This window comes from Mesorhizobium sp. WSM4989 (genome assembly GCF_029625795.1).
Classification (GTDB): Bacteria; Pseudomonadota; Alphaproteobacteria; order Rhizobiales; family Rhizobiaceae; genus Mesorhizobium.
The window spans coordinates 55,680-111,682 of the sequence record NZ_JARTVN010000003.1 but is presented as its reverse complement, the minus strand read 5'-3'; the positions used below and the strand labels follow the sequence as shown (position 1 = coordinate 111,682).

The 56,003-nt window shown below is 64.2% G+C and carries 55 protein-coding genes and 1 riboswitch (2 of these 56 cut by a window edge); of the genes, 25 read left to right on the top strand and 30 right to left on the bottom strand.

What is annotated here, in order from left to right; genetic code table 11:
* On the bottom strand, window positions 1–508 hold the 5' end (the start) of the coding sequence (locus tag P9217_RS25330) for a PrkA family serine protein kinase (RefSeq protein ID WP_066990342.1). The gene continues 1,442 nt to the left of window position 1, outside the view; 508 of the gene's 1,950 nt are visible here — the first part of the coding sequence; the start codon lies at window positions 506–508; the stop codon falls past the left edge of the window.
* A 1,020-nt stretch (window positions 509–1,528) separates the two neighbouring features.
* Here P9217_RS25330 and P9217_RS25325 point away from each other — a divergent pair.
* Entirely contained in the window at window positions 1,529–3,082 is a 1,554-nt protein-coding gene (locus P9217_RS25325; protein ID WP_278087985.1) for an acetolactate synthase large subunit, read from the top strand.
* Between the two features lie 21 nt (window positions 3,083–3,103).
* Here the strand turns inward: P9217_RS25325 and P9217_RS25320 are convergent, their stop codons facing one another.
* A complete protein-coding gene (locus P9217_RS25320) occupies window positions 3,104–3,406 on the bottom strand; it encodes a BolA family protein (protein WP_278087986.1) in 303 nt (100 codons plus the stop codon).
* Window positions 3,407–3,551: 145 nt separating this feature from the next.
* On the opposite strand from P9217_RS25320, the gene P9217_RS25315 reads away from it, so the two are divergent.
* The 4 genes from P9217_RS25315 to P9217_RS25300 all read left to right on the top strand — a co-directional run bounded on the left by P9217_RS25315 (window position 3,552) and on the right by P9217_RS25300 (window position 8,246).
* Window positions 3,552–4,166, top strand: a complete 615-nt coding sequence (locus P9217_RS25315; RefSeq protein ID WP_066990335.1) for a J domain-containing protein — start codon at window positions 3,552–3,554, stop codon at window positions 4,164–4,166.
* 122 nt (window positions 4,167–4,288) lie between these two features.
* Window positions 4,289–5,275, top strand: a complete 987-nt coding sequence (gene cobS / locus P9217_RS25310; RefSeq protein WP_066990333.1) for a cobaltochelatase subunit CobS — start codon at window positions 4,289–4,291, stop codon at window positions 5,273–5,275.
* 53 nt (window positions 5,276–5,328) lie between these two features.
* Window positions 5,329–7,227: a cobaltochelatase subunit CobT gene (gene cobT, locus P9217_RS25305; RefSeq protein ID WP_278087987.1), complete on the top strand. Its 1,899-nt coding sequence runs from the start codon at window positions 5,329–5,331 to the stop codon at window positions 7,225–7,227.
* Complete coding sequence (locus P9217_RS25300; protein WP_278087988.1) at window positions 7,224–8,246, top strand: esterase-like activity of phytase family protein; 1,023 nt, start codon at window positions 7,224–7,226, stop codon at window positions 8,244–8,246. The genes cobT and P9217_RS25300 overlap by 4 nt, the downstream gene beginning before the upstream one ends.
* 67 nt (window positions 8,247–8,313) lie before the next feature.
* Here P9217_RS25300 and P9217_RS25295 read toward each other — a convergent pair whose 3' ends face one another.
* The 3 genes from P9217_RS25295 to rpmB all read right to left on the bottom strand — a co-directional run bounded on the left by P9217_RS25295 (window position 8,314) and on the right by rpmB (window position 11,263).
* A complete protein-coding gene (locus tag P9217_RS25295; RefSeq protein WP_278087989.1) occupies window positions 8,314–10,092 on the bottom strand; it encodes a GtrA family protein in 1,779 nt (592 codons plus the stop codon).
* Window positions 10,093–10,178: 86 nt separating this feature from the next.
* Window positions 10,179–10,856 carry a queuosine precursor transporter gene (locus P9217_RS25290; RefSeq protein ID WP_095779332.1) on the bottom strand — a complete coding sequence of 226 codons (678 nt, stop codon included), beginning with the start codon at window positions 10,854–10,856 and terminating at the stop codon, window positions 10,179–10,181.
* Between the two features lie 110 nt (window positions 10,857–10,966).
* Entirely contained in the window at window positions 10,967–11,263 is a 297-nt protein-coding gene (gene rpmB / locus P9217_RS25285) for a 50S ribosomal protein L28 (protein WP_127324083.1), read from the bottom strand.
* 253 nt (window positions 11,264–11,516) lie between these two features.
* Between rpmB and P9217_RS25280 the strand changes: the two genes are divergently transcribed.
* Window positions 11,517–12,308: a DUF3108 domain-containing protein gene (locus P9217_RS25280; protein WP_278087990.1), complete on the top strand. Its 792-nt coding sequence runs from the start codon at window positions 11,517–11,519 to the stop codon at window positions 12,306–12,308.
* Between the two features lie 143 nt (window positions 12,309–12,451).
* Window positions 12,452–13,123, top strand: a complete 672-nt coding sequence (locus P9217_RS25275) for a lysoplasmalogenase (RefSeq protein ID WP_278087991.1) — start codon at window positions 12,452–12,454, stop codon at window positions 13,121–13,123.
* Here P9217_RS25275 and P9217_RS25270 read toward each other — a convergent pair.
* A complete protein-coding gene (locus P9217_RS25270) occupies window positions 13,120–13,551 on the bottom strand; it encodes a cupin domain-containing protein (protein WP_127247129.1) in 432 nt (143 codons plus the stop codon). The two genes, P9217_RS25275 and P9217_RS25270, sit on opposite strands and share 4 nt — an antisense overlap.
* 10 nt (window positions 13,552–13,561) lie before the next feature.
* Window positions 13,562–14,329 carry a hydroxyacylglutathione hydrolase gene (gloB, locus tag P9217_RS25265; protein WP_127247259.1) on the bottom strand — a complete coding sequence of 256 codons (768 nt, stop codon included), beginning with the start codon at window positions 14,327–14,329 and terminating at the stop codon, window positions 13,562–13,564.
* A 99-nt stretch (window positions 14,330–14,428) separates the two neighbouring features.
* On the opposite strand from gloB, the gene P9217_RS25260 reads away from it, so the two are divergent.
* The 3 genes from P9217_RS25260 to P9217_RS25250 all read left to right on the top strand — a co-directional run bounded on the left by P9217_RS25260 (window position 14,429) and on the right by P9217_RS25250 (window position 17,978).
* Window positions 14,429–15,199, top strand: coding sequence for a methyltransferase domain-containing protein (locus P9217_RS25260; protein WP_095824183.1), 771 nt, complete (start codon window positions 14,429–14,431; stop codon window positions 15,197–15,199).
* 118 nt (window positions 15,200–15,317) lie between these two features.
* Entirely contained in the window at window positions 15,318–17,129 is a 1,812-nt protein-coding gene (locus tag P9217_RS25255) for an ABC transporter ATP-binding protein/permease (protein WP_095823993.1), read from the top strand.
* Between the two features lie 51 nt (window positions 17,130–17,180).
* Window positions 17,181–17,978, top strand: coding sequence for a DUF1194 domain-containing protein (locus P9217_RS25250; RefSeq protein WP_127247127.1), 798 nt, complete (start codon window positions 17,181–17,183; stop codon window positions 17,976–17,978).
* 43 nt (window positions 17,979–18,021) lie between these two features.
* Here P9217_RS25250 and P9217_RS25245 read toward each other — a convergent pair whose 3' ends face one another.
* From P9217_RS25245 to P9217_RS25225, 5 genes are all read right to left on the bottom strand, one after another.
* Complete coding sequence (locus tag P9217_RS25245; protein ID WP_095779337.1) at window positions 18,022–18,957, bottom strand: glycosyltransferase family A protein; 936 nt, start codon at window positions 18,955–18,957, stop codon at window positions 18,022–18,024.
* 201 nt (window positions 18,958–19,158) lie between these two features.
* The gene (locus tag P9217_RS25240; RefSeq protein ID WP_278055959.1) at window positions 19,159–20,148 is read right to left on the bottom strand and encodes a glycosyltransferase; all 990 of its coding nucleotides are present in this window, start codon (window positions 20,146–20,148) and stop codon (window positions 19,159–19,161) included.
* Window positions 20,149–20,260: 112 nt separating this feature from the next.
* Window positions 20,261–21,079 (bottom strand): Stf0 family sulfotransferase, encoded by an 819-nt coding sequence (locus P9217_RS25235; protein WP_127247125.1) that lies wholly within the window; start codon window positions 21,077–21,079, stop codon window positions 20,261–20,263.
* Entirely contained in the window at window positions 21,028–21,642 is a 615-nt protein-coding gene (gene metW / locus P9217_RS25230; protein ID WP_066990286.1) for a methionine biosynthesis protein MetW, read from the bottom strand. The genes P9217_RS25235 and metW overlap by 52 nt, the downstream gene beginning before the upstream one ends.
* Window positions 21,643–21,730: 88 nt before the next feature.
* Complete coding sequence (locus P9217_RS25225) at window positions 21,731–22,900, bottom strand: homoserine O-acetyltransferase (protein WP_095782441.1); 1,170 nt, start codon at window positions 22,898–22,900, stop codon at window positions 21,731–21,733.
* 90 nt (window positions 22,901–22,990) lie between these two features.
* Window positions 22,991–23,068: riboswitch (SAM riboswitch) on the bottom strand.
* 135 nt (window positions 23,069–23,203) lie between these two features.
* Here P9217_RS25225 and hisC point away from each other — a divergent pair.
* Window positions 23,204–24,307: a histidinol-phosphate transaminase gene (gene hisC, locus P9217_RS25220; RefSeq protein ID WP_095799890.1), complete on the top strand. Its 1,104-nt coding sequence runs from the start codon at window positions 23,204–23,206 to the stop codon at window positions 24,305–24,307.
* Window positions 24,308–24,313: 6 nt separating this feature from the next.
* Window positions 24,314–25,252 (top strand): prephenate/arogenate dehydrogenase family protein, encoded by a 939-nt coding sequence (locus P9217_RS25215; RefSeq protein WP_176477584.1) that lies wholly within the window; start codon window positions 24,314–24,316, stop codon window positions 25,250–25,252.
* Here the strand turns inward: P9217_RS25215 and P9217_RS25210 are convergent.
* Window positions 25,249–26,196, bottom strand: coding sequence for a sugar kinase (locus P9217_RS25210; protein WP_278087992.1), 948 nt, complete (start codon window positions 26,194–26,196; stop codon window positions 25,249–25,251). The two genes, P9217_RS25215 and P9217_RS25210, sit on opposite strands and share 4 nt — an antisense overlap.
* A 7-nt stretch (window positions 26,197–26,203) precedes the next feature.
* A complete protein-coding gene (locus P9217_RS25205; RefSeq protein WP_066990272.1) occupies window positions 26,204–27,202 on the bottom strand; it encodes a DUF2125 domain-containing protein in 999 nt (332 codons plus the stop codon).
* A 125-nt stretch (window positions 27,203–27,327) separates the two neighbouring features.
* Between P9217_RS25205 and P9217_RS25200 the strand changes: the two genes are divergently transcribed.
* The 3 genes from P9217_RS25200 to P9217_RS25190 all read left to right on the top strand — a co-directional run bounded on the left by P9217_RS25200 (window position 27,328) and on the right by P9217_RS25190 (window position 29,688).
* Window positions 27,328–27,858 (top strand): gamma-glutamylcyclotransferase, encoded by a 531-nt coding sequence (locus tag P9217_RS25200; RefSeq protein WP_278087993.1) that lies wholly within the window; start codon window positions 27,328–27,330, stop codon window positions 27,856–27,858.
* Between the two features lie 118 nt (window positions 27,859–27,976).
* On the top strand, window positions 27,977–28,924 hold the full coding sequence (locus P9217_RS25195) for an aldo/keto reductase (RefSeq protein ID WP_278087994.1): 948 nt from the start codon (window positions 27,977–27,979) through the stop codon (window positions 28,922–28,924).
* A gap of 143 nt (window positions 28,925–29,067) precedes the next feature.
* Window positions 29,068–29,688 (top strand): LysE family transporter, encoded by a 621-nt coding sequence (locus P9217_RS25190; protein ID WP_278087995.1) that lies wholly within the window; start codon window positions 29,068–29,070, stop codon window positions 29,686–29,688.
* Between the two features lie 7 nt (window positions 29,689–29,695).
* Here the strand turns inward: P9217_RS25190 and P9217_RS25185 are convergent, their stop codons facing one another.
* Together P9217_RS25185 and P9217_RS25180 are read right to left on the bottom strand one after the other, a co-directional pair.
* Window positions 29,696–30,490, bottom strand: a complete 795-nt coding sequence (locus P9217_RS25185) for a 1-acyl-sn-glycerol-3-phosphate acyltransferase (RefSeq protein WP_095779346.1) — start codon at window positions 30,488–30,490, stop codon at window positions 29,696–29,698.
* A gap of 81 nt (window positions 30,491–30,571) precedes the next feature.
* Window positions 30,572–31,474 carry a LysR family transcriptional regulator gene (locus P9217_RS25180; RefSeq protein ID WP_127215628.1) on the bottom strand — a complete coding sequence of 301 codons (903 nt, stop codon included), beginning with the start codon at window positions 31,472–31,474 and terminating at the stop codon, window positions 30,572–30,574.
* A gap of 102 nt (window positions 31,475–31,576) precedes the next feature.
* On the opposite strand from P9217_RS25180, the gene P9217_RS25175 reads away from it, so the two are divergent.
* A complete protein-coding gene (locus tag P9217_RS25175) occupies window positions 31,577–32,197 on the top strand; it encodes a pyridoxamine 5'-phosphate oxidase family protein (RefSeq protein ID WP_095823981.1) in 621 nt (206 codons plus the stop codon).
* On the opposite strand, the gene P9217_RS25170 is transcribed toward P9217_RS25175, so the two are convergent.
* The 3 genes from P9217_RS25170 to ftsE form a co-directional block, all read right to left on the bottom strand.
* Complete coding sequence (locus tag P9217_RS25170) at window positions 32,194–32,922, bottom strand: YdcF family protein (protein ID WP_127215627.1); 729 nt, start codon at window positions 32,920–32,922, stop codon at window positions 32,194–32,196. The two genes, P9217_RS25175 and P9217_RS25170, sit on opposite strands and share 4 nt — an antisense overlap.
* A 184-nt stretch (window positions 32,923–33,106) precedes the next feature.
* Window positions 33,107–34,096 carry an ABC transporter permease gene (locus P9217_RS25165; protein WP_127215626.1) on the bottom strand — a complete coding sequence of 330 codons (990 nt, stop codon included), beginning with the start codon at window positions 34,094–34,096 and terminating at the stop codon, window positions 33,107–33,109.
* Window positions 34,089–34,748, bottom strand: coding sequence for a cell division ATP-binding protein FtsE (ftsE, locus tag P9217_RS25160; protein ID WP_066990245.1), 660 nt, complete (start codon window positions 34,746–34,748; stop codon window positions 34,089–34,091). Before ftsE ends, P9217_RS25165 begins: the two co-directional genes overlap by 8 nt.
* Before the next feature lie 181 nt (window positions 34,749–34,929).
* Between ftsE and P9217_RS25155 the strand changes: the two genes are divergently transcribed.
* From P9217_RS25155 to P9217_RS25145, 3 genes are all read left to right on the top strand, one after another.
* Window positions 34,930–35,571, top strand: coding sequence for a hypothetical protein (locus P9217_RS25155; protein WP_067319128.1), 642 nt, complete (start codon window positions 34,930–34,932; stop codon window positions 35,569–35,571).
* Window positions 35,572–35,749: 178 nt separating this feature from the next.
* Window positions 35,750–36,292 carry a hypoxanthine phosphoribosyltransferase gene (gene hpt / locus P9217_RS25150; RefSeq protein ID WP_067319657.1) on the top strand — a complete coding sequence of 181 codons (543 nt, stop codon included), beginning with the start codon at window positions 35,750–35,752 and terminating at the stop codon, window positions 36,290–36,292.
* Between the two features lie 76 nt (window positions 36,293–36,368).
* Window positions 36,369–36,740, top strand: a complete 372-nt coding sequence (locus P9217_RS25145; RefSeq protein WP_278087996.1) for a response regulator — start codon at window positions 36,369–36,371, stop codon at window positions 36,738–36,740.
* Between the two features lie 4 nt (window positions 36,741–36,744).
* Here P9217_RS25145 and P9217_RS25140 read toward each other — a convergent pair whose 3' ends face one another.
* Window positions 36,745–37,695 (bottom strand): DMT family transporter, encoded by a 951-nt coding sequence (locus tag P9217_RS25140; RefSeq protein WP_066990236.1) that lies wholly within the window; start codon window positions 37,693–37,695, stop codon window positions 36,745–36,747.
* 189 nt (window positions 37,696–37,884) lie between these two features.
* Here P9217_RS25140 and P9217_RS25135 point away from each other — a divergent pair, with 189 nt between their 5' ends.
* A complete protein-coding gene (locus P9217_RS25135; protein ID WP_095782779.1) occupies window positions 37,885–38,769 on the top strand; it encodes a LysR substrate-binding domain-containing protein in 885 nt (294 codons plus the stop codon).
* Between the two features lie 17 nt (window positions 38,770–38,786).
* Here P9217_RS25135 and P9217_RS25130 read toward each other — a convergent pair whose 3' ends face one another.
* From P9217_RS25130 to argH, 7 genes are all read right to left on the bottom strand, one after another.
* Entirely contained in the window at window positions 38,787–39,389 is a 603-nt protein-coding gene (locus P9217_RS25130) for a 2-hydroxychromene-2-carboxylate isomerase (protein WP_245430709.1), read from the bottom strand.
* 87 nt (window positions 39,390–39,476) lie between these two features.
* Window positions 39,477–39,842, bottom strand: a complete 366-nt coding sequence (locus P9217_RS25125; RefSeq protein ID WP_095779352.1) for a glyoxalase superfamily protein — start codon at window positions 39,840–39,842, stop codon at window positions 39,477–39,479.
* A gap of 23 nt (window positions 39,843–39,865) precedes the next feature.
* Entirely contained in the window at window positions 39,866–42,463 is a 2,598-nt protein-coding gene (locus tag P9217_RS25120) for a TIGR02302 family protein (protein WP_278087997.1), read from the bottom strand.
* 113 nt (window positions 42,464–42,576) lie between these two features.
* A complete protein-coding gene (locus P9217_RS25115; protein WP_127325189.1) occupies window positions 42,577–43,518 on the bottom strand; it encodes a threonine/serine dehydratase in 942 nt (313 codons plus the stop codon).
* Window positions 43,519–43,552: 34 nt separating this feature from the next.
* Entirely contained in the window at window positions 43,553–44,821 is a 1,269-nt protein-coding gene (lysA, locus tag P9217_RS25110; RefSeq protein WP_278087998.1) for a diaminopimelate decarboxylase, read from the bottom strand.
* 52 nt (window positions 44,822–44,873) lie between these two features.
* A complete protein-coding gene (locus tag P9217_RS25105) occupies window positions 44,874–45,080 on the bottom strand; it encodes a lipoprotein (RefSeq protein ID WP_067319112.1) in 207 nt (68 codons plus the stop codon).
* Window positions 45,081–45,152: 72 nt separating this feature from the next.
* Window positions 45,153–46,553, bottom strand: a complete 1,401-nt coding sequence (gene argH / locus P9217_RS25100) for an argininosuccinate lyase (RefSeq protein WP_127215753.1) — start codon at window positions 46,551–46,553, stop codon at window positions 45,153–45,155.
* 36 nt (window positions 46,554–46,589) lie between these two features.
* Here argH and P9217_RS25095 point away from each other — a divergent pair, with 36 nt between their 5' ends.
* Complete coding sequence (locus P9217_RS25095; protein WP_278087999.1) at window positions 46,590–47,279, top strand: TlpA disulfide reductase family protein; 690 nt, start codon at window positions 46,590–46,592, stop codon at window positions 47,277–47,279.
* Here P9217_RS25095 and P9217_RS25090 read toward each other — a convergent pair.
* On the bottom strand, window positions 47,271–49,703 hold the full coding sequence (locus P9217_RS25090) for an EAL domain-containing protein (RefSeq protein WP_278088000.1): 2,433 nt from the start codon (window positions 49,701–49,703) through the stop codon (window positions 47,271–47,273). The genes P9217_RS25095 and P9217_RS25090 overlap by 9 nt on opposite strands.
* Before the next feature lie 327 nt (window positions 49,704–50,030).
* On the opposite strand from P9217_RS25090, the gene ugpB reads away from it, so the two are divergent.
* The 4 genes from ugpB (at window position 50,031) to P9217_RS25070 (ending at window position 54,242) form a co-directional block, all read left to right on the top strand.
* Window positions 50,031–51,341: a sn-glycerol-3-phosphate ABC transporter substrate-binding protein UgpB gene (gene ugpB, locus P9217_RS25085; RefSeq protein WP_066990210.1), complete on the top strand. Its 1,311-nt coding sequence runs from the start codon at window positions 50,031–50,033 to the stop codon at window positions 51,339–51,341.
* 70 nt (window positions 51,342–51,411) lie between these two features.
* Window positions 51,412–52,296: a sn-glycerol-3-phosphate ABC transporter permease UgpA gene (gene ugpA, locus P9217_RS25080; RefSeq protein WP_278088028.1), complete on the top strand. Its 885-nt coding sequence runs from the start codon at window positions 51,412–51,414 to the stop codon at window positions 52,294–52,296.
* 8 nt (window positions 52,297–52,304) lie between these two features.
* Complete coding sequence (gene ugpE / locus P9217_RS25075; RefSeq protein WP_066990208.1) at window positions 52,305–53,153, top strand: sn-glycerol-3-phosphate ABC transporter permease UgpE; 849 nt, start codon at window positions 52,305–52,307, stop codon at window positions 53,151–53,153.
* 6 nt (window positions 53,154–53,159) lie between these two features.
* A complete protein-coding gene (locus P9217_RS25070) occupies window positions 53,160–54,242 on the top strand; it encodes a sn-glycerol-3-phosphate import ATP-binding protein UgpC (RefSeq protein ID WP_278055930.1) in 1,083 nt (360 codons plus the stop codon).
* 7 nt (window positions 54,243–54,249) lie between these two features.
* Here the strand turns inward: P9217_RS25070 and P9217_RS25065 are convergent, their stop codons facing one another.
* Window positions 54,250–55,332 (bottom strand): ABC transporter ATP-binding protein, encoded by a 1,083-nt coding sequence (locus P9217_RS25065; protein WP_278088001.1) that lies wholly within the window; start codon window positions 55,330–55,332, stop codon window positions 54,250–54,252.
* Window positions 55,329–56,003: the 3' portion of an iron ABC transporter permease gene (locus P9217_RS25060; RefSeq protein ID WP_278088002.1), read on the bottom strand. 897 nt of this gene lie beyond the right edge of the window; 675 of the gene's 1,572 nt are visible here — the last part of the coding sequence; its start codon lies beyond the right edge, outside the window; the stop codon is at window positions 55,329–55,331. Before P9217_RS25060 ends, P9217_RS25065 begins: the two co-directional genes overlap by 4 nt.

Sequence of the window (56,003 nt, the reverse complement as noted above, 5' to 3'; positions counted from 1 at the left end):
ATTTGTCTTCCAGCAGATCGCCCATCCGATCGGGATGGAAAAGGCCAAGCGGCGATTCGAATATAGGGCTGATCTGGTTGCCGACCTTCAGCGTGTAGATCGGGCGCTGTTCCATAAGCTTCTTCAGCCGTTCGGCAAGCGAGGACTTGCCGCCGCCGACCGGCCCGAGCAGGTAAAGGATCTGCTTGCGCTCCTCGAGACCCTGCGAGGCATAACGGAAATATCCGGCGATGCGCTCGATCGTATCCTCCATTCCGTAGAAATCGGAGAAGGAGGGGTACACCTTGATGGTCCGGTTCGAGAAGATGCGCCCGAGCCGCTCATCCTTGCTGGTGTCGACCAGATTGGGCTCGCCGATGGCCTCGACCATTCGTTCGGGCGCCGAGGCATACATGGATTTGTCTTCGCGGCAGCCAAGCAGATACTGCTGGAGGCTCATCTCTTCCTGGGCCGCGTTGGAATATATCTCCGAAAACAGATCGAAGACGTCGGATTGGTTCTCTCGCATGATATTCTGCCCTCAGAGCCGCTCTGGTTGCCAGTCGGCCAGTCGGCTCGTCTCGTATTCAACTGCCGGAAAGCATTGTGGTTCCCTCATATGAGAGAGAGCGCCTGCAATCGGGCATTGACGACTCACAGCACCCGATGCGGACGGAATGCTCACCCATGATGATTAGGTGGTGATGGCCGGGAGAGCTTCAAGGAAAATCTTAGGTTTTCCACTCACATGTCGTGGTCGGGAACGTAGAGGCAGAAGGAATGCTGAGAATCCGCGTCGCCTCCGGGCTTACACTCGTGAAAGAACTCGTCACGCGAACGCCTGATCCGACGATCGGAGTAGGGAATGAGCTCTCCGGTGGAGAGCTGGTACCCATATTTCGTTTCCTTCACGTCGGCCGCGGGTGCTTGGTAGCAGTCCATTCCCGAGCAGCATGAGCTGTCATACTGCCAGCCCGTGGGCGCCTGATGCGCAGCCGCCGGAGCCGAAAGGAGTACCGCCAGCGCAATTGCCGGAAACAGGCGCAGAGGTTCCGAACGGCTTGTGCGCCGATTGGGCGGCGCGGATGGAGGTCGATACGTCTTCCTCATTGGTGGTCACCGTTCGGAAGCGTCGGCCGAGGGCATCGGTCCTTCGGTCCGACTAGCAATCCGCCCAGCATGGACGAGGCCAGGGCCGGGCCTGCATCAAACCGCCAGATCAGGCAAATGTTCCATGGTGCTTCCCCGGGCGGCGGAGCGCGCCGGCCCATGCAACCGCGGCCCACGATCGCGCGGCCCGGCTACGGGCAGGGGAACCAAAGTCGCCCTATTCGACGGCGGCGCCTATTGGCATATGGCGATTCAACCACCGCTTCGGGGAGAACGGCGATGCGCTGACTGCCGCCGTCATGGCTTTCCTGAAGGCGAGGGTCGCCTGAACGCGCCGGCACTCCTGAAACTGGATCACTTCAAAGTCGTTGACCGGACATTGCGGCATGACCACTTGTCGGCTCAATTGTCCGGGGACAATCGGACGAGAGGGAACGCGATGAATGGCGCCGATGTGCTTTGCGATGTGCTGCTGGCGAATGGCGTGAATGTCTGCTTTGCCAATCCCGGTACCTCGGAAATGCACTTCGTCGCCGCGCTCGACCGCAAGCCGGAGATGCGCTGCGTGCTCGGTCTTGCCGAGGGTGTGGTGACGGGTGCCGCCGACGGCTACGCCAGGATGACCGACCGCCCGGCCGCGACGCTGCTCCACACCGGCCCCGGATTGGCCAATGGCCTGGCCAACATCCACAATGCCCGGCGCGCCCGCGTGCCGATGATCAACATCGTCGGCGACCATGCCTCCTATCACCTGCCGCTCGACGCGCCGCTCACCAGCGACATTGAAGGTCTCGCCGCGCCGATGTCGAACTGGGTCCGCCGCATCGCCGGTCCGGCCGACGTCGCGCCGGCCGCGCAGGCGGCTTTTCGCGCTTCGCTGACGCCTCCCGGCATCGCTACGCTGATCCTGCCGGCGGATGCGGCGTGGGGAGAGGCCAGTCCGCTCCTGTCGGCCAAGGTAGAGCTTGCGGCGCCGCCTCCGGTCGATGCAGCTATCGTGCGCAAGATTGCCGGAGCCATTCGCGTCGCGCCCGGTCGCGTCGGCATGATCCTGCGTGGGCCGGCCGCGCGTGAGGATGCCTTGGAAATCGCCGGACAGATATCGGCGGTTTCGGATGTCCGGCTGTTCAGCGACGTTCTGATCGCCCGGATGCAGCGCGGCCGGGGCCGCGTTGCGCCTACCCGCGTTCCATATCCGATCGACGCCGCGCGCACCCTCCTTGCCGACATCGATCTCCTGATCCTCGTCGGAGCCAGGGAACCGGTGGCGTTCTTTGCCTATCCCGGAAAGCCGGGCCGGCTTGTGAGCGAAGACTGTGAAGTGATGTCGTTGGCCGAGCATGGCGAGAATTTGAAGGCGGCACTCGCTGCGCTTCGCGACGAACTGGGCATCAAACCGTCGCAGCCGGTGCCCGTCGCCACGGCCTTTCCCAATGAGCCGGCCCCGCGCGGCAAGCTGACGGACGACGCGGTTGCACTTTCGGTAGCCCGGAAGCTGCCGGAGAATGCGATCGTCTGCGACGAGGCCGTCACCTCGGCGCGGCGCTATTTTGCGCTCTCGGCCTTTGCCGCCCCGCACGATTACATGATGGGCACAGGCGGATCGATCGGCGGCGGCATTCCAATGGCGACTGGCGCGGCCATCGCCTGTCCTGGCCGCAAGGTGCTGAATCTGGAGGCGGACGGCAGCGGCATGTACACGGTGCAGGGATTATGGACCCAGTCGCGGGAAAAGCTCGACGTGGTGACGATCGTCTTTTCCAACCGGACCTACGCCATCCTGCACGGCGAGATGCGCAATGTCGGGGTGAACGCGATCGGCGAGAATGCCAGGCGAATGCTCGACCTTGATCAGCCGGCTCTGGACTGGGTTTCGCTGGCAGCCGGCATGGGGGTGGAAGCAGCCCGCGCTGACACATGCGAGCGCTTCGACGCGCTGCTCGTCAGCGCGCTGTCGCGTCCGGGCCCGTTCCTCATCGAAGCGGTGATCTGAGCGGCCCCCGGCCCGCCGCGCTTACCAGCGTGTCTTCTCACCAGGTGCTGCAGGCTCAATCGCCAGCGCGTGCACGCCGGCCTTCAATTCGTCGGCAAGGAGGCGATTGACGGCGCGGTGGCGCTCGATGCGGTTCATGCCGGCAAAATCCTGCGAGACGATACGGACGCGGAAATGGGTCTCGCCCGTGCCGTCCAAAACGGCCTCGTGGCCGTGCTCGACGTGGTGATGGCCGGCGTGAAGATGGCTTTCGTTGATGACGGTGAGCCTTTCCGGCGAAAATGCCGCCTTCAGCTTGTTTTCCATCGTCGACTGTATGGACATCGGGGCTTCCCTTCACCACATCTGCGGTACCGCCGCAAAATCTGTGCTTTCGACCGCTTTAGGCCGCGATTCAGCGGTTAGGGCGATCATCTGCGAAATGTCAATTCTTGTTTCGCGGTAGCGAACAGCCCATAAATGGGTGAGGATGAAACCGTATCCCAAATATTTCGAGAAAATTCGCATCCGGCCGGAAAAGGACGCGGAGCTGAAGTCGCGCGCGCCGATCTGCCAGTGGGACGGTTGCAGCGAGGCCGGTACGCATCGCGCGCCGGTCGGGCGCCTGAAGGAGGGCGAGTATTTCCGCTTCTGCTTTGAGCATGTGCGCGAATACAACAAGAGCTTCAACTACTTCTCGGGCGTGTCGGACAGCGAGATCGCCCGCTTCCAGAAAGAGGCGCTGACCGGACACCGGCCAACCTGGCGCATGGGCGCCAATGGCGGCGGCATGCGTTCGGCACCCGACTTCGCGCAGCAGCGCTCCGGGCGTGCAGGCTACTACAACCGCATGCGCGATCCCTTCAATCTGTTCGGCGGCGGAACGCGCGAAGTGCGCGAGCGCAAGGCAAAGCCGCTTGAGGCCAAGGCGCTGGAAACGCTTGGCCTTGATACAAAGGCGACTGGCAAGGATATCAAGGCGCGCTATAAGGAACTCGTGAAGCGCCACCATCCGGATGCGAATGGCGGCGACAGAGGTTCGGAAGACCGGTTCCGCGATGTGCTGCAGGCCTATCGCGTGCTCAAGCAAGCAGGATTGTGCTGAGCGACCCTACGGTCCATGTCGTTTTCCAACTTTCATAAGGTTGGAAAAGGCTCTAAGACCGCCCCCGAACAAAACGATTGCCGGCGAAACGCGGCGTTTCGCCCGTGGAGACGTTGATAGAGATGAACAAGGTCGATCGCGACATCGCCAACCTGCCCGATACGACGGTGCCGGTGAAGGAGAAATTCGGCTTCGACTCCAAGATGGTGGTTCCGGCCTATTCGGCGGCGACCGAGCACGTGCCCGACATCGACCCAGACTATCTGTTCGACAAGGCAACGACCTTGGCGATCCTCGCCGGCTTCGCCTACAACCGCCGCGTCATGGTGTCTGGCTATCACGGCACCGGCAAGTCCACCCATATCGAGCAGGTCGCCGCGCGCCTGAACTGGCCCTGCGTGCGCGTCAATCTCGACAGCCATGTCAGCCGCATCGATCTCGTCGGCAAGGACGCCATCGTCGTCAAGGAAGGCCTGCAGGTCACGGAATTTCGCGACGGCATCCTGCCCTGGGCCTATCAGCACAACGTCGCGCTCTGCTTCGACGAGTACGATGCCGGACGCCCGGACGTGATGTTCGTCATCCAGCGCGTGCTGGAATCGTCGGGCCGGCTGACGCTGCTCGACCAGAGCCGCGTCATACGCCCGCATCCGGCCTTCCGGCTGTTCGCCACCGCCAACACGGTGGGTCTCGGCGACACCACCGGCCTCTATCACGGCACGCAGCAGATCAACCAAGCGCAGATGGACCGCTGGTCGATCGTCACCACGCTCAACTACCTGCCGCACGACAACGAGGTGTCGATCGTGCTGGCCAAGGCCAAGCACTATCGCGACAGCAAGGGCAAAGAGATCGTCAACAAGATGGTGCGCGTCGCCGACATGACGCGCTCGGCCTTCATCAATGGCGACCTGTCGACGGTGATGAGCCCGCGCACGGTCATCACCTGGGCCGAGAACGCCGAGATCTTCGGCGATATCGGCATGGCATTCCGGCTCACCTTCCTCAACAAATGCGACGAGCTGGAGCGTTCGGTGGTCGCCGAATTCTACCAGCGTGCCTTCGGCGAGGATCTGCCGGAGAGCGCCGCCAACGTGGTGCTGGGGTAAGGCGCGTGCCGGAAGGCTTGGCCTTTCGGACCACAACGCGCAGGGAATGATCGATGTCGGGTCCGGGCGACAACACGCGCAACAAGCCGAAGAACGGGTCTGAAGCGGACAGCTTCAAGCGCGCCGTTACCGTCTGCATGCGCGCCGTCGCCGGCGACAAGGACCTCGAGGTCGGCTTCGCCAAGGACCGGCCGGCGCTGGCCGGCAACCGCGCCAGGCTGCCCGAGCTGCCGAAGAAGGCCTCCCGCACCGACATCGCGATCACCCGCGGCATCGGCGATTCCATGGCGCTGAAGCGCGCCTGCCACGATCAGCGTATCCACAGCAAGCTGGCGCCGGAAGGCAAGCTCGCGCGGGCTATTTTCGATGCCGTCGAGCAGGCCCGCGTCGAGGCGATCGGCAGCCGCGCCATGCAGGGCGTGGCCGACAATATCGGCTCGATGCTCGAGGACAAATACGCCAGGGCAAACCTCGTCGACGTCAAGGACAAGGCCGACGCCCCGCTCGAGGAGGCGGTGGCGCTGATGGTGCGCGAAAAGCTTACCGGCCGCACCGTGCCGAAGAGCGGCGAGCGACTGGTCGATCTGTGGCGGCCCTGGGTCGAGGAAAAGGCCAGCAGCGACCTCGACGGCCTGTCGTCCAGGCTCGATGACCAGCAAGCCTTCGCCCGCATCGTGCGCGATATGCTCGTCTCCATGGAGATGGCCGAGGAACTCGGCGACGACCAGGAGACGGAAGACTCGGAGGACAACGAGGAAAACGAGCAGCAGGGCGAGGAGCAGAGCGAGGAAGGCGGCGAGGACGACTCCGGCTCCGAACAGTCGCAGTCCGAGGACGCGGAGGCTTCCGCCGACGAGGAAGAGTCGGCCGAAACGGAGGCGACCGACGCCACATCGGACGACCTTTCCGACGAGGATGATTCCGACGCCGAGACGCCAGGCGAGGCGCGCCGCAACGACAATCCCTTCCTCAACCTGCCTAAGGAAATCGACTACAAGGTCTTCACCACCGCCTTCGACGAGACGGTCGGGGCCGAGGACCTTTGCGAGGAAGAGGAGCTCGACCGGCTGCGCGCCTTCCTCGACAAGCAGCTCGCCAATCTCTCCGGCGTCGTCGGCCGCCTGGCAAACCGGCTGCAGCGGCGGCTGATGGCGCAGCAGAACCGCTCCTGGGATTTCGATCTGGAGGAGGGTTATCTCGATCCATCCAGGCTGGTGCGCGTCGTTATCGATCCGATGCAGCCGCTGTCCTTCAAGCAGGAGCGCGACACCAAGTTCCGCGACACGGTGGTGTCGCTGGTGCTCGACAATTCGGGCTCGATGCGCGGGCGGCCGATTACGGTTGCCGCGACTTGCGCCGACATCCTGGCGCGCACTCTGGAGCGCTGCGGGGTTTCGGTGGAAATCCTCGGCTTCACCACACGTGCGTGGAAAGGCGGGCAGGCACGCGAGAAGTGGCTGAAGGACGGCAAGCCGCCGAATCCGGGCCGGCTCAACGATCTGCGCCACATCATCTACAAGTCCGCCGACCATCCGTGGCGGCGCGCGCGCCGCAATCTCGGCCTGATGATGCGCGAGGGCCTGCTCAAGGAAAACATCGACGGCGAGGCGCTGCTTTGGGCGCACAACCGGCTGATCGGCCGGCCGGAACAGCGCAAGATCCTGATGATGATCTCGGACGGCGCGCCGGTGGACGATTCCACGCTCTCGGTCAACCCCGGCAACTATCTGGAGCGCCATTTGCGCGCGGTGATCGATCTCATCGAGACGCGCTCGCCGGTGGAGCTTCTAGCCATCGGCATCGGCCACGATGTCACGCGCTACTATCGCCGCGCCGTCACCATCGTCGATGCCGAAGAGCTGGCCGGCGCCATGACGGAGCAATTGGCATCGCTGTTCGGCGAGGAGAGCGCGCGCGACACGCGGCGCGGTGGCTTGAGGCGCGCCGGATGATCCTTTCGCGGGGCGGATTCCGGCGGACGGCTTTTGTTTGCGCGCTGGTCTGTTCGGCCGCCTCTCCGGTCTTCGCCGAGGGAGGCGCTGCGGTCGAGACGATCGAAGTTTCAGCGCGGCCGATCACCGAGTTCCATATCGGCCGCGACCGGAAACAGTTCGGGTCGCTCGAGTTCGTCGGCGGGCTGGAGATGACCTCGCCGTCGCGCGATTTCGGCGCACTTTCGGCTTTCCGCTTCCTCGAATCAGGCAGCGATTTCATCGGCGTCACCGATACCGGCTTGTGGTTCTTCGGCACGATCACCCACGATGCCGACAAGCGCCCCTCGGGCGTGTCGAATTTCCGCATGCAGCAGATGGTCGACGCCTCGGGCCAGCCGATCGAGAAGAAGTGGGAGGTCGACGCCGAAGGCCTCGCGGTCAAGGACGGTATCGCCACCGTCGGTTTCGAGCGCGACCAGCGCGTCGTCCAGTTCAAGGTCGAGCCGGACAATATGAAGGCGCCGTTCAAGACGCTCGATTATCTGGTCCCGGCGCGGGAGCTGCGCCAGAACCGCGGCTTCGAGACGGTCACACACGCCAACCCTTACGGCCAGCACGAGGGCGGCCTGGTCGTGGTGTCGGAAAAGAGCCTCGACAAGGCCGGCAACATCTATGCCGCCATCATCGAGGGACCGAGGAAGGGCGTCTTCACCGTCAAGCGCAACGGCAATTTCGACATCACCGACGGCGCCTTCCTGCCCGATGGCGACCTGCTTCTGCTCGAACGCAGCTTCTCGATGGCGCGCGGGGTGAAGATGCGGCTGAGGCGTATCTATGGCGAGAGCATCGAGAAGGGCGCGGTCGCCGACGGCCCGGTGCTGATCGACGCCGATATGGGTTACCAGATCGACAATATGGAAGGGCTCGACGTCTGGACCCGCGACGACGGCGCGCTGATGGTGTCGCTGGTGTCGGACGACAATCAATCGATCCTGCAGCGGAACCTCTACCTGGAATTCATCCTGCACCAGGATTGAGCGGTGCTTGGTTTCGTTCAATTCGGGACGGAAAACCGCTGCGCATTTGTCCCGAAGTTGCCCGCCCTCAGCGGACTTTATAGATCTCGACCGGCTTGCTCGCCGTCGCCCTGTCCAGTTCCAGCCAATCGGGAACGTCCCGCTTCAGCAGCCTCGCGGCCAGGCCCTTGGGAGCTTGGGCGGCGAGCGAAAGCTCTTCCGAATTGCCGCGGCATATGGCGACCAGCCCGACATGCTCGCGCTCAATGATGGCGCGGGCGGCATCCGGCGTTCCCATGAAGGCGTCGAGCATGGCGAGATTGCCGCTGACATTGCGATGATAGGGGCCGGCCAACGCCCTATGGCCGGTAAACATCAAGATGGGGGAGCCGAGATTGGAGGACGCAAGCACCGTCGTTGCCGGCATGCCGGCCAGGTCGCTGAAGTCCGAGGCCTTGCCGCAGGTCAGCGCATGATCGGCATCGGAATTGATCTTTGCGGGTGCCTTTTGGACCACGGACTGCGCGGCGACGGCGACGCCGGCCCAGGTCGCATTGAGCGACACCAGCCATGCCGCCGCGATGCGGGTGGAGACGCGCCACGGCTGCGCGGCGCTTGCCTGCAGGCGAACCCCGGCGATCCAGGTCGAGAGCGGCAGCACCGCGAAGGCAACCGAGAAGGTCGAGCCGCGCACCTGCCATAGGCTGACGGCGAAAGCGACGATCAGCAGCACGGCGGTAAGGGCTTCCTCGCGGCGCAGGCGGCGGCTGCGCAGCTGAAGGCCAATCAACAGGATTGCGATGAAGGGCGTCACATAACGCGCCGCCATCAGCTTCGGCTCGTTGACGGCTACGCTGAGGAAGGGCTGCGCCTCAACGACGTCGTTCAGCCAATAGGTGCGAATGCGCTCATCCATGCCGGCATAGGGCGATGCCAGGCATTGCGGGAAGAACAGGAGCGCAACGGCCGCAATTGCAACGGCCAACGCGGACATTGAGAGGAACCGCCTCTTAGCCGTCGACTGTCCGGGTAGACCCGCAATCGCCGCGAGTCCAAAGCCCGACAGCGCCGCGATGACGAATTGGAAAGCCGAGAAGGCGTCGCACTCGGCCACGCCCCAGGCCGACGGCGGTATGGTGGCAACGAGAACCACCAAAGCTATCGCGGCAAATCCGATGCCGAAGCCGCGCACGGTCTGGCGCTCGCTTTCATCGAAGATGAAGAGCACGGCGGCGCAGGCGCCAAGTGTGGCCACATAAGGCGCCGTCTCCATGCCGACGGCAAGGGTGAGGCCTGCACACAGGCCGGACAGAAGAGCGGCTGACCGCCGGAAGGGAGCCTCCGTCATAAGCCAGAGACTGGCTGCCGTGAGCAGGAGCTGGACGTTGTGGTGGTCAAGGGTGCCAGGGTGGAAAATGCCGATAAAGAACAGCGCCGCAGTGGACAGCACCAGCGCAGGCATCGCCACGTCCGTACCGGCGAAACGCCGGGAAGCGCGCAGGATGACGAATATGGTGAGCCCATATAGGGAAAGCGGCCAGATGATCTGCGCTGCCTTTTCAGCGGCAGCCGTGCTGGCGCCTAGGGCCTGGAAGGTGAAGATGATCAGCGCGATCGGGGTGTCGACCAGCCGCGACCAGTGCATGACGAAGCCGCCGGTCAGGCCCATCCTGTATTGATGAAGATCGAACCAGCCCTGTCCAGCCAAGAGGTCGCGAACTTCGACCAGCCTCAGCATGCTGTCATTGTCGGCGCCAAGGTCCGCGATCGTTGGGAAGCCGGAGATCGCATTGATCCCCAGCACGAGCAGCGTCGCGCAGAGCGCAAGCAGAAGGTCATGTTTCCAACCGGTGCCCTGGATGGTCATGTTGATGGCAATGTCCTGGATCGTTTTGGCGATCCTGCACCAATGGCCGTAACAAAGCGTAAAGCCGCGAAGGGCCGCTTCAAGGGTCAGGCGATGGCCGGCTGGCTCCAGCGGGCGGCAAGCAGCCGGTAGGGGATCAGCGCCACCACCGCGATGATCAGCTTGACCGAGAGATCGCCCAGCGCCCAGGACACCCAGCGCATGGTTTCGACAGGCAGCACGCCCATCAGCGGTGCCGTCTCCAGCGCGAAGCCGTCGTTCGGCCCGACAAAGGCGAAGGCGGCGGAGAAGCCGACGCCGAAGAACACCACCGTGTCGAAGACAGAGCCGACCAGCGTGCCGACGATCGGCGCGCGCCACCAGCTTTGCCGGCGCAGACGATTGAACACCGTTACGTCGAGCAGTTGTGCGGCGAGGAAGGCGGCGCCGGACGCGGCCGCGATTCGCACCAGCCGGTCAGCGGCGGTCTCGAACGCGATCAGACCGTGGCGGAACAGGAAGGGCGGAACAAGGATCGAGCAGACGACCGCCGTCATGAAGCCGACGAAGACCACTTTGCGCGCCACCGCGGGGCCGTAGCGACGATTGGCAAGATCGGTGACCAGAAATGAGAAAGGATAGGTGAAGGCGCCCCAGGTGAGCAGGTCGGCCAGCGACAGGCCGCCGATCTGGCCCTGCATCGGGAACTGGACAAGGATATTGGACGCCACGACGACAAGCGCCATGGCGGCCACGAAAGGCAGGTATCGTGAAAGGAAGTTCATTTTTTTATCCTGGGTAATGGAACCAGCCGAGCGTCATGACGGCGCTCAGGTCCGAGCACCAGTTTGGAGCCGGTGCTCGAGGCGGTCGTCCCCCGCCTGAAAAGAGAGCTTTAGGCGGCCGACTGCTCGGAGAGCTTTTTCGCGATCTGCTTCTTCAGCAGGCGAGCGCGCTGCGACAGCTCCTTGGCGTCGGCCTTGGCCAGGAACGCGTCGAGGCCGCCGCGATGCTCGACCGAACGCAGCGCGTTGGCCGAAATGCGCAGGCGAACGTTCTGGTTCAGCACTTCGGAAATCAGCGTCACATTGACCAGGTTGGGCAGGAAGCGACGCTTGGTCTTGTTGTTGGCATGGCTCACATTGTGGCCGGTCTGGACTGCCTTGGCAGTGAGCTCGCAGGTGCGGGACATCTTGTCTAACCTTCAGTTCTAAACCTGCCAAACCATTCTGCCCGCGCCAGGCGGCGCGCGGTCTCGGTCAGGCGGCCTTTGGAAAAGTTGGCGTTCCATAGTTGCATTTCGCCACTACGTCAAGCTCCGGCACCTACGCGGCGGCCAAGCTCGCTCCATATAAAGGCCGGAATTCGTCGTATAAGCCCTGCGCGAAGGGATTGCCAGGCTGGAACCGTTGCGTTTCCGCCAGTATCAAGGACCTGCCGCCGCCATGCTTCGCCCATCCCAAGTCCTTGCCGCGCTGCTCGCCGTCGCTGTGCCTACAACCGCCTTCGCTGCTGCCTCGCCGCAGTCCTTCAAGGGCGAATACACCGTGTCGTTCCTGGGCCTTTCGGTCGCCAGGGCGACGTTTTCCAGCCGTTACGACGGCGACACCTATGCCATCAATGGCACCGTCTCGGCCGCCGGCATCGCCAAGCTGTTCGACGATACGAAAGGCACGATCTCGTCGAAGGGTACGATTTCGGGCCAGCAGATGCGGCCGCGGGCCTTCCGGGCCGACTATACTTCCGGCAAGAAGGCATCGGTGGTCGACATACGCTTCGCCGATGGCGACGTCTCCTCGACGAAGGTCGTTCCGGAGCCCGGCAAGCGCGATCCCAAGAATTGGGTGCCGGTCGGCTCCGGCGACCTGAAATCGGTGGTCGATCCGATGGCCGCGACCGTCGTCCATGCCGACAGCCTGGACAAGGTCTGCGGGCGGACCATCAAATTCTACGATGGCGAGATGCGCGCCAACCTGTCGCTGACCTATGCCTCGAAAGGCTCGATCTCGGTGCCGGGCTACAAGGGCGACACCGTGACCTGCAAGATGGGCTTCGAGCCGGTGGCGGGCTATCGCAAGGGCCGCAAGGCGCTGGACTTCCTGAAGAACAAAAGCCGCATGATGGTGACATTTGCACCCGTCGGCCAATCCGGCGTATATGCGCCGATCCGCGCCACGGTCGGGACCCAGATCGGCCCGCTGACCATCAGCGCAAGACGGTTCGAAGCAGCCGAATAGTTAGGCGCCACGGCGCGCCGCCGGGGATGGGGCATGGGGCGCGCAACACTGATCGGTTTCTCGGCGGACGCCCTGTGGGCGCTGTTTGCACTGCTCACCAAAGCCTCGGGGCTGCGCAAGCCGGCGACCGGCGGAGCGCGCGCATGATGCCGTTTCCGGGCGGCATCGACGCCAATCCCAATGCGACGCTTTTGTTCTCGATCGCCGCCGCCGCGATTTACGTCCTTGCGCTCGAGCTGCCGCCACGCCTCGCCCGTTCCGCCGCCAAGACGCTGGCCGTGGCCTTGCTGGCGGCGCTCGCCGTCATGCAGGGCAGTCCGCCGCTGCTCGTCGCAGCGCTGGCGCTCAGCGCCGCCGGCGACGCGTTCCTCTCCCAAGACGGTGAAAAAGCCTTTCTTGCAGGGCTGGCGAGCTTTCTTGCCGCACATGTCGCCTATGTCGCCTTGTTCCTGAACGCCGGTGGCGGAATCGGCCTGCTCACCGCCGAGTCCTGTCGCGGCGCCATTGCGCTGGCGCTGGCGGTTTTCGTTATCACGATGCTCGCCGCGCTTTGGCTGCGCGTCGGAGCTGCCCTGCGCGTTCCGGTCGCCGTCTATGCCGGGGCGATCCTCGCCATGGGTGTTTCGGCGCTCACGACCTTTCATCCCTGGGTCATCGCCGGAGCCGTGCTGTTCATCATATCGGACGGGCTGGTGGCGGCAGAGCGCTTCCTGCTGGCCGCGAGCTCGCCGCATCGCGTCTGGATGCGCTACGCGGTCTGGGTGCTCTATTATGCGGCCCAGTTGGCGATCACGCTTGGTTTCCTGCTGGCCTAGGCTGTTTTCGGCTGCCAGTCCGGCTCGGCCAGCTCGAAGGCGGCGAAATCGAAGCCCGGTGCCACCGTGCAGCCGACCAGCGTCCATCCGCCGAGGCTGCGCGCCGACTGCCAACAGCCGGCCGGGACCACGATCTGCGGCCGCTCGCCGGCGGAAAGTGCCGCGCCCAATAGATGTTCGACGACGGTGCCGGAGCCTTCTTGGTGCGTGGCGAGAGCCAGCGGCGCGCCGGCATAGAAATGCCAGACCTCGGCCGCGTCCTTGACCCGGTGCCAGGCCGAACGCTGGCCTTGCTCCAAAAGGAAATAGATCGCGGTCGAATGGCCGCGCGTGCCACCCTCCGCGTCGCGAAACGTCTCGGCATACCAGCCGCCCTCGGGGTGCGGCTCGAGGCCGAGCGCGGCGATGATTTCGGCGGCGCTGGTCATAAAGGAGCGCTCAGAAGTTATCCTTGCGCTTGCGGATCTCGGCGAACACGTCCGTATCGCTCGCCCTCTCCATGCCGAGATGTCTGCGGATCGCCGGGTCGTGCCAGCGCAGGAACGGATTGGTCGACAGTTCCTCGCCGATCGTCGTCGGCAGGGTCGGCTTATTGTCGGCGCGCAGCTTCTCGATCCTGGCGGCGCGCTCTTTCAATGCTGAATTGCTGGGGTCGACGGTCAGGGCGAAGCGCGCGTTGGCCAATGTGTATTCGTGGCCGCAATAGATGACGGTCTCGGCCGGAAGGGCGGCAAGTTTCTTCAGCGAATCGTGCATAACCGGCGGCTTGCATTCGAAGAGCCGACCGCAGCCCAGCGCAAACAGCGTGTCGGCGGTGAAGGCCACTTTCGAGGCCGGCAAATGGTAAGAGACATGGCCGGCGGTATGGCCGGGCGTCTCGATGACCTCGATCTTTTCCTCGCCGAGGCGCATGACGGAACCCTGGCTGACCGTCTCGTCGATGCCGGGGATCTTCGCCTGTTCCGCTTCCGGTCCGACGATGGTGAGCTTGAAACGCTCCTTCAGGGCCAGGTTGGCCTCGACATGGTCGCCATGATGATGCGTGGTCAGGATCATCGTCGGGGTCCAGCCGGTGCGCTTGATCGCGGCGAGGATCGGCGCTTCTTCCGGGGCATCGATGATCGCCGTCTGCCCGCTTCTGGGGTCATGCACCAGAACGCCGAAATTGTCGGTGCGGCACATGAACTGTTCGATTTCGACCGGCATCACGTCGCTCTCCGTTATGGCCGCAGACATAGGGCGCCCGGCCGCCGATGTCATCCGCCTTTGTTGAACTCGCCGGATATCGCGGCTACCGTCCGGCGCATGCATTCCGATATCGTCGATCTCCGGTCCTTCTATTCGACCACGCTCGGGCGCCTCGCCGAGCGCGCGATCACCATGTCGCTGTCGTCGATATGGGCGCCCGTTCCGAACGAGCGCCTAGTCGGTCTCGGCTACACGCTGCCGTGGCTGGAGCGGTTCGGCGCCGATGCCGAGCGCGTCTTTGCCTTCATGCCGGCGACGCAAGGGGCGGTGGTCTGGCCGGCGACGGGGCCGACGGCGACGGCGCTGGTCTTCGACGAGGAGCTGCCGCTGGTCGATTCCTGCATCGACCGCATGCTGCTCGTCCACTCGCTCGAACATGTCGAAAATCCGCGCGAGACGCTGAACGAGATCTGGCGCGTGCTGTCGCCGGCGGGCAGGGTCGTCATCGTCGTGCCCAACCGGCGCGGCGTCTGGGCGCGTTTCGAGCACACGCCCTTCGGCAACGGCCGGCCGTTCTCGCGCGGCCAGCTCACCGAATTACTACGCGAGGCCAATTTCACGCCGGCCGCATGGTCAGACGCGCTGTTCTTCCCGCCATCGCCGCGGCGCTCCATGATGCAGTTCCACAACGTGCTGGAGCGAGCCGGCCGGCGGCTCTGGCCGATCTTTTCCGGGGTCATCGTCGTCGAGGCGCAGAAGCGGCTCTACCAGGGCGTGCCTGTCGCGCAGCGCGCGTCGCGCCGCGTCTTCGTGCCGGTGTTCTCGCCGCAGGGCGCAACGACGCTCGGACGTCGGGCCGACGACCCGGTGCCGCGGGCGGGCGGATGACGCGTTCGTGATCGGGGCCAAGCCTTGCGTCATACGGCAATCGTCACCCTATCTCAGAGGCGGGTTCGGGGTGCGGCATCGCCGCCAATGACCGTTCCTGGCAGCAGGGATCTCGCATATGGACCACACGCCCAGTATCGAACAGGCCGCGTTCTCAGTCGAGACGAGCCGCCTCTCAGACCAGCTGGCGGCGATCAGGCTGGCGCTGAAGGCATCGCCGGTGCGCAGGCGGCTCCTGTGGGCCTCGATCGGCATTGTCGGCGTCATCGTCGCGACCTCGATCGGGCAAGTGCTGCTCAATCGCTGGAACCAGCCTTTCTATGATGCCCTGGCGCGGCGCGACCTGCCGGGCTTCCTGCATCAGCTGATGGTATTTGCCGCAATTGCCGGCAGCCTCCTGGTGCTCAATGTCGGCCAGACCTGGCTCAACCAGACGATCCGGCTGAAGTTGCGCGAGGCGCTGACGCTCGACCTGATCGATGAATGGATGCGGCCGGCGCGTGCGTTCCGGCTCACCCATGCGGGTGCGATCGGCGTCAATCCCGATCAGCGCATGCAGCAGGACGCGGGGCATCTCTCCGACCTGTCGACCGATCTCGGCGTCGGCCTGCTGCAATCCTTCATCCTGCTTGTATCCTTCATCGGCGTGCTGTGGGAGCTCTCTTCCGGCTTCGTCTTCCATGTCGGCGGCCATTCGCTGGAAATACCGGGCTACATGGTCTGGGCGGCGATCCTTTATGCCGGCATCGCCTCCTGGCTGAGCTGGCTGGTAGGCCGGCCGCTGATCCGCTTCAACAGCGATCGCTACACGCGCGAGGCCGTGCTGCGCTCCTCCGTGGTCCGCGTCAACGAGAATGTCGACGCCATCGCGCTCGCCCATGGCGAGGCGGACGCCAGGCGGCAGCTCGAGCTCGACCTCGGCGGCGTGCTCGACGCCATGCGGCGCATCTACAGCGCCCAGATCAACCTGTCCTGGGTTACCGACGCCTATGGCTGGATCACCGTGGTGGCGCCGATTCTGGTCGCCGCACCGGTCTATTTCGCGGGCGACATCAGCTTCGGCGGTTTGATGATGGCCGTCGGCGCCTTCAACCAGGTGAATTCCTCGCTGCGCTGGTTCATCAACAACATCGGCGCCATCGCCGATTGGCGGGCAACGCTGATGCGCGTTGCCGACTTTCGCATCGCGCTCGGCGAAACGGACATCCTGCATGCCAAGGAAAAGCGCATCGCGTTCGGCGAAAACGCAAATGGCACACTGACATTCGACAAGCTCGAAGTCGCCTCGCCCGACGGCTGCACCAGGCTTGCGGAGACGGAGGTCGAGATAAAGGCCGGCGAGCGCGTCATGATCACCGGCGATCCGCGCGCCGGCAAGACGCTGTTCTTCCGCGCGATCGCCGGCCTCTGGCCATGGGGCGGCGGCCGCATTGGCATGCCGGCCGGAGAGACACCGTTCTTCGTGCCGCGCACCCCCTATTTCCCGCTCGGCACGCTGCGCGACGTGCTCAACCATGCCGAAGGCACCAAGATCGACGACGACGAGATTTCCGCCGTGCTCGGTGAAGTCGGCCTCGAGCGCCTCTCGTTCCAGCTCGACCGCTCGGCGCGCTGGGAGCATGAGCTGGCCGACGATGAGCAGCGGCTACTCGCCTTCGCCCGGCTGGCGCTGAGGAAGCCGAAATGGGTGATCATCGACGAAGCGCTGGATACGTTCGACGGCGCCACGCTTCGGCGCGTGCTGGCGATGCTGCAGGCCAGACTGCCGCACGCCGCTATCCTCAATATCGGGCGCGGTCTGCACAACAACCAGTTCTTCCCGCGCGCGCTCACCATCGTCAAGGACAGCAGCGGATCGGCGCTGAAGCCGGCCCGTCTCCGCGCCGGGGCGATCGAACCCCCGCCTGTTGCCGCGCGCGCCAAGAAATAGCTTTATTTCGCCGCGATCGCCGGGAAGAATCCCGGCGTGGTGGAGCCTGCCATGCTCAAGCTGTTCAGCCTGCTTGCATGCCTTGCCTGCGCCGAGGCAGCGCCAATGCCTGCCATCGGAGGCACTGCCGTCGATGTGGAACTCGTGCTGGCCGTCGACATCTCGCAATCGATGGACGAAGAAGAGTTCGCCCTGCAGCGCGCCGGCTATGTCGAGGCGCTGCGCCATCCCGACTTCATCAGCGCCGCGCGCTCGGGCCCGAGGGGCCGCATCGCGCTCGCCTATTTCGAATGGGCGGGCGTCGTGCGCGACGACGGCGTGATCGGCTGGCAAGTGATCGACGGCGCGGACAGCGCCAACGCCTTCGCCGACACCATCGCGGGTCGTCCGTTCCGGAGCTTTCGCGGCACGTCGATTTCAGGCGCTCTCGGATTCGGCGCCGGACTTCTGGAGAAAAACAGCTACTCGGCGCCGCGCCGGGTCATCGACATATCGGGGGACGGGCCCAACAATGCCGGGCTGCCCGTCGCGATGATCCGTGATGCGGCTTTGGCCAAAGGCATCGTGGTCAACGGCCTGCCGATCCTGATCAGTCCGTCGCCGAGCGTCATTCGTCTCGACCGCTACTATGCCGATTGCGTCACCGGCGGCCCCGGTTCGTTCGTGTTGCCGATCTATGCGGCGTCGGAATTCTCGACGGCTATCCGCCGCAAGCTGATCCAGGAGGTGAGCGGGATCGGCGACGCCGGAAGCATCCGCGTCGACGCGGAGGCGCCGACCGACTGCCTGCTTGGCGAACGGCTGCGGCAGCGGTTTTCCGATCCGTATTTTCCGGAGCTGGATCGGTGAGGTCCCAATTTGCACTGTTTCGGCCAGAGCGCCGCGCTGTGCCTCAGGCCGCTCTGGCGCCGTATCTGGCGCGGAACTCGTCATAGCAATCGCGGCGCCAGCGCCGGCCGACGACATAGCCGCGCAGCAGTTCGGTCGGCGAGTAGCCGAGCGCCTTTGACGACCGATTGGCGAGATAGCCCGAAAAGGCCTGTGGCAGCCTCCCCTTCAATATGTCGGCGATGATCTGCCGCGCGATCATATAGGGCGGCACGTCGGGATAGCGGTCGGCAATATAAGGATGTTTGCCGATCAGGTTGGCGTAGGCCTCGACATAGCCGTCGCGCCGGCCGGAGATCGAATTTTCCGAATTGTATTTCTTCCAGTCGATATCATCCGACAGCAAGGCGCCGCTGCGGTTGGCAAAACGCAGCAGCAATTCGCGGTCCTGCATGCGCGTGATATCGCTGTCAAAGCCGCCGATCGCAAGCAGCGATTCGTGCCGGGCGGTGATCGCCGAGCCAGCGATGAAGATCGTCTGCGAGACCAGGGCGCGCTGCAGCCTGCTCTTGTCGAGCAAGGCCTGACGATTGATGCATTTGGTGCTGCGGCCGCCCTTGACCGAGATGAAGGAACTGATCAGCACTTCGAGCGAGGGGTTCCTGTCGAAGTGCGACAGCGTCCGGTCCAGGCGGTCCGGCAGATACACATCGTCCGAATCAAGGAAGGTCACGACCGGCGCCCGCGCGCGCTCGATGCCCGCGTTGCGCGCGGCATTGGCGCCGCGCCATTTCGCGCCGACATAGATCAGTCTGGGATCGCGAATCTCGGCCAGCGCCAAGGCCGTTCCGTCGGTCGAACCGTCGTCGACAACAATGTGCTCGAAGCGGGTAAGTGTCTGGGCAAGAACACTTTCCACCGCGCGCACGACCTGGCTTCGCCGGTTGTGCGTCGGCGTGATCACGGTGATCAGCGGAGCTGGGTCGGAGGCAGTCGGCATCTAACTTTCGTTATGGGCAGATAAACGATGACCGTAAGATACTCGCACAACCTGCCTCCATGTCCGCCCCCGGATGGATTCGGCAAACGCTACAGAAAAGAGCCGCCTATGTCACCTGAGGTGTCGCATCGGGGTCAAGTTCAGAGCGTGTTTCCTCAAAGTTATGCGGTTTGAAAGCAACACTTCGCGGCGGTTTATCCTTCAACTATGCCCGACATAGTCAGGCACGGTTTCGATTTCGTCGCTTACGAGACCGGCAGCGAGGCTGAAATGACCAAGAAATGCCAGGGTATAAAAAGCCAGGCCTACCACCAGTGAAAACGGGATCTGCCAAAGAGGCATACCCGTTTGCGGCGCGTGGCTGAGCACGCGTCGCGTCGTGCGCCACGACATGGTCCACCAGCGACTGAACGACTTGACGATCCGCTGGCTGCGACTGGGGGCATGAAGCGCGACGAACTTGCGGTCGGCGTCCCTGCCGGTCACCAACGCGCGCCAATAGAAGAACCGCCAGCCACGCGGAGAGTAGTGGTAAACGCGCGCATCGACGTTGACGATCTTGTGGCCCTCGCGCCGAAGCTGGTGCATCAGCAGCGTGCAGGACACCTTGAAGCCGTTATGTGCCGGGAAAGGGTGGTTGACGATCCAATGGCGCCGGAAGGCGACATTGTTGGCATTGATCGCCCGCTTCGAGGCGAATCTTTCATCTCCGCGGGCCATCGGGAAGAACCAGATCAAGGCGAAGGTTCTCGAGAAGAAGTCGTCATAGGACAGATAGGTATGGCCGTTCACGCAGACGGTTTGCGGCTGTTGAAACGGCTGCAGCAGATTTGAAAGCCAACCTGGCTGAGGGACCGTGTCCGAATCCAGGAAAACAACGATGTCTCCTTCGGTCAAAAGCACGCCGTTGTTCTTGAGTTCGTAATACCGACCGTCGGGGCAAGCTGTGATTGTCAGGTCGGCAACCTGCATCAATTCAGGCGCTTCAGCTTCAATGCTCGCTTGCAGCAAGCTGCCGTCCGAATCGGGCCCGCCATGCGACACGACAACTTTTGGCCTTGCAAAACCCGTAGCGGAAACAGCCGCGATTTCGCGCGCCAGTGACTTCAGCCCCAGGCCGATCTCGTTCCAGTCGATGGATTTGGCGTTCTCCATCTCCATGACGATCGAATAGATCGGGTGTTCAGCCATAGATAAACACCAGTTTTGCCGGTACAGTCGCTATAGCCCTGCGGGGTATGCCGTCAAACGATTCTCGGTGCCATTCTATTTGCAAGTTTGCGCTTCAATCGCATGATTCTTTCTAGATCTTCAGGAACCCGCGCTTTTTTCTGTGCGGGAAGCTCGACGGGTCGGCATATTCAGACAGGAAACGTTTTCTCCATTCGTCATTGGTCGCGTCGCGCTGGATTTCGAGACCTGATCCGAGATTCGTTCCCCAGACAGGCTCGACCCCGGCCAACTGGGCAATTTTCTCGAGGCTTCCTCTCGGGTTTTGCTGGACCTGCTCGTAAGTTAGCGCAAGAAAGGACAGCCCGTTTTTCGCGAACCACCCGTCCCAGGCCAGATTTTCCATCAGAATCTTTTCGAGCGATTCGGCGATAGCCTCGCCGTCATAGCGTGGGGATGCGCGATTGACCTCGCTAGAGCGGAATCTGCGGGTTTGGCGCGCACGCGCCCATGAGATCGCCTGACCCAGCAAATCGCTGCGCGTCAGGCGCACATAGTGAAGGTTGGGAAGACTGGCGGGGAGGTTCACCTTCTTGGCAACTTGAGCGAATTGACTCGCAAAAAGCTTGATCGCGTAGATTCCGGAAGAGGACCGTCCTTCCGTCAGCGCCCTCAGAAGCTGCCCTCTGGCATCGCGCGGATAGCCTGGCTGTTCGAGCAGCCGGCGCCCGCCAAACCACTCCAGTGGATTGCCCAGCCCGGCGGAAGCCATCAGTCCTGCAAGATGATTGCTGCCGGTACGCGGCGAAGTGCACACAAGAATCCCTGTGCTTATCTCCGACAGAATTTCCGACGGGATTTGAACCACGGCCGGCCGGCGTCGAAAGAGATCGAGCGAGATCATCGTTTCAGCAAGAACACCGCCTGCTGGCCGAAGAAGTTCCAGAACCACCAGGGCATCGACAGGCCGATCTTCTGGCCGTTGGCGTCGAGCGCGGTCGCCTTCTCGACCGTCGCGCCGAGCTCTTCGCACAGATTGACGAAGTCGCGAATGGTGCAGAAGTGGATGTTCGGCGTGTCGTACCAGGAATAGGGCAGGTCCTTGGTGACCGGCATCCTGCCCTTGATCAGCAGCGAGAAGCGCACGCGCCAATGGCCGAAATTGGGGAAGGAGACGATCGCGCGGTTGCCGATCCGAAGCAGCTCGTCGAGCACAAGTTTCGGGTTGCGGGTCGCCTGCAGCGTTTGCGACAGGACGACGAAATCAAAACCTTTGTCGGGGTAGAATTCGAGGTCCTTGTCGGCATCGCCCTGGACGACGGAAAGGCCGCGCGCCACGCATTCGTTGACGCCGCGCTGTGACAGCTCCAGGCCGCGGCCATCAACCTGCTTGGTCGCCTGCAGAACCTCCAGAAGCACGCCATCGCCGGAGCCGACATCGAGCACGCGCGAATGCGGCGGGATGAGATCGGTGACGACTTCGAGGTCGACGCGCTGAGCGCGATTAACGCTCATGGGCACACCTCCGGCCTTTGAGCATTTGCAGCCAATGGGAATCTCGGCGTCTCAGAAGTGCGGCCAGGACACAGAGATCGCGCGCCACTCATAGGCTGAGCCCCCTTGCGCGCGCGGCCGAGGCTATGAAGCCGTTGATGGCCGCGAACAATTCCGGTTCGTCGAGCAGGAAAGCGTCATGGCCGCGATCGGTCTCGATCTCGACGAAGGAGACGGACGCGCCGGCGGCGTTCAGCGCATGCACGATCGAGCGGCTTTCCTCGGTCGGGAACAGCCAGTCGCTTGTGAACGACACGAGGCAGAAGCGTGTCTTGGTGCCGGCGAAGGCATCCGCCAGCCGTCCGCCGTGGTCGGCGGCGAGGTCGAAATAGTCCATAGCGCGGGTCAGATAGAGGTAGGAGTTGGCGTCGAAGCGGTCGACGAAGGTCATGCCTTGATGGCGCAGATAGCTTTCGATCTGGAAATCGGCGTCGAAGCCGAAGGTCAGCGCCTCGCGATCCTGCAGGTTGCGGCCGAACTTGCGGTGCAGCGCTGCTTCCGAGAGGTAAGTGATGTGCGCGGCCATGCGCGCCACGGCGAGGCCCTTTTCCGGCCGCCTGCCGAAATCGAGATATTTGCCGCCGTGCCAGTCCGGATCGGCCATGACGGCCTGCCGCCCGACCTCGTGGAAGGCGATGTTCTGCGAGGAATGCCGGGCGCCGGTGGCGATTGGCAACGCGGAGAAGACGCGTTCCGGGTAGCTTGCGGCCCATTGCAGCACCTGCATGCCGCCCATCGAGCCGCCGAGCACGCAGAACAGCTTCTCGATGCCGAAATGATCGACCAGCATCAGCTGCGCCCGCACCATGTCGCGGATGGTGATGATCGGCAGGTCGAGCCCATAGGGCCTGCCTGTCGCCGGATCGGTCGAGGCCGGGCCGGTGGAGCCGAGGCAGCCGCCGATGACGTTGGCGCAAATGACAAAAAAGCGGCTGGTGTCGATGATCCTGCCGGGGCCGATCAGCACCTCCCACCAGCCCGGCTTGCCGGTCACCGGGTTGGTGCTGGCGACATGCTGGTCGCCGGTCAGCGCGTGGCAGACGAGGATGGCGTTGGAGCGGGCGTCGTTGAGGGCGCCGTAGGTCTGGTAAGCGACCTGGAACGGCGACAGCACGGTGCCCGCATCGAGTTTTAGCGGCTTGTCGGGACCGAACTGCAACACCGGGCTCGACGGTTGGTCGGCCTCGTGGTTGGTCCTTGGAGCGCGCTGAGCGGCCATTGCATTCCCCATCCAGTCGCATCGATCTCGCGATACGGCGTCCGGCCGGCAACGGACAACAAAAAACCGGCCTGCCTTCGCAAAGCCGGTTACAGGTTGCAAGCGGCCCTTTAGCGAATTGTTTAACGTGGCTGCAAGCCGACCGGCCAAATCACCACGGGAGATCCGGCTGTTCTTCTAGGGCCAGCGCCGCGCTTCGTCAACGGTCTGCCTACGCTCGAGCGCGCCGGCCCTCGACATTCGGGGCCACGGCCTGTATTTCCGCTGCGGCCTCGAACCAGGGCCTCTCGACGGATTTGTGACATGAAGCAGGATCAGCCACGTCCGACGCCCCGCGCGGGCATCATGGACATCGAGGCCTATGTGCCGGGAAAAAGTACCGCGCCGGCCGGCGTGACGAAGGTCTACAAGCTGTCGTCCAATGAGAATCCGCTCGGGCCCTCGCCGAAGGCGATCGAGGCCGCCCGGGAGGTGGCTGCCAAATTGGACGTTTATCCCGACGGCTCCGCCCGCCGGCTGCGCGAGGCGATCGCCGATGTGCACGGCCTCAATCCGGCAAACATCGTCTGCTCCAATGGCTCCGACGAGATCCTGGGGCTGCTGGCGCAGACCTATCTCGCGCCGGGAGACGAGGCCGTGTTCACCGAACACGCCTTCATGGTTTACAAGATCTATATCCAAGCCGCCGGCGCCAAGCCGGTGGCGGTCAAGGAGACGGACGAGCGCGCCGACATCGACGCAATCCTCGCCGCGGTGACGCCGGCGACGCGGATCGTGTTCCTCGCCAACCCCAACAATCCGACCGGCACTTATGTGCCGTTCCAGGAGGTGCGCCGGCTGCATGCCGGACTGCCCAAGAGCGTGCTCCTGGTGCTCGACGCGGCCTATGCCGAATATGTGCGGCGCAACGACTATGAAGCCGGCATCGAGCTGGCCGGGAGCTCGGAGAACGTGGTCATGACCCGCACCTTCTCCAAGCTCGGCCTCGGCGGCGCACGCATCGGCTGGATGTACGGACCGGCGCATATCGTCGATGCCATCAACCGGGTGCGCGGGCCCTTCAACGTCAATGCAACCGCGATCGAGGCTGGCATCGCGGCCATCCGCGACCGCGCCCATGTCGAGCGCAGCGTGGCGCATAACGAGAAGTGGCTTGCCTGGGTCAGCGAGGAGTTGACCGGGCTCGGGCTGCGCGTGACGCCCAGCGTCGGCAATTTCCTGCTGATCCACTTCCCCGACAACAAAAAGCATTCGGCAGCGGCCGCGGACGACTATCTCAGCGCGCGCGGCTACATCCTGCGGCGCGTCACCGGCTACGGCTTTCCCAACGCGCTGCGCATGAGCATCGGCATCGAGGAGGCCAATCGCGGCGTCGTCGAGGCGCTCAAGACATTTCTGAAAAGCTGAAGCACCATGACAGCACCGATGTTCGGAAGAATAGCGCTGGTCGGCATCGGCCTGATCGGTTCGTCGCTGGCCCGCGTCATCCGCCGGGAAGGCCTGGCGCGCCACATCGCTGTCGCGACGCGCAGCCAATCGACGCTCAAGCGCGCCGAGGAACTGGGTCTCGGCGATTCCTACACGACCGAGGCCGAAGACGCGGTGCGCGACGCGGATCTCGTCATCGTCTCGGTTCCGGTCGGCTCGTCCGGCGAGGTCGCGGCCGAGATCGCGCCGGCGCTGAAGAAAGGCGCGATCCTCACCGATGTCGGCTCAACCAAAGCTTCGGTGATCGCGCAAATGCAGCCGCATGTGCCCGTCGGTGTGCATTTCATCCCCGGGCACCCGCTGGCGGGCACGGAAAAGTCCGGGCCGGATGCCGGCTTCGCCGATCTCTTCGACAACCGCTGGTGCATCTTCACGCCGCTGCCGGGCACGGATCCGGAGGCGCTGGAAAAGCTCTCCGAATTCTGGCGGCGCTGCGGCTCCAACATCGACACGATGGACCCGCAGCATCACGACATGACCTTGGCCATCGTCTCGCATCTGCCGCATATCATCGCCTACAACATCGTCGGCACCGCCGACGACCTGGAATCGGTGACCAAGACGGAAGTCATCAAATACTCCGCTTCCGGTTTTCGCGACTTTACCCGACTGGCCGCTTCCGACCCGACCATGTGGCGGGACGTGTGCCTGCACAACAAGGACGCGATCCTGGAAATGCTGGCGCGCTTCTCGGAGGATCTGGCCTCGTTGCAGCGAGCGATCCGCTGGGGCGACGGCGAAAAGCTGTTCGACCTGTTCACCCGCACGCGCGCCATCCGCCGCTCGATCATTGAGGCCGGCCAGGATATCGATGTGCCGGATTTCGGCCGTCAGGCCGTGGAGCACCCGGGGGCCAAGCCCTAGGCCTTCTGCTCGATCTGTCCCGATGGGGGCCAGTGCGCCGCCATCATGGCCATTGTCTCGGCTCTGTCCGGAGCGCCGAGCCGGCCGCCGAAGCGCAGGCATTTAAGCGCGGCGGCGGCGCTGGCAAAGCGCAGCGCCTGCTCGGACGGCATGGCTTCGGCAAGGCCGACGGCGAAGGCGCCGTGGAAGACGTCGCCGGCGGCGAGCGTGTCGACCGCCTTGACCTTCGGCGCCTCGACATGCCGGACGCGACCGGTTCCCCGATCATGCCACCAGGTTCCGGCAGCGCCGCCCGTCACCGCGACGAAGGCGTCGGTGCGCGAGGCGAGATCGGCGCATGCGCTTTCCGGATCGAGCGCATGGCCGCAGACGATCCGCGCCGCCGGCTCCGAGGCGACGATGTGCGAGGCCAACGGCAAAAGCCGCTCGAGCACGTCGATCGGCGCGGTGTCGGCGTCGAGGATCGCCGGACGGCCGGCGTCCCGCGCGGCCGCCAAGGCAAGTGCCGCGGCGCCCGGCCAGCGGACGTCCACCAGCACGGCGTCGAGGGCGGAAAGTTCGGCAAGCGGCAGCGTGTCGGGATCGGCTTGCGCCCTGCTGTCATAGAAGGGCACGATGATGCGCTCGCCATGGGCATCCACCAGGATCGCGGCCAGCGCGGAGCGCGCGCCGGCGACGCGGCGGACCAGGCTGCAATCGACGCCTTCCGCCTCGATCTCGGCAATCAGCCGGTCGCCGACCGCATCGTCTCCCGCGCTCGCCCAAAGCGACACATCGGCGCCGAGGCGATGCGCGGCGCAGGCCGCACTCGTCGCCATGCCGGAGGCGATCTGGACACCGTCGCTGGCGATGAACTTGCCCTGATGCGCGGGCAGCGTCTCGACACGCAGGATCGTGTCGAGGGTGAACGCGCCGACGCTGAGCAGTTTGATCGGTCCGGCCATCGCAGTCTCAATCGACCGGCTTGATCTTGCCGAGCGGGATGAAGCCAAGCGAAGCTTTACCCTTCACGATCTTGAGCGGCATGGACGGTTGGTTGCCGAGCATGGCAATGCCGGCAAAACCCTGCTCGATCTCGCTCTTGTGCTCGGGAATGGCGCCGGCGAGGATCGCCGCTACGGCCTTTGGGTCCTTTAGCTTGATCGACAGATTTGCATCGATCAGGCCGTCGGCGTCGATCGAGATCGGCCCGGACACAGTTACGCGCGCCGTGCCTGATGACACGTCGAGGCTGGCAATCTCGACCGACTGGCCGCGCAGGCTTTTCGGCGGCGCCTTAATCAGCGCGACGCCGTTCTTCACTGTCGCTTCGCCGGCGCCGTCGAGTTCCGGCAGCACGCGTCCGCCGACAGCTTCCGCGTCGATCTTCAGGTCGCCAAAGCTGCCGGTATAGACGAGGTCCTGGCCGTTCGGCTGCAGCTGGCCGGCCGCCTGGCCGGCGCTGAACAGCTGCACGGGATCGGTGTCGTCGGCCGGATCGGTCTGTCCAGACAAGCCTTCCGCCTGAAGCGAAATGCGGCGCGGAAGCGGCCATGACAGCTTGACCGTGGCGTGCAGCTTGTCCCAGTCGAGCCAAAGCGGCGGCATGCCCGGCGCCACAGTCCGCAACGGCCCGCGCAGGTTCGCCACGGGCGACAGAGGCTGGGTGATGCGAGCGACGACGTTCATATCGCCGGTCGAGGCCGCTACATTCCTGGCATCGTCCTGATAGGCCAGGCTGTCGCAGGCGACCGTGAAGTCCAGTGGATAACCACTGACCGTGAGATTGGCGCAGTCGGCCTTGATGCCCTTGCCTCCAAGCTCGGCCACGGCCCGCTCGGCCTCGGTCTTGACCTTGCCGGCGAGATAGAACCATCCGCCGCTGTAGAGCGCGAACAGCACCAAGATGAACGCCGCAAGCCAGAACAGCCGGCGGCGAGGTTTGCGCGATCGCTCGTCACTTGACGTCATGCTGCGGCTCTCGTTAACCCGCTCATGCGGCGAGCGGGTGGTTGTTCTTACGCACGACAAGCGGGGACAGAAGAAGCACCTTACCGGTGTGGTGTCGTCACTCGAATGCAATCAGGCTTGGCGATATGGGCGATTTTTGGGTTTTTGGCTACGGGTCGCTGATCTGGCGGCCCGGTTTCGCACATGTCGAGACGCGGCGCGCCCGTCTTTACGGCTTCCGCCGGTCGCTCTGCGTCTATTCCTTCGTCCATCGCGGTACGCGTGAGCGGCCGGGCCTGGTGCTCGGCCTCGACCGCGGCGGCTCCTGCGTCGGGCTCGCCTTCCGCGTGCCCGGCGATTTGCGTGACGAAGTGCTTTCCTATCTGCGCGAGCGCGAGCTGGTGACCAGCGTCTATCTCGAACGCACTCTCGATGTCCGGCTGGATGGGGCGGGACAAGGCGGAACGGTCGAAGCGGTCGCCTACATCGTCGACCGCGCGCATGAGCAATATGCCGGCGGGCTCCACGCCGGCCATGCGGCAAAAGTCGTGCGCGGCGCCGTGGGCCAATCGGGCAGGAACGAAGACTATGTCCTGAGCACAGTGGAGCATCTGAGGGCGCTCGGCATCCGCGACCACTGGCTGGAAGAGGTGGGGCGGCAGGTCGCGTCTTCGTGAAGATCTGGCCCGATCAAAAAGCAAAACCATGCCTTTGACCTCGGCAAGGCACGACCTAGCTTAGCCGCAATCCATCCTCTGGGCACCCAGGCCCTTCCCAGCATCACGGAGATCAGTCTTGCAGAAACGCCGTCTCGGTCGCACCGACCTTTCCATCGCGCCGCTGGTCCTTGGAGGCAACGTCTTCGGCTGGACCGCCGACGAGAAGACCTCGTTCGACCTGCTCGACCGCTTTGCCGAGGCCGGCTTCAACGCAGTCGACACGGCGGACGCCTATTCGCGCTGGGCGCCGGGCAACAAAGGCGGCGAATCCGAAACCATCATCGGCAACTGGATGAAGAGCCGCGGCAACCGGGACAGCATCGTCGTCATCACCAAGGTCGGCTCCGACATGGGACAGGGCAGGCGGGACCTCTCCGCAGCCTATATCGAAAAGGCGGTCGACCAATCGCTCAAGCGGCTGCAGACCGACGTCATCGACCTCTATCTGTCGCACTGGCCGGACCCGGCCACGCCTTACGAGGAAACGCTCGGCGCCTATCAGCGCCTGCTCGAGAAGGGCAAGATCCGCTATCCGGGCTGCTCCAATCTCGATGCGGGGCAATTGCGCGCGGCCCTGGATGTCGCCGGCCTGCGGGGCCTGCCGCGTTACGAGGTTCTGCAGCCCGAATACAATCTGTACGATCGCTCTTCGCTGGACGGCCCGCTGCTCGACCTGTGCAAGGCGGAAGGCCTCGGCGTCATCACCTATTTCGGCCTGGCCAAGGGGTTCCTCAGCGGCAAATACCGCAGCAAGGCCGACCTTGGCCGGAGCGAGCGTGGCGAAGACGTGGCCAAGTATCTCAACGAACGCGGCATGCGCATTCTCTCCGCGCTCGATGCCGCGGCCGGGCGCCATTCGGCCAAGCAGGCCGAAGTGGCGCTCGCCTGGATCATGGCGCGGCCGGGCATCACCGCGCCGATTGCCAGCGCCACGACGCCCGCACAGATGGAAAGCCTGATCCGCGCCGCATCGCTCAAGCTTTCCGCCGACGACATCGCAGCGCTCGATCGCGCCAGCGCTTAAGGCGTGTCGATATTCAGGCGGATGCCGGCCTGACCTGGATCCAACATGCGTTAGTGCAGCAGGTCCCCCGCACGATCGTCCAAGACCTTGCAGATAGCCTCGCGATAATTCCTACCCGATCGCGGCAGGAATTGAGGTTCGGCATGGTCGGAGAAGTTTTGTCCGAAGCGCAGCCCTGGCAGCAGGTGCTGGCGCTGGTCATGGCGGCGACCGTTGTCATGGGTAGCCCAGGTTCGGCGACGATCAGCGTCACCGCCGTCGGCGCCGCTTTCGGGCTGCGGCCTTCGCTGGCTTATACGTCCGGCATCGTGCTTGGAACGACGGCCGTGCTCCTGGTTGTGGCCGCCGGGATATTCGGCATGCTCGCCTCGGTGCCGGGGCTGGCGCCGTTGCTGACTGTCGCTTCGGCCCTCTACATCCTCTACCTTGCCTTCAGGATCGCGACAGCGCCGCCGCTTGCCCAAGGCGGCAATGCGGCGGCGCGTCCCACCTTCTTCGGCGGCTTCATGCTCGCCGTCGCCAACCCGAAAGCCTATGTGGCGATCGGCGCGGTCTTCGCGGGAGCTTCATCCACGGTCGACGGGCTCGGGATTTCGGCCAAGCTTTTGGTGCTGGCAGCGATGATCGTCGCCATTCATGTGCTCTGGCTTCTCGCTGGGACGATTTTCGCGAGGCTGCTGCGCGATCCATTGGCGTCGCGGATCATCAATCTCGTCTTCGCGGCGACGCTGGTGCTGACGACTGCACTGGCGGGGCTGCCGTAAGGGGAGCTCAGGCCTTCGCCGCAGCGCCGAGCTCCGCCAGCCGCTTCACCGCCGTCGGCGGCATCGGCGGCGGGTTCGGCGCGCGCGAGGCCTCGACCAGCAGCTCGTCGCAGGCGGTCTCGGTCTCGCCGATCAGCCGCTGCATGAACTCCTCCTTGTCGAGCCCCGGAGGAATCGGCGGCAGGAAACGGGCCTTTATGGTGCCCGGATAACGCATGAACTTGCGGCGCGGCCAGTAGAGGCCGGCGACATGGGCGACCGGCACCACGGGAACGCCCAGCTGGGTATATAGCTCGACGATGCCGTATTTGTAGGACGGCTCGGCGCCCGGTGGGCGACGAGTGCCTTCCGGGTAGATGATAAGCTGACGCGGGTTGCGCGCCATCTCCTGCCTTGTCGCGGCAACGACCGCTTTCAGCGCCTTGGAGCGGCTGCCGCGGTCGACCGGGATCATGCGCATCTTCATGATGTACCAGCCGAAGAAGGGGATCCAGGTCAGTTCCCGCTTCAGGATATACAAGGCGTCGTCGAGATAAGGAAAAAAGGCGATCGCGTCCCAGAACGACTGATGCTTCGGCGCCAGGATGAAGGACCCCTCAGGCAGGTTCTCGGCGCCCGTGATTTCGCTCCTGGTGCCGGCGATCTTGTCGTAAAGCCACATCGAGGTGCGCGACCAGAATTTCGGCACGAACCAGGCGCGGTGGCGGGGCGACAGGAAATAGAAGGGCGTCCAGAAGATCATCTGAACGACCAGGCTGAGATAGAAGGCTAGGTTGAACGCCAGCGAGCGGATAATGAGCATGCGGGAAAGGGCCCGGTGTGGAAGTGAGCGTTGGTTACACCAAGCGCGGGCAAAAAGGAAACGGCGCGACGGTGGGGCGCATCACAGCGAGCGCGCCAGCCGCTCCTTCAGGCGGGGCGCCGCGAAATCGAGGAAGGCGCGCAGCTTCACCGGCAGCAGGCCCTGACCGGCATGCAGGAGATTGACCGGCCATGGCGGCGGCTCGAACGGCTCGAGCACGACATGAAGCGCGCCGGCGCGCACCGCGGCGTCCGCCTGATAGGAGAGCACCCTCGTCAGGCCGAGGCCGGCGATCGCCGCATCGATTGCTGCCTCGGCGGTGTTGAGCTGCAGCCGCGAGCGGACCGGAACCACGGTTTCGCTCTTGTCGGTGCCGAAGCTCCACGTCGCGGGAGAGGCAAGCCCTTCGAAGGTGATGCAGTTGTGGCCTGAAAGGTCGCGCGGTTCGAACGGCGTGCCATGCTTCGCAAGATATGCCGGGCTGGCGCAGACGATGCGGCGGATCTGGCCGACGCGCGTTGCGACCATGGCCGAATCCGGCAGCGCGCCGATGCGCACGGCAAGATCGATATGCTCCTCGATCAGATGCGTGATCCGATCGGACAGCGTCAGGCGGATGTCGACGTCGGGATAGGCGGCCAGAAAATCTGTAACAATCGGCAGCACATGCAGGCGGCCGAAGACGACCGGCGCAGTGATCACCAGCTCGCCGGTCGGGCTCAAGTATTCGCCAGCGGCGGCGCGCTCGGCTTCGCCCACCTCATCGAGGATACGGCGGCAGGCGGCGAGATAGGAACGACCAGCGTCCGTCAAGGTGAGGCGCCGCGTCGAGCGGTTGAGCAGACGCGTCTTGAGGTGCCTCTCCAGTTCGGAGAGCTTGCGGCTGACGGTGGCGAGCGGCACGCCGGCATGTCGCGCGACGGCGGAAAGGCTGCCGGCCTCCACGGTGGCTACGAACAAGAACATGGCGTCGAGGCGGTCCATTTATTCTTCCGAAATGTGGAAGGATGGATTGCAAATATGCCTTCTACCTCCGGATTTCGGAAGGGGCTACATGTCGTTCCACTTTGGCAGAGGACAGCCGCCATGGACGCCTTCACCAGCGACGTCGCCTTTACCCCTACGGTCAAGGCTATCCAGTCCCGCAAGGGCTCGCGCGCATCTTATGCGCGGGTCGAGGAGCGCGGCGGCTGGCGGGCGACGATCACGCCCGACCTCGCCGCCTTCGTCGAGGCGCAGACCAGCGTGTTCCTGGCGACAGCCAATGGCGGAGGTCAACCCTATGTTCAGCATCGCGGCGGGCCAGCCGGCTTCCTGAAGGTGCTGGACGAGCAAACGATCGGCTTTGCCGATTTCTCGGGGAACCGGCAGTTCATCACCCAGGGCAATCTTGCGGACAATGCCCAGGCCTTCCTGTTCCTGATCGACTACATGCTTCGGCAGCGCATCAAGATCTGGGGCACAGCGCGCGTCGTCGAGGACGATGCGGAGCTGACGGCGAGGCTGATGCCGGCCAACTACAAGGCGCGGCCGGAGCAGGCGATCCTGTTCAGCGTCACGGCCTGGGATGCAAATTGCCCGCAGCACATTCCGCAGCGCTTCGAAGCGGCGGATGTGGCCGCGGCGCTTGCCGAGCGGGATAGACGCATTGCCGGTCTGGAGCAGGAGATCGCACGCCTGCGCAACAGCGCGTCTGGCGAAGCTTAGTTCTTGCTCACCGTAGAGGCTTCGGCGAGCGTGACGCCCTCGGTGGTCGGCCGAAGCGGGACGATGCCGCGCGCCAGCGCCAACACATATTTGCTGTATTCGGTGAACAGCACGCGCAGCGCTTCCGGCTTGGTCAGCCAGCTGCCATTGCCGAGCTTGTTGTTGACCACCGGATAGGGCTCAAGCCGCGCGCCATGCAGCAGCCGGCCCATCTCGAGCAGGCTGCGCGGCATGTGGTAGTTGTTGGTGACGACGATGATGCTGCCATAGGCGTGGCTTTCCACCCATTTGGCGCTCTCCTCGGCATTGCCGATCGTGTCGAGCGCGGCGCGGTCGATGTCGACGCAGCATGAGAACAGCTGCTTGTCGCCGCCCATCGCCGCTTGCAATTGGCGGCGGCTCGCCGTGGGGTGAACACCGCTGATCAAGAGCCGCTCGCCCTTGCCTGATGCCAGCAGATCCATGGCGGCGTCGAGCCTCGACTGACCACCGGTGAGCACGATGATTGCGTCGGCCCTGGCCGGATTGACCGGCGTCGTCATGTTGCTGACCTTGTCGGCAAACCAGCCGAAGCCGCCGGCGAAAAGCGCCAGCAGGGCGAGCACGAAGAAACCGCAGAGACGAAGCGCAAATCTGAGACGACCGGTTCTTGCAGACGCAGCACCGCGCGTAAGCGCCGCTGGCATCCGTCCAGCCGTTCCGATCGAGTCCCGCGCGTCCATCATCCCCAGGTTAATCCTGAAAACATCCAATGGTTAACTCTGAAACGTCGCCTTTCATAGATAGCACGGCGCACATTGCGTTACGGCAGTTTCCCTTGCGTGATCATGCACTTGTGGGGTCCGGGTCGCATTGGAAACCCAACTTGCCAACTCTTGCATTCGCGCCACACTTGGTTTCGCGTCATGATCAGCTTGCCTCCGGCTGCCGGATGTCGATCTCACTGAGATAGGCGACGACCGTGGCATGCGAGGTCGCCGCGGTCAGCGCGCCGATCACCAGCACCATCAGGGCGACGCCGAGATAGCCGGTCGAGCCGATCGCGAAATTGCCGAACAGCGCGGTCGCCTGGTCGGCCTCAGGCGTCGCCATGTTGCGCGACGACCACCAGGAAAAGACGATGAAGACCAAGATAGCGGCGGCACCTCCGGCGGCGGCGCCCTTCATGCCGGTGACCAGGAAATGCCAACGGAATTCGCGCGCGATGAAGCGGGCCTCGGCGCCGACAAAATGCAGGACCTCGATGATGTGGCCGTTGCCGGCCATGGCGCCGCGCGTGGCGAACACCACCGTCAGCACCGTCGCCGACAATATCAGCGCCAAAACGGCAAAGCCGATCGTCACTGTCGTATGCGCCATGGCGACCAGCCGGTCGACCCAGGTGCGATGGTCGTCGAGCGCGGCGCTCGGCAGCTTGGGCGTGATCGCGGCGCGCATGGCCGCGAAGTCGGGCGGATTGGCCTCATCGATGGTGACGACGATGAGGCGCGGCACCGGCAGTTCATCGATGTTGAGGCCGGTGCCCAGCCACGGCTCCAAAAGGCGCGCCGTCGCATCGCGGTCGACGATCCTCGTACCCTTCACACCCGGGAACTCGCTGGCGATCTCAGAGGCCTGCGCGAGGGCTGCTTCCATGTCGAGGCCCTCGACGGGCTTGATCTGGATCGTCGCCTCGCGCGAGATCTGGTTCTCCCAGACCGAGGCGGTGTCGCGCACCAGCGTCACGGCGCCGAAGGTTAGGCAGGACAGGAAGGTCATGATGGCGATGACCAGCACCAGGGCCCGGCCGGCGATGTTCTGCGCCGGCACGATCGGCGCCATCTTGCGCTGGACACGGCGAACGACAGCCGGCGTCTCGACGGCTTCCTCGTGCAGGTGATCGGCCGGAAGTTCAGTCATAGACGTCCAGCCTTCCGCCGGCCAGAATCATGCGCCGCGCATCGACCTGCTCCATCAGGCCGAGGTCGTGGGTTGCGATCACCACGGCGGTGCCGAGCCGGTTGAGCTCGATAAAGAGCCTCAGCAGCCGGCGCGCCAGCGGCGGATCGACGTTGCCGGTCGGCTCGTCGGCAAGCAGGATCTCCGGCTGCTCGATCAGCGCGCGCGCGATCGCAGCACGCTGCTTCTCGCCGCCCGACAGCACCGGCGGCAGCACATGCATGCGCTCCCCGAGGCCAACCCATTTCAGGAGTTCGGTGACGTCGGTGCGATAGCTCGCCTCCTCGCGCCCGCGCACGCGCAACGGCAGCGCCACGTTCTCGTAAGTGGTCATGTGGTCAAGCAGGCGGAAATCCTGGAACACCACGCCGATGCGGCGCCTGAGCAGCGGCAACTCGCCGCGCGAGATGCGCGAACGATCCTTGCCGAAAATGGTGATCAGGCCGCGCGTCGGCTTCAGCGACATGAAAAGCAGGCGCAGCAAGGTGGTCTTGCCGGCGCCCGAGGGGCCGCTCAGGAACTGAAAGGAGCGCTCCGGAATGTGCAGGGAAATGTCGCGGAGGATCTCCGGACCCATGCCATAGCGGAGGCCGACATTTTCGAAGCGGATCACGTTCGGCGACCTGAAACCTTAGGCGGCATCCCGCCAGCCTGTTCTCTGCCAAGACCATCGGCCGGCATGGTTAATCGTTGGTTAATTTCTGCGCGCTTTCGACGTTTCACAGCAGTTCCGGTGGGGAAGCGTTAACCATTTGCGTTTACCCAAAAGCAACGAAGATTGCACTGGGGCCGTAATGGCTGAGGATAGAACCGCGCGCTCTGTTTCCGGCGAAATCATGACCGGCACGGCGACAAAGGCCGCGCCGGAGCGCGTCATCCTCGACACCGATGTCGTCGATGCCGACTATGTGGTGCTGCCGCGATTCGCCGCCCGTTCGGAACCGATTGCGGCGCCGTTGCCGCCGCAAGCGCCCTCGACGCCATCCATCGCTGGCATGGGCATGCTGCGCAAACCGGAGGCTGCGCCGGCGCGGCCGGCCTCGCGTGGCGGTCCAATCTTCTGGGCCGCCGGAGTGGGCGCCGCACTCGTGGCTTTCTGGGTGTCGGGCGGACATGCCCTGGTGCGTCAGAGCCCCTTCTGGGCGGCTGCGCAACCGGCAAGCGCGCTCAGCATTTCCGGTGTGACGTCGCGAATCGATGCCTCGGGGCTGAAGCCCATCCTGTTCATCGACGGCGAGGCCGCCAATGACGGCGTACGGGCGGAGTCGCTGCCGCCGCTCGAGATCCGCGTCACCGACAATGCCAGCAATGTCATCCGCTACAGGTTGGGGACATCCAACCGCTCGCTGGCGCCCGGCGAAAGATTCGGCTTTTCCAGCCGGTTCGATGTCCCTAGAAACGGCGTGAAGGCCGTATCGGTCACCTTCGCCGGGTAGGTGCATCGATATTCAGGTGATGCCGGCCTGCAATTAGTGGTTTCCTGCGCTTAGGTGCTCACGTGCTTGAGTACGCTCTGCACCGGTTCTCGGAACCCGCTATTTTGGGTTCGGCCTGACCTGAATATTGATGAACCTAGCCCTTCCGGCGTTGCAGGCGATTCTGAAGGAAAAAGCTATGCCAGTTGTACGCGGCAAGGACATCGAGGTCCTGTTTTCGGCGTCGGCGATCGCCCGGCGCAATCTCGAGCTCGCCAAGGAAATCGCCGGGCGCGACTATCACGACCTGCTTGTAATATCGATCCTGAAAGGCTCGTTCGTCTTTGCCGCCGATCTTATCCGCGCCATGCACGACGTCGGCCTGTCGCCCGAGGTCGAATTCATCTTCATCTCCAGCTACGGCGCCGGCACCACAAGCGGCGAGGTCAAGGTGCTGCGCGACATCGACAACGAGGTCGCCGGCCGCGACGTTCTTTTGATCGACGACATCCTCGAATCCGGCAAGACGCTTTCCTTCACCCGCGACCTGATGCTGTCGCGCGGCGCCAGGAGCTGCGCCATCGCGGTGCTGCTCGACAAGCGCATGCGCCGCCAGACCACGCTCAACGCCGATTATGTCGGCTTCGACTGCCCCGATTATTTCGTCGTCGGCTACGGCATGGACGTCGCGCATGCTTTCCGGGAATTGCCGTTTGTCGGGGTCGTGAAAGGCGACAAGTAAGGTCGCGCCGAAAGAGGCCGCATAGACGTTTCAAATTTTCAGAAAACGTCAACGTTTCGGCGGCATCTATCTCGGCATGGCAAAGCTTTTGATCATCGAGGACGATGAATCCGTCCGCACCCTCGCTGCCCGCGCGCTGGAGCGTGATGGGCACAGTGTCACCATCGCCGCCGATGGCGCGCAGGGGCTCACCCTGATCCGCCAGCAGCGCGGCAGCTACGATCTCGTGGTATCCGATATCCGCATGCCGGAGATGGACGGCATCGAGATGGCGACCGCGGCGGCAAAACAGTTTCCGGCCATGAAGATCATGCTGATGACCGGCTATGCCGACCAGCGCGAGCGCGCCGAGGAATTGAACGGCATCATCCTCGACGTCGTGCAGAAGCCGTTCACGCTTGCCGAAATACGCGCCCGCGTCGGACGGGCATTAAGCTGCTTCGCTTGATCGTTCAGACGGCATCGCCGGTCGCTGCGATTGCAGGTGCTGCGCCGCGTCGGCGCTCACCGTTCAGTGCAACCAGACCGGCGCCGATGATCAGCGCCGCGCCCAGCACCGTCGTTGACCGCGGGACCTCGGCGAAGAACAGGAAGCCCCACAGCGGCGACCAGAGGATGCCCGTGTATTCGAAGGTTGCGACCCGGTTGGCGGGCGCCATCCGGTAGGCCTGCGACAGCAAGATCATGCCGGCGGAGGCAACGAAGCCGCAGGCCGCCATCTTCAGGAAGTCCGGCAGCGCCGGCCAGACCCAGGGCCGCACCAGGAAGTCGAGGCTCGGGTGGCCCGCATGGGTGATGCCGGCAAGATGAAACACCGCGGCGACCGCCACAGCGCCGGTGAGATAGGCGCCGTTCTGGTAGAAGGCCATCACCGTCGAGGATTCGGTCTCGCCGATCCGGCGCGCCATCAGCTGCGAGAACCCGTAGAGGAATGCCGAGCCGAGCGACAGCAGTGCCGCCCAGTCGAACAATCCGGCGCCCGGACGCAACATCACGACCACGCCCACGAGGCCGATCAGCACCGTCGTCAGCGTCCGCCCGGAGACGTGCTCGCCGAGATAAGGCCCGGCAAGCAACATGATGAAGAGCGGCGCCATGAAATAGAGCGCTATCGCGTCGGCCAGCGAGAGGGCGGCAATCGCCAGATAGTAGACGGTGTAGGAGCTGAATTGGATGAAGCCGCGCAGCGTCAGCATGCCCGCTCGTTTCGACAGCAAGGCCGTCAGGCCGACATCGGCCTGGACGATAACGACCAGGATCGGCAGCGCCACCAGGGCGCGGATCGCCATCACTTCCGTCACCGGATAGCTGCCCGAAACCGCCTTCACCAGCGGGTCCTGCAACGAAAAGACGAGAACGCCGAGGCAGAGGCTCAAAATGCCAAGCACCATCCGGTTCTGCATGTTCGTTCCAGTGAAAAAGAGCCCGCCACCGTTTCGGGCAGCGGGCACGAGTGAGGACTCTTCGAATTGGTCCGCGGCCGAATCTCACGGCCGCATATCCAATGGGTAGAGCAACTATCCTGCGGCGTTTGACATGTTGCAAACGAATTGGAATGATACCAGCAATCAAAATTTCTTATGGCGACATCGATGAAGCCCACCCTCGACAGCGACCTCCTGCGCACCTTCGTGGCGGTCGCCGAGACCGGCAATTTCACCAAGGCGGCGGAAAAGGCCGGACGCACCCAGTCGGCGGTGTCCATGCAGATGAAGAAGCTGGAGGACATGGTGGGCGACAGCCTGTTCGAGCGCGGCTCTCGCGGAGTGGCGCTGACACGCCGCGGCGGCGAGCTCATCGCCAACGCCCGCCGCATCGTCTCGCTGCTCGACGAGACGGCGGCATCGCTGGTGGCGCCGCCGCTCGGCGGGCTGGTGCGCATCGGCATTCCTGCCGAATACGGGCGGTCAATCTTGTCGCGGGCACTTGGAGAATTCGCCAAACGCCACCCGCGCGTGGAGGTCACGGTGCGTTACGCGCATTCCGACTCGCAGGTGAGGGCGCTTGCGGCCGGCGAACTCGACCTTGCGGTGGTGTTCGAGTGGGAAGGTTTTTCCGGCGGCGATGTGCTGATGCACGATCCCACGGTATGGGTGACGTCAACGCTGCATCACATGCATGAGGAACGGCCGGTGCCGATCGCGCTTTACAGCCGCAATGGCTGGTGCCGGGACTTCGCGATCAAGTCGCTGCAGCAGCGCGGCCTCGACTACCGCGTCGCCTACACCAGCGACACCAATGGCGGCCTGACGCTGGCGGTCACTTCTGGCCTGGCGATCGCACCGATCTCGCGCAGCAACATCCCGCCCGATTGCCGCGAACTGACCGCCGCCGACGGCTTCGGCGACATCGATTCCTCGAATGTGGTGCTTCACCGCAACCCGCTGGCGACGGGCGAAGCGATCGACGGGATGGAAAACGCGATCCGCGAGGCTTTCATGCTGACCAGGCAGGCACAGGCAACAGTCAGTCTTTGACTTACGAAACGGTCCGCTCAATCCGGCGGTCCGCTCTCCATCTGCTTGAGCCAGCGCATGGCATCCTCAAGGCGATCGTCGCCCCAGAACAGCTCGCCGTCGACGACGAAGCTCGGCGACCCGAAGATGCCGAGCGCCTTGGCCTGCTCCGTCGCGGCCGCGAGCTCGGCCTTGGCGTCATCGCTGTCGGCCCGCCGAAGAACCGGCTCCGCTTTCTGTCCGGCCTTCTCGATGCTCGCCGAAATGTTTGGCTCGCTACCCGCCGGCTCACCCATTTCGAACCAGCGCCGGTAGCTTTCCCGGGCATAGGCTTCGCACCAGCCCTCGCGCGCCGCGATGAGAGCCACGCGATTGGCGCGTTCGAGCTCGGCCAGCGGGTAGGGGGCCGGCAGTTTCGGCACCATCCTGTACATCGCCGCTCGGCGCTCGATGTCGCGCCACATATAAGCGGCCTTCGCCGGCTTCTTGGCAAAGGGAATGTTGTCCATCTCGATCATGATGGCGCGCACATTGAAGGGTCGCCAGCGGAACTCGATGCCGGTCTCAGCCGCAACCTCGGCGAGACGCATCACCGAAAGATAGGTGTAGGTGCTGCCGATGGAGAACCAGAAGTCGATCATCGCCATTCTCCCTTGACGATGACGATACCGGCAGGCAGCGCGCCCTGCAATGCGTGTGCCGAGAGCGACCTGCGGCTGCCCGCTGGCTCACTCTCCTTCGAAAAAGGTCAGGCGATTCCCGAACGGATCGATCACCGTGACCTCCTTCGTCTGCCAAGGCGTCGTCTCAAGGCCCGGCCTGTTGAAGCGGTAGTTCTTGGCCTTGAACTCGCGATGCAGCTCAGCGATGCCGTCCGTTTCGATGCGGACATGGGCACCGGGCGAGCCGTCGCCATGATGCTCGCTCAGATGCAGCTCGCAGCCGTCGCGGGCGATGCCCATATAGAGCGGCGCGTCGTCGTCGAAGCGATGCTCGAAGCGGACCTCGAAACCGAGGAAGTCGAGATAGAACTCTCGCGCCTTGACGATATCGAACATGCGCAGAATCGGGGTGACGGTTCCAAGCTTCGGCATGTCGGCGGTGACCGGTGTGGGCGCTATTTCAGTTCGAGCAGGCGTTCGAGGTAGCTGCGCTCGATGTCCGGGCTGAGCGCGTTGCCGAGGCGCTTGCGGATCGCTTCGAGGATCTGGCGGGCGCGCTGCACGTCGATCTCGTCGGGCACCTTGACGGAGTTGCCGTCGTCGGGGCCCTTCGTGGCGCGCGGCCGGCCAAGCGGGTCGCGGTCAGCGTCCTGCTGACGTCCGCCCTGTTCGCTGCCGCCCTGGTCGCCCTGCATGGCCTGCATCTGCTTCATCATCTCCTTGGCGCCGCGGCGCAGCGCCTCCAGCGCACGGCCCTGGTGGCCGACCGCCTCGTCGCCCTCGCCTTCGCCCAGCGCCTGCTCGGCATCGCTCATGGATTTGCCGGCCTCGCCGAAGCCCTCATTGGGCTGCATGCCCATGCCTTCGAGGCCCTTCTTCAGCTTGTCGAGCTCGCTCTGCAGCTGGCCCTGACCTTCCTGCAGCTGCTTCAGCGCATCCGCGAATTCCTGCGGCGTCATTTGCTTCGGCCGGCCGAGCGGGTCGCGGTCATCACCGGGCTTCTGCCCATCCTGCGACTGCTCGCCATCCTCGCCCAGCTGCTCGTCGCGATTTGCACCGCGCTGCCGATCGCCGCGCTGCATCTGGTCGAGGCGGAAGGTATCGTTCATCATCTCCTGCTGGCGCCGCATGATATCGCCCAGCTTGTCCATCTGCTGGCGCATCTCGCTGTCCTGCTCGCCGGCCTGCTGCTGGCGCCCGGCCTGCAGGTTGTTCATCATGTCCTGCAGTTCCGACAACAACTGCTGGGCCCGGTCTCGGTCGCCGGATTTGGCGAGATTCTCGATCTCGTCCATCATCCGGTTGATGTCGCTCTGGCGCAGTTCCCGACCGTTCTGCTGCATCTGCGGCGCGTTCGGGTTCTGCTGGGCGCGCTGGGCGAATTCCTGCAGGAACTGGTTCATCGCCTCGCGAAGTTCCTTCATCGCCTTTTCGAGCTCTTCGTCGCTGGCGCCGTTTTTGATGACGTCCTGTAGCGCCTGCTGCGCCTGGCGCAGCCGACGCTCGGCGGCCGACAGATTGCCTTCCTCGATGCCGAGCGCGATCTCCCACAGATAAGCCACCTCGTTGCGCAGCTGGTCGTCGTTCTCGGCAAGCTTCAGCCGGCTCCTGGCGCTCATGATCGCGAGGTAATGCGACATGTTGTCGAAAGTATCCTCCGGGCGCAGGGTGATCGCGTCCATCAGGTCGAGCACGCGCGGCTTGGCGTTGGCGTCGAGCGCCAGCAGGCGGCGCTGCTCGATCACAGCGCGGGCCAGCGGATTAGAGAAGGGCCGCTCCGGCATCACCAGCGTCCTGGTCTCGCTGGTGGCGGTATGGCCGGCATCGTCGGTGGCGGTCAGCGTCAGCTTGATGGTGCTGCCGGCCCAGACATGCTCGGTCAGATCCTTGGTCGTCTTGGCGGCGTTCGCCTTGCCGCCGCGGCGCGGCAGCGTCAGCGGCATGTCGGGCGGGCCATAGAGCGGATGTGCACTGGCCGGCGGCGGCTCAGACAGCTCGAAGACGGCCTTGGCGGAGGCCGCGCCATAGTCGTCGTCGATCTGGTAGTTGAGCTCGACGGCGCCATTGACGGCACGCTTGGGCTCGCCGACGAAACGGATCGTCGGCGGTTTGTCCGGGGTGATGGCGAAGGCCCAGTGGCCGAGATCGTCCTCGCCGGACTTGAGCCGCAGCGTGCCGTTGGTGTTCAGCTTGCCGGAGAACTGGCGCACTTTGAGCCCGGCTGGGGACCCCGGCTGCGCCGCGGCTGGCGTGGCGCCCTTCGGCGCAACCGGCTCTATGGCGCGATCATTGCCGTTCGCGTCGGCATAGCTCAGCGTTTCTTCGCCGGTTCCGCCAGTGACGCGCAGCGAGACGTCGCTGCCCTCAGGGACGCTGAAGACCTGCGCGGCCTGGTTGACGTCAGCGGTCAAGAACAGCGGCGGCTTGCCGGTATAGGAAGGCGGCGTCACCCAGGCATCGATGCGCGGCGGCACGCTATCGCGCGCGGCGCTGGCGACGAAGCCGTCGCTGATCCTGCCGCCGAAAGGTCCGAACGAGAAGGCAAAAGCGGTGACGAACAGCAGCCCCACCACAGCCCGCAGGCCCCAGCGGTCGTAATCCGGCACGCTTGTGCGCGGCCTGTCGGCGCCCAGATCGGAGAGCCGCTCGGCCATGCGCTTCTGGTGCTCGCGCCACAGCGCCTGCGAGAAGAGGCTGTCCGCGCCGCTCGGCCGGTCGGTCTGCACCTGCACGGGGCTGTGCAGCAGCTCGTTCGCTGCCTCGATGCGCCGGTCGACCTCGGCGGCGGACGGAATGCGGAAGAAGCGCAGCGCAAAGAGCGCGGCGAGCGCCGAGATGGAGAAGAGGATCAGGAGGCCGATCCGCGCCAGATCCGGCAGGCGCTGGAACAAGCCCAGCCACGAGACACTGAGGAACAGGCCGGCGACCACCGCCAGCGGCAACAGCAACGGCCAGCCGCGCTCGAAGATCATCGAGGCCCGCGTCGCCAGCCGGCTCAAGGCAAGGCGCCCGGCCAGACCGCGTTCGCCGCTGGAAATGGGTCGTTCCGTCATCGGCCCTTCCTGCCCGGGCAGGATCGCCCGGACCTCATGAGCAGAGGATAACACCAAACACGGCGAAGGCGAGGCGGGTTCCAAAATCTGTGACGGGTTCGCCGCCTTTACGATCAGAAATTCGCGGGATTCGTGTTGGATCCGCAGACCAGGACGGCCACGCGCTCGCCGGGAGCCGGCACGTAGCGGCCGGAAAGCATCGCGGCAAAGGCAGCGGCTCCGCCCGGCTCGGCGATGATTCGCGCCCGGTCCCAGAGCGCTTTCTGCGCCGCCACGATGTCGTCGTCGCTGACCAGGATCGAGCGCTCGACGAAAGCTTTCGCGATCGGGAACATCATTTCGCCGACGCGCTTCGGCGCCAGCGAATCGGCGGCGATGCCCTCCGCCGGTGCATCGACCGGCTTGCCGGCTTCGAAGGCGCGGTGAAGCGTCGGCGCGCCCTCGGGCTCGATGGCGATGATGCGGATGCGGCCAGCGAACCAGGCGGCGATGCCGCCGATCAGGCCGCCGCCGCCGACCGCGACAAGCAGTGTGTCGATCTCCGGCAGATCGGCTTCGATCTCGAGCCCGAGAGTGCCTTGGCCGATGAGCGTCTCTTCCTGGTTGAACGCGTGGATCTGCAGGGCGCCGGTTCGTTCGGCAAAATCCTCGCTGGCGGCCAGCGCCTCGGCATAGCGCGCACCGCCGACCACCAACTCGGCGCCGTAGCCGCGGATGCGCTCGAGCTTTGCCGGCGGGCTGACCTCGGGCACGAAGATGGTGGCCCTGTGCCCGAGCTTCATGGCGGCATAGGCGACGGCGGCGCCATGATTGCCGCCGGAGGCGGCGACCACACCCGCTGCGGGCACCTGCCGCTCGAGCAGGTTGGTGAAGGCGCCGCGCGCCTTAAACGAGCCGGAATGCTGCAGACATTCGAGCTTCAGATCGACCGGAAAGGCCGGCCGGCCGAAGTCAGCCATGTCGACGCGCAGCACCGGCGTGTGGCGGACGAAAGGGCGGATGTGCGGTTCCACCGCGGCGATGCGTCCGCGCGTGATAGCTCCAGTCTCCAGCATGGCTTGCTCCTTTGAGCGCGGGACCCTCGTGCTTCTATTTCAGCCACTCGGGCAATGAATCCAGCCCGATCAACTCCTCATGGGTCGGGCGCGGCCGCACGACGTGAAAACGGTCGCCATCGACCAGCACTTCCGGCACCAGCAGCCTTGTGTTGTAGGTGCCGGCCTGCACGGCGCCGTAAGCTCCAGCGGTGGCGACGGCGATGAGGTCGCCAGGATTCAGCCTGGGGAGGTCGCGGTCGAGGCCGAGGAAATCGCCTGTCTCGCAGACCGGCCCGACGATATCGACCGTCATGCGCGGCGTGGCGGCCGGCGGCTGCACCACCGGCTTGATATCATGGAAGGCGTCGTAGAGCGTCGGCCGGATCAGGTCGTTCATGGCGGCGTCGACGACGAGGAAGTTCTTGGCGTCGCCTTCCTTCACATAGATCACTTCCGAGACCAGGATGCCGGCATTGCCGACGATCAGCCGGCCAGGCTCGAACATCACCTTCAGGCCGAGCCGGGTGACATGCTTCCTGACGATCTCGGCATAGGCGTCGGGCAAGGGCGGCGGGCTGTTGTCGACGCGGTACGGAATGCCGAGGCCGCCGCCGAGATCGACATGCTCGATTGAATGCCCGTCGGCGCGCAGCACGCCGACCAGTTCCACCAGCAGCGCGAAAGCGTCGTCGAAAGGCTGCAGCTCGGTGATCTGGCTGCCGATATGGGTGTCGATGCCGGTGACCTTGATGCCCGGCAGCTCCGCCGCGCGAGCATAGACCTGGCGCGCCCGCTGCCACGGGATGCCGAACTTGTTCTCGGCCTTGCCGGTGGAGATCTTCTTGTGGGTCCTGGCGTCGACGTCCGGGTTGATGCGCAGCGAGACGGGTGCCACCTTGCCGAGCGCTGTGGCGCGCGCCGACAGCAGTTCGAGTTCGGGTTCGGACTCGACGTTGAAGCAGAGGATGCCGGCATTGAGGGCGAAGTCCATTTCCCGCGCGGTCTTGCCGACGCCGGAAAACAGGATCTTGCTCGCGGGGATGCCGGCGGCTAAGGCGCGCCGCAGTTCACCTTCCGACACCACGTCGGCGCCGGCGCCTTGTCTTGCCAAGGTCTTCAGCACGGCCTGGTTGGAATTCGCCTTCATGGCGTAGCAGACCAGCGCGTCGAGACCGGCAAAAGCTTCCTTGAAGACCCGGAAATGCCTGGTCAGGGTCGCGGTCGAATAGCAGTAAAACGGCGTGCCGACGCTGGCGGCGATGCCGGGGATTGCCACATCCTCGGCGTAGAGAACGCCGTCGCGGTAGTCGAAATGGTTCACGGGGAGAGGTCCGAAAATTGGAGCGCGATGAGATCGGATGATCTCCTCGGCTCTAGAGCAAGGGGTCGAGAATGAACTTCTTGTCCTTGACCGGTTTCTCAGGCTCGGGCGGCAGCGGCTGTTTGGCTCGCTCCGCATCCTTGCGCGCCTGCACGGCAGCCTCGTAAGGCGTATCGAGGCCGCCTCTCCTGCCGCAGGCCGTGACGGTGACAACCGCCGCCAGCAGCGCGAGCGTCATCAAAATCCTGCCTCGGGTCATCGATCCATCCGTTCGAAACTGTTTTGTCCAGCCGCGCTTTTAGCCGAGTTTTCGGCGCATTGCATCCCGGCATCACGCCTTGGCGAGCCGCTTTTTCCAGTAGCGGATCTGCTTCTTCACCTCCGACGGCGCGGTGCCGCCGAAGCTGGTCCGGCTCTTCACCGAATTCTGCACGGCAAGCACGGAGAAGATGCCGTCGGTGATACCGGAATGGATCGAGCGGAGGTCCTCCAGCGAGAGCTTTTCCAGGCCGACCTTCTTCTCCTCGGCGAGCGCGACGGCGCGGCCGGTGACGTGATGGGCCTCTCGGAAAGGAAGGCCCAGATTACGCACCAGCCAGTCGGCGAGGTCGGTGGCAGTGGCATGGCCGGCACCGGCGGCCTTTTTCATGGAGATGGCGTTGACGGTCATGTCGCGGACCATCCCGGCGGTCGCCGCCAGCATCAGGTCGAGCGTTTCGGCTACGTCGAAAACCGATTCCTTGTCCTCCTGCATGTCCTTGCCATAGGTCAGCGGCATGCCCTTCATCACCGTCAGCAAGCCGACCAAATGGCCGTTGATGCGGCCGGTCTTGCCGCGCACCAATTCGGCGGCGTCGGGGTTCTTCTTCTGCGGCATGATCGAGGAGCCGGTGGAGAATGAATCCGATAGCCGAATGAAGCCGAATTGCGGCGTCGACCAGATGATGATCTCTTCGGCCAGCCGCGACAGATGCGTGCCGCAGATCGCGGCGATCGAGAGGAATTCGAGCGCGAAGTCGCGGTCCGACACGCTGTCGAGGGAATTGCGCATCGGCTCGCGGAAGCCGAGCGCCTTCGCCGACATATGGCGGTCGATGGAAAAGCTCGTGCCGGCCAGCGCGGCGGCGCCCAGCGGGCTTTCGTCCATGCGCTCGATGGCGTCGCGGACACGTGACAGATCGCGGCCGAACATCTCGACATAAGCCATGCAATGATGACCGAAGGTCACCGGCTGCGCGGCCTGCATATGGGTGAAGCCGGGCATTACCGTCGCGGCGTGCTCCTCGGCGCGCTCGAGAAAGGCGCCGATGAGGTCCTTCAGCGCCTGGGCGACGCGCTGGCATTCCTCCTTGACCCAGAGTTTCAGATCGACCGCCACCTGATCGTTGCGCGAGCGGGCGGTATGCAGGCGGCCGGCAGCCGACCCGATCAGATCGGCCAGACGCGCCTCGACATTCATATGGATGTCTTCGAGCTTGGTCGAGAATTCGAATTTCCCGGCCTCGATCTCTTTCAGGATCGTGTTCAGGCCGTGAGCGATTTTTTCTTGATCGGCGGCCGAAATAATGCCCGTTTCAGCCAACATCTCGCTGTGGGCGATCGAGCCGCGGATGTCCTGCGCGTAGAGTTTGCGGTCGAAGGCGATCGATGCGTTGATCGCTTCCATGATCGCGGCCGGACCCGAGGCAAAACGTCCGCCCCACATCTGGTTGCTAGCCTTCTTGTCGCTCATCGCTATAACCCGTGCTCCGGAGCAGTTTTTAAGAAAATGGCAGACGGCAATAAATTCTTCCCGGCCCCGCGCCTCATCCTCGCCGCGCTTGTAGCGGGCGTGCTGGCCGGCGCGGTCGCGGTATATGTCAGCGAGAGCGGTTCTGGCAACAACGCGCCGGATCAGGTTGCCGCGGCCAGCACCGGCAAGGACGACGTCGCTTGCAAGGCGAAGGCCGAACGGGCCAAGCAGGTTGCGGCAAAGGCCGTCGGTCAGGTCGCGGCACTGCAGCCGGCGGATCCGCCGCAATCGCTGAAGGGACTCGCCTTCAACGGACCCGACGGCAAGCCGACGACGATCGCCGGCCATGCCGGCAAGACGGTGCTGCTCAATCTGTGGGCGACATGGTGCGCGCCCTGCCGCGCCGAAATGCCGGCGCTCGATGCGTTGCAGAACGAAAAAGGCGGCAACACTTTCGAGGTCGTCGCGGTCAATGTCGACACCGGCGATGACGCCAAGCCGAAAAAGTTCCTGAAGGAGATCGGCATCGAGACGCTCGGCTACTACCGGGATGCGACAATGGGCCTGTTCAACGAGGCCAAGACGCGCGGGCTGGCGCTTGGCCTGCCGGTGACGATGCTGATCGACGGCGAAGGCTGCCTGATCGCACATATGAACGGACCGGCGGAATGGTCGAGTCCCGACGCCAAGCGACTGGTGGAAGCCGCGCTCGGTCCGTCAAGCTGAGCGCGCGGCGGCGGGCTCGAGCATGAGGATGCGGCCGCCGCGGGCCTCGACAGCATCCATGGCCGCCGGCGCCGGCACGCCGGTCAGTTCGCTGAAGGTTTCGATCGGGCCTGGCCTGCCGAGATAGTATCCCTGGCCGATCTCGCAGTCCTCGGCATCGAGGAAGCGCAATTCGTCCAGCGTCTCGACGCCTTCGGCCAGCACCGGCAGGCCGAGGCCGCGCCCCAGCCCAAGCACGGCGCGCACGATGGCCGCGACCTGGCCGTTCCTGTCGACCGACTTGATGAACGAGCCGTCGATCTTGATCTTGTCGAAGGGAAAGGCGCGGAGATTGGAAAGCGATGAATAGCCGGTTCCAAAATCGTCCATCGCGACGCGGATACCAAGCGCCTTGACCTGCCGCAGGGTCGCCAGCGCCCGGGGCATATCCTTGATAAGGGCCGTCTCGGTCACTTCAAGCTCCAGCCGTCCGGCCGGAAGTCCCGAACGCAGCAGGATCTCGTGCACTTTGCGGCTGAAATTCGGGTTGTGGAGTTGCACCGCGGAGACATTGACGGCGATGGTCAGCGGAGTTTTCCAGCGCACGGCTTCCTCGCAGGCCGTCGCCAGCACCCATTCGCCGATCTGGGCGATGGCGCCGCTGTCTTCGGCGACCGGGATGAAGACCGACGGCGGGATGTTGCCGCGCTCCGGATGATGCCAGCGGATCAAGGCTTCGAAGCCGATCATCTTGCCGCTGCTGATCTCTTTTTGCGGCTGATAGACCAGCCGGAACTCGCCGCGCGCAACCGCCTGGCGCAGATCGTGCTCCATGGCGCGCCTGTCGCGCGTCTCGGCACCCATCGAAGCCTCGAAATAGCGATAAGTGTCCTTGCCCTCGGCCTTGGCGCGGTAGAGCGCGGTGTCGGCATGGCTTACCAGCGCCGCCTGCTCGTCGGCATCCAGCGGGAAAAGAGCAATGCCGATGCTGGCCGACACCAGCTCGCCGCCGGGCGACAGTTGGCTCTCCTGGCGTAGCTTGGAAAGCACCGCCTCGGCGATGCGGCCTGCGGCCTGCGGGTCGGGAAGGTTCGGCGCGATGATGGCGAACTCGTCGCCGCCGAGGCGGGCGAGCATCTGCCCATGGCGGAGCACGCCCGAACCGCATTGCGCCACCCTCTGCAGCACTGCATCGCCGGCCGCATGACCGAAGAGGTCGTTGACCTCCTTGAAGCGGTCGAGATCGAGAAGCATCAGCGCGAGCTGCCCGTCCTTGCCGCTCGCCGTGGCGATCTCGGCCTCGAGCCGGCTGGTGAAGCTGCGGCGATTGGCAAGCCCGGTCAGCGGATCGAAATGCGCCAGGCGAAGGATCTCCTGCTCGGCCTTCTTGCGCTCGCGCATGTCGCGGACGGCGACGACGTCGTGAGGCTTGCCGCAATAGTCGATGCTGCGGGCGATCAGCTCGACCGGAATGCGGGTGCCGTCCTGGCTGCGCAGCTCGGCTTCCTGCGCCTGACCGCTGCCGCCGGCGATGGCTGAGGCAACGCGTTCGCCGAAGAGGTCGCTGAGCGTCATCACGTTCAGCGTGCCGGGCGCGATGCCGCTCAGCGCCGCGATGCTGTCGTTGGCGCTGACGATGCGGCTGCCGTCGCAAACGATCAGCCCCTCGACCGCCGCGTTGGCCAGGCCGTGCATGCGCTGCGCTTCCGCCTGATGCCGGCGGAACCGCAGGTCGATGCGGAGCGCCGCGGCCGAGAGCACCAGAATGACCAGGCTTGCCGCCGCAGCGGCAAAGGCTTGCGACATCGGCGCGATGGTGAATTTTGAGATCTCTATCGAGGAGTCCGGATAGATCGAGACCGCCGCCATGGCGATAAAATGCAGTGTGCAGATGGCCAGTGTGAGCAAGACGGCGGCAGCGATCGTCGTAAGCGTCGACGGGCGGCAAAGCACGACGAGCAGCGAAAGCGCGGCAAGCGTGACGCCCGCCGCCAGCGAAAGAGCGACGAGCAGCTCGTTCCAGACGATCCTGCCCTGGACCTCGAACGCCGCCATGCCGGTATAGTGCATCACGGCGATGCCGACGCCGAGCACGGCGCCGCCGACAAGATAGTGATCAATGCCGCCGCGGATGGTGGCGATCCACATTCCGGCCGCTGTCAGAACTACGGAGGCGGCCAGCGAAAGCGCGGAAAGCTCCGCGTTATAGGCGTTGGGTATTCCCGGCGTGAAGGCGATCATGGCGACGAAATGCGTCGCCCAGATACCGAATCCGGTCGCCGTGGCTGCAATCAACAGCCATGCGTAGCGATTTCGACTGGTCGATTGCTCGACATGGCGAAGAAGATTGACCGCCGAGAAAGAGGAAATTCCGCAGATGAGCGCCGCAAGTGCGACCAACCTCAGATCGTGCTCGTGCACGATGCAATTATAGACGGTCAACATTTGGCCCCACCTGATCTTCCCGCATCAATCAAGTTAAGATTGCTTAAGGCCCGACGGCTGAAGAATCGATTAGTGGACCTGCAACCGACGCGTGTGCCTCAGGTTGTAAAGGACGGATAAGGTTGGGCCGGCTGTCGCAATACGATGGTTGGAGTCGCTCAAATCCTAAGCCGGCAAGCAATCTGCCCGGCCGTGACCGATGCACGTTAATTTAGGATCAGATGATGTTCATCGACGCATAACAAAACCGTTGTCCGATTGTCATGCGCAACACATACTGGTTCTGCGGAAGCCCCCCTTTCGCCAATCACAACGGGAGATGAAAACATGAAGCTCTTCGGCTTCGCGGCAGGTGTTGCCGCTACCTTGACCCTGCTTTCCACCACGTCCGCTTTCGCTGTCACGCAGATCAGCTGGTGGCATGCGATGACGGGCGCCAATGCGGAAGTCGTCGACAAGATCTCGAAGGACTTCAACGCCAGCCAAAGCGACTACCAGATCGTTCCGGTCTTCAAGGGCACCTATCCCGAGACGCTGAATGCAGGCATCGCCGCGTTCCGCGCCGGCCAGGCGCCGGACATCATCCAGGTGTTCGATGTCGGCACCGGCGTCATGATGGCGGCCGAGAGCGCGATCAAACCCGTGGCCGAAGTTTTGACGGGCGCGGGGATGACGTTCGATAAGAGCCAGTATCTGCCCGGCATTGTCGGCTACTATTCGAAGCCGGACGGCACCATGTTGTCTTTCCCTTACAATTCCTCCTCGCCGATCCTCTACTACAACAAGGACATCTTTCAGAAGGCCGGCCTCGACGTGAACAACCCGCCTAAGACCTGGAACGAGGTCTGGGAAGCGGCGAAGAAGATCAAGGCGAGCGGCGCGGCCCCTTGCGGCTACACCTCGACCTGGCTGACCTGGATCCATCTGGAAAATTTTGCCGCCTGGAATAATGTTTCCTGGGCGACCCAGCAGAACGGACTGGCCGGCGGCGACGTCGAGCTCAAGATCAATGCGCCGATTTTCGTCAACCACTTTCAGGCGCTGGCTGACCTCGCCAAGGATGGCACTTTCAAATATGGCGGGCGAACCTCCGAAGCCAAGCAGATCTTCCTCGCCGGAGAATGCGGCATCTTTACCGAGTCGTCGGGCGGGCTCGGCGATATCGTCAAGTCGGGAATGAACTACGGCATCGGCCAACTGCCGTATGACAGCGATGCCAAGGGTGCGCCGCAGAACACGACCCCCGGCGGCGCAAGCCTCTGGGTTTTCAGCGGCAAATCCGATGCGGAGTACAAGGGCGTCGCGGCCTTCTTCGCCTATCTCTCCAAGACCGAGGTGCAGGAATATCTGCACCAGAAGTCGGGCTACTTGCCGGTGACGCTGGCAGCCTATGAGGCGACCAAGAAGTCCGGCTTCTACGATAAGAACCCGGGCCGCGAGACACCGATCCTGCAGATGACCGGCAAGGCGCCGACCGAAAATTCGAAGGGTGTGCGCCTGCCCAACCTGCCTCAGGTGCGCGATATCCAGAACGAGGAGTTCGAGAAGATGCTGGCCGGCCAGGAAACGGCCCAGCAGGCGCTCGACAATGCCGTCTCGCGCGGCAACGCGGCGATCAAGGACGCGTTGGGCAACTAAACCTGGCCGAGGATGAAACGTCGCCCGCGCGGATCGGCGCGGGCGATCCTTGCTTGACGAGGAAACCAAGCTGACCCCGCGCGTCGTTTTCCCCAACAAAGTCCTGCCTTACCTGCTTGTGGCGCCGCAACTCGCCATAACACTGGTTTTCTTCTATTGGCCGGCCGGGCAGGCGCTCTACCAGTCCATGCTCAGGCAGGACCCATTCGGGCTGAAGAGCAAGTTCGTCTGGTTAGCCAATTTCCGCAAAGTGCTTGCCGACCCGGCCTATCTCAACTCGATCAAGGTAACGGTGGTATTTTCGCTTGCCACCGCAATCGTGGCGATGGCAGTGGCGTTGCTGCTTGCCGTAATGGCGGAAAAAGTGGTGCGCGGGAAAGCGCTCTACCGCACACTGATGATCTGGCCCTATGCGGTGGCGCCGGCGATCGCCGGCATGTTGTGGCTGTTCCTGTTCAACCCTTCGATCGGCTCGCTATCCTACGTGCTGAGAAGTCTCGGCATAGCCTGGGACCCGTTGCTCAACGGCAGTCACGCCATGATCCTTTTGGTTTCCGCCGCAGCATGGAAGCAGATCAGCTACAATTTCCTGTTCTTCGTCGCCGGGCTGCAGGCGGTGCCGAAGACGCTGATCGAGGCGGCGGCGATCGACGGCGCTCGCGAGACCAAGCGTTTCTGGACCATCATCTTCCCGCTGCTCGCGCCGACGACCTTCTTCCTGCTGGTCGTCAACACTGTCTATGCCCTGTTCGACACGTTCGGCATCGTCCATGCCGTCACCGGCGGCGGACCGGGCAAGACCACCGAGACGTTGGTCTACAAGGTCTACAATGACGGCTTCGTCAACCTGATCCTCGGCGACTCGGCGGCGCAGTCGGTGATCCTGATGGTCATCGTCATCGCGCTCACCGCCATCCAGTTCCGCTATGTGGAACGCAAGGTCCACTACGGCTGAGGCAAGCGATGATCGGCCAGTCCCCGTTGCGTGTCCTGATCGCCCATGCCGCTCTCATTCTCGGCATTTTGATCGTTGCATTTCCCATCTACTACACATTCGTGGCCTCGACACAGACGCTGCAGACGATCCTCAAGCCGCCCCTGCCGCTGCTGCCCGGTGACCAGCTCTGGAACAATTACAGCGAGGCCCTGTTCGGCGGTGTCGGGCGCATCGGCGGCGTCAGCGTCGGCAGGCTGCTTCTCAACACGACGGTCATGGCGCTCGGCGTCGCGGTCGGAAAGATCTTCATCTCGATCCTGTCGGCTTATGCCATCGTGTTCTTTCGTTTCCCGCTGCGCATGACCTTCTTCTGGCTGATCTTCATCACTCTGATGCTGCCCGTCGAGGTCCGCATCCTGCCGACCTACAAGGTGATGGTCGATCTCGGCATGATCGACACCTATGCCGGTCTGATCATTCCGCTGATCGCCTCGGCCACGGCCACGCTATTGTTCAGACAGTTCTTCATGACCATCCCGGGCGAGCTCGTCGAGGCGGCGCGCGTCGATGGTGCCGGGCCGTGGCGCTTCTTCTTCGACATCCTCCTGCCGCTGTCGCGCACCAACATCGCGGCGCTGTTCGTCATCCTCTTCATCTATGGCTGGACGCAATATCTGTGGCCGCTGCTGGTCACCAACAGCAACGACATGAACACCATCGTCATTGCGCTGAAAAAGATGGTTTCCTTCGCCGACGCCGATACCCAGTGGCACCTTGTGATGGTCACTGCGATGCTGGCCATCGTGCCGCCGATCCTTGTCGTGGTGCTGATGCAGCGCTGGTTCGTGCGCGGCCTGGTCGAATCCGAGAAGTGAGGGGCGATGGCGACGGTTGATCTCAATGATGTGAGGAAGCTCTATGCCGGCGGCGTCGAGGCCGTGAAAGGCGTTTCCATCGCCATTCCGGACAAGCAGCTTTGCGTGCTGGTCGGTCCCTCCGGCTGCGGCAAATCGACGTTGCTCAGGATGATCGCCGGACTCGAGACCATCTCGTCCGGAACGGTTGCGATCGACGGCAAGATCGTCAATGCCGTCGGTCCGACCGAACGCGACATTGCCATGGTCTTCCAGAATTACGCGCTCTACCCGCATATGAAGGTCTACGACAACATGGCCTATGGCCTGCGTAATCGCGGCACGCCGAAAGCCGAGATCGACAGCAGAGTGCGTTCAACTGCCAAGGTGCTGGAATTGTCGGGACTGCTCGACCGGCGCCCTCGCGAGCTTTCCGGCGGCCAGCGACAGCGCGTCGCCATGGGCCGGGCGATCGTGCGCAATCCGAAAGTCTTCCTGTTCGACGAACCGCTCTCCAACCTCGACGCCAAGCTGCGCGGCCAGATGCGGGTCGAGATCAAGAGCCTGCAGCGCAGGCTCGGCGTCACTTCGGTCTATGTCACCCACGACCAGCTCGAGGCGATGACGCTAGCTGACATGCTTGTCGTCATGAATGCGGGGCTGGTCGAGCAGATCGGCGCTCCCCTCGACATTTACGAGAAGCCGGCCTCGACATTCGTCGCGTCCTTCATTGGCGCGCCGCCGATGAACCTGCTCTCACTGAGCACAGAAAGTTCTGCAACTGAGCTGGAAGGAAAGTTGCTTGTTCTTGCCCCGCCCGGCGGGCAGGCGGCAATGCTAGGCTTCAGGCCCGAGGACGCCGAACTCGTCGCCGATGCCGAGGACCGATCCGGGGCGCTGATGCTGCCCGCAACGGTCGAGGCCGTGGAGCCGGTCGGCGCGGAAACCTTCCTGCACTGCTCGGCTGCCGGCAATAATATCGTGGTACGGGTCGGCGGCCGCACGGCGGCAAAGCCCGGCGACAAGTTGCGCATCACCGCCACAGCCGAGAAGTTGCACTGGTTCGATCGGGGCGGCAGGCGCCTCGGCAGCGTAAGCCCCTCCTCTTGACTCAGCTTCAGGCAAACACATGCGCCTTGCCGGTCACCGTGAGGCGCACGATCTCGCCGACCTCCGGCACGTCCATGCCGGTCTTGCGCAGGACGAGCGGTGTGTTGCCGATCGCGGCCGCATCCGGCGGATCCGGGCTATTGAGCAGCCGCACGGCGATGGTGCAGACCGAGCCGGCGAATTCGGAGTCCGTCACCTCGCCGAACAGCATGTCCGGCGTCCCCGACATGCCTTCGCGGGAGGTTCGTTTAAGCACCACCTGCTCGGGCCTGAGCATGATACGGGCGACGTCGCGCCGCTCGGTGATGTTGACCGCGATGCGGCCGAGCGGCGATATGGCAAAGCCGTCGGCGATCTTGGCCGGCACGATGATGGCGTCGCCGAGGAACTCGGCAACCATCCTGTCCCTGGGCTGGAAGTAGAGCTCGCGCGGCGTGCCGACCTGCGAGAACAGGCCGTCGCGCATGACGGCCACCTGGCTGGCGAAGGACAGCGCCTCGGCCTGATCGTGGGTGACCAGGATGGTTGTGATGCCCGCATCCTCCAGAAGCTCGGCCACCGCCTTGCGCATCGAGGCCCGGAGGCCGGTGTCGAGCGCCGAGAACGGCTCGTCGAGCAGCATCAGGCGGGGTTTCATCGCCATGGCACGGGCAAGCGCGACACGCTGCTGCTGGCCGCCGGAAAGCTCGTGCGGACGGCGCTTCAGGATCGCCTTGTCAAGCCCGACGATATAGGCGAGCTCGACAATGTGCTCGGCGCGCTTCTCGGCGCTTCGGGGCATGCCGAAGCCGATATTGTCGGCGATGGTGAGATGCGGGAAGAGGGCGCCGTCCTGCGCCACCACGCCGATGCCGCGGCGATGCGCCGGTACCGCCGCCCCGCCATTGGCGAGCAGCTTGCCGTCGAGCGCGATGCGGCCGCGGTCTGGCGCCTCGAAGCCGGCGATCAGCCTCAGCAAGGTGGTCTTGCCGCAGCCGGAGGGTCCGACGATCGCGGTGCGGCTGCCGCTTTCGACGGTGAGGTCGACGCCGGCAAGTGCTGCCACCGGGCCATAATGTTTTGCTACGTCGCGGAGCTCGAGGAAGCTCATCGGCCGGCCATCCGCTTTGACTGGACGTAGAGCACCCAGGTCATGGGGAGCGACATCGCCACCATGATCAAGGCGTAAGGGGCGGCCGAGGCGTAGTCGATCTCGCCGCTGTAGGACCAGAACGCCATCGCAAGGGTGCGGGTGCCGTTCGGCGCCAGCATCTGCGTGGCGGTCAATTCATTGGTGATGCCGAGTGCCACCATCGCCATCCCGGCCGCCGCGCCCGGCGCCGACAGCCGGATCGTGGTCGACCATAGCGCCCTGAGCGGCGGGCGGCCGAGGCTCGAAGCCGCGCGTTCGAGTTCCACCGGCGCCTGGGCGATCGAGGCGCGCAGGCTGACCAGCGCGCGCGGCAGGAACATCAGCGCATAGCCGAAAAGGATGGTGAAGAGCGTCTGATAGAGCGGCAAGGCGATGCGTACGGTGATGGTCACCAGCGCCAGCGCGACGACCACACCCGGCAGCGAGCCGACGATGTAGTTGCAGCTCTCGAGCAGGCGCTGCAAGCGGCCGGGCGCACGGATCGAGATCCAGGCCATGGGCATTGCGGCGACCGTGGCAAGCAGCGCGCCGGTGACGGCGAGGACCAGCGTCTGGCCGAGCGCCAGGCTGATCTCGTCCCAACGCCAGACGTCGGCGCCACCGGCAAGCAGCCAGCGGCCGACGGTCAC

Coding starts and splice junctions, on each gene's coding strand:
- hisC (WP_095799890.1), top strand. CDS start 23,204: ATGAAGCAGGATCAGCCACGTCCGACGCCCCGCGCGGGCATCATGGAC.
- ugpE (WP_066990208.1), top strand. CDS start 52,305: ATGATCGGCCAGTCCCCGTTGCGTGTCCTGATCGCCCATGCCGCTCTC.
- P9217_RS25245 (WP_095779337.1), bottom strand. CDS start 18,957: ATGCCGACTGCCTCCGACCCAGCTCCGCTGATCACCGTGATCACGCCG.
- P9217_RS25325 (WP_278087985.1), top strand. CDS start 1,529: ATGAATGGCGCCGATGTGCTTTGCGATGTGCTGCTGGCGAATGGCGTG.
- cobS (WP_066990333.1), top strand. CDS start 4,289: ATGAACAAGGTCGATCGCGACATCGCCAACCTGCCCGATACGACGGTG.
- P9217_RS25155 (WP_067319128.1), top strand. CDS start 34,930: ATGGCTGAGGATAGAACCGCGCGCTCTGTTTCCGGCGAAATCATGACC.
- P9217_RS25170 (WP_127215627.1), bottom strand. CDS start 32,922: ATGATGGACGCGCGGGACTCGATCGGAACGGCTGGACGGATGCCAGCG.
- P9217_RS25275 (WP_278087991.1), top strand. CDS start 12,452: ATGATGCCGTTTCCGGGCGGCATCGACGCCAATCCCAATGCGACGCTT.
- ugpB (WP_066990210.1), top strand. CDS start 50,031: ATGAAGCTCTTCGGCTTCGCGGCAGGTGTTGCCGCTACCTTGACCCTG.
- P9217_RS25130 (WP_245430709.1), bottom strand. CDS start 39,389: ATGATCGACTTCTGGTTCTCCATCGGCAGCACCTACACCTATCTTTCG.
- P9217_RS25315 (WP_066990335.1), top strand. CDS start 3,552: ATGAAACCGTATCCCAAATATTTCGAGAAAATTCGCATCCGGCCGGAA.
- P9217_RS25260 (WP_095824183.1), top strand. CDS start 14,429: ATGCATTCCGATATCGTCGATCTCCGGTCCTTCTATTCGACCACGCTC.
- P9217_RS25145 (WP_278087996.1), top strand. CDS start 36,369: ATGGCAAAGCTTTTGATCATCGAGGACGATGAATCCGTCCGCACCCTC.
- P9217_RS25295 (WP_278087989.1), bottom strand. CDS start 10,092: ATGACCATCCAGGGCACCGGTTGGAAACATGACCTTCTGCTTGCGCTC.
- P9217_RS25300 (WP_278087988.1), top strand. CDS start 7,224: ATGATCCTTTCGCGGGGCGGATTCCGGCGGACGGCTTTTGTTTGCGCG.
- hpt (WP_067319657.1), top strand. CDS start 35,750: ATGCCAGTTGTACGCGGCAAGGACATCGAGGTCCTGTTTTCGGCGTCG.
- P9217_RS25180 (WP_127215628.1), bottom strand. CDS start 31,474: ATGGACCGCCTCGACGCCATGTTCTTGTTCGTAGCCACCGTGGAGGCC.
- P9217_RS25165 (WP_127215626.1), bottom strand. CDS start 34,096: ATGACTGAACTTCCGGCCGATCACCTGCACGAGGAAGCCGTCGAGACG.
- P9217_RS25175 (WP_095823981.1), top strand. CDS start 31,577: ATGGACGCCTTCACCAGCGACGTCGCCTTTACCCCTACGGTCAAGGCT.
- P9217_RS25210 (WP_278087992.1), bottom strand. CDS start 26,196: ATGGCCGGACCGATCAAACTGCTCAGCGTCGGCGCGTTCACCCTCGAC.
- P9217_RS25255 (WP_095823993.1), top strand. CDS start 15,318: ATGGACCACACGCCCAGTATCGAACAGGCCGCGTTCTCAGTCGAGACG.
- P9217_RS25215 (WP_176477584.1), top strand. CDS start 24,314: ATGACAGCACCGATGTTCGGAAGAATAGCGCTGGTCGGCATCGGCCTG.
- P9217_RS25280 (WP_278087990.1), top strand. CDS start 11,517: ATGCTTCGCCCATCCCAAGTCCTTGCCGCGCTGCTCGCCGTCGCTGTG.
- rpmB (WP_127324083.1), bottom strand. CDS start 11,263: ATGTCCCGCACCTGCGAGCTCACTGCCAAGGCAGTCCAGACCGGCCAC.
- P9217_RS25095 (WP_278087999.1), top strand. CDS start 46,590: ATGGCAGACGGCAATAAATTCTTCCCGGCCCCGCGCCTCATCCTCGCC.
- P9217_RS25065 (WP_278088001.1), bottom strand. CDS start 55,332: ATGAGCTTCCTCGAGCTCCGCGACGTAGCAAAACATTATGGCCCGGTG.
- P9217_RS25205 (WP_066990272.1), bottom strand. CDS start 27,202: ATGACGTCAAGTGACGAGCGATCGCGCAAACCTCGCCGCCGGCTGTTC.
- P9217_RS25105 (WP_067319112.1), bottom strand. CDS start 45,080: ATGACCCGAGGCAGGATTTTGATGACGCTCGCGCTGCTGGCGGCGGTT.
- cobT (WP_278087987.1), top strand. CDS start 5,329: ATGTCGGGTCCGGGCGACAACACGCGCAACAAGCCGAAGAACGGGTCT.
- P9217_RS25120 (WP_278087997.1), bottom strand. CDS start 42,463: ATGACGGAACGACCCATTTCCAGCGGCGAACGCGGTCTGGCCGGGCGC.
- P9217_RS25190 (WP_278087995.1), top strand. CDS start 29,068: ATGGTCGGAGAAGTTTTGTCCGAAGCGCAGCCCTGGCAGCAGGTGCTG.
- P9217_RS25240 (WP_278055959.1), bottom strand. CDS start 20,148: ATGGCTGAACACCCGATCTATTCGATCGTCATGGAGATGGAGAACGCC.
- P9217_RS25125 (WP_095779352.1), bottom strand. CDS start 39,842: ATGCCGAAGCTTGGAACCGTCACCCCGATTCTGCGCATGTTCGATATC.
- P9217_RS25290 (WP_095779332.1), bottom strand. CDS start 10,856: ATGAACTTCCTTTCACGATACCTGCCTTTCGTGGCCGCCATGGCGCTT.
- P9217_RS25090 (WP_278088000.1), bottom strand. CDS start 49,703: ATGTTGACCGTCTATAATTGCATCGTGCACGAGCACGATCTGAGGTTG.
- P9217_RS25225 (WP_095782441.1), bottom strand. CDS start 22,900: ATGGCCGCTCAGCGCGCTCCAAGGACCAACCACGAGGCCGACCAACCG.
- P9217_RS25135 (WP_095782779.1), top strand. CDS start 37,885: ATGAAGCCCACCCTCGACAGCGACCTCCTGCGCACCTTCGTGGCGGTC.
- P9217_RS25270 (WP_127247129.1), bottom strand. CDS start 13,551: ATGACCAGCGCCGCCGAAATCATCGCCGCGCTCGGCCTCGAGCCGCAC.
- P9217_RS25185 (WP_095779346.1), bottom strand. CDS start 30,490: ATGCTCATTATCCGCTCGCTGGCGTTCAACCTAGCCTTCTATCTCAGC.
- gloB (WP_127247259.1), bottom strand. CDS start 14,329: ATGCCGGTCGAAATCGAACAGTTCATGTGCCGCACCGACAATTTCGGC.
- P9217_RS25320 (WP_278087986.1), bottom strand. CDS start 3,406: ATGTCCATACAGTCGACGATGGAAAACAAGCTGAAGGCGGCATTTTCG.
- P9217_RS25200 (WP_278087993.1), top strand. CDS start 27,328: ATGGGCGATTTTTGGGTTTTTGGCTACGGGTCGCTGATCTGGCGGCCC.
- P9217_RS25250 (WP_127247127.1), top strand. CDS start 17,181: ATGCTCAAGCTGTTCAGCCTGCTTGCATGCCTTGCCTGCGCCGAGGCA.
- argH (WP_127215753.1), bottom strand. CDS start 46,553: ATGAGCGACAAGAAGGCTAGCAACCAGATGTGGGGCGGACGTTTTGCC.
- P9217_RS25070 (WP_278055930.1), top strand. CDS start 53,160: ATGGCGACGGTTGATCTCAATGATGTGAGGAAGCTCTATGCCGGCGGC.
- P9217_RS25140 (WP_066990236.1), bottom strand. CDS start 37,695: ATGCAGAACCGGATGGTGCTTGGCATTTTGAGCCTCTGCCTCGGCGTT.
- metW (WP_066990286.1), bottom strand. CDS start 21,642: ATGAGCGTTAATCGCGCTCAGCGCGTCGACCTCGAAGTCGTCACCGAT.
- P9217_RS25115 (WP_127325189.1), bottom strand. CDS start 43,518: ATGCTGGAGACTGGAGCTATCACGCGCGGACGCATCGCCGCGGTGGAA.